Annotated in this window: 60 protein-coding genes and 1 pseudogene (1 of these 61 cut by a window edge); 37 read left to right on the forward strand and 24 right to left on the reverse strand. The window is 46.4% G+C overall.

Features of this window, described 5'->3' with window-relative positions:
• The 3 genes from KNP82_RS12850 to KNP82_RS12860 all read left to right on the forward strand — a co-directional run.
• Positions 1 to 1,066, forward strand: a 1,066-nt coding sequence (locus KNP82_RS12850) for an HsdM family class I SAM-dependent methyltransferase (protein ID WP_251128755.1), incomplete at its 5' end; no start/stop codon positions are given.
• Positions 1,063 to 2,385, forward strand: coding sequence for a restriction endonuclease subunit S (locus KNP82_RS12855; protein ID WP_214828232.1), 1,323 nt, complete (start codon positions 1,063 to 1,065; stop codon positions 2,383 to 2,385). The genes KNP82_RS12850 and KNP82_RS12855, both read left to right, overlap by 4 nt.
• 15 nt (positions 2,386 to 2,400) lie before the next feature.
• Positions 2,401 to 5,391, forward strand: coding sequence for a type I restriction endonuclease subunit R (locus KNP82_RS12860; RefSeq protein WP_214828234.1), 2,991 nt, complete (start codon positions 2,401 to 2,403; stop codon positions 5,389 to 5,391).
• Positions 5,392 to 5,458: 67 nt separating this feature from the next.
• Here KNP82_RS12860 and drmB read toward each other — a convergent pair whose 3' ends face one another.
• Together drmB and drmA are read right to left on the reverse strand one after the other, a co-directional pair.
• Positions 5,459 to 7,213, reverse strand: coding sequence for a DUF1998 domain-containing protein (drmB, locus tag KNP82_RS12865; RefSeq protein WP_214828237.1), 1,755 nt, complete (start codon positions 7,211 to 7,213; stop codon positions 5,459 to 5,461).
• Entirely contained in the window at positions 7,200 to 10,610 is a 3,411-nt protein-coding gene (gene drmA / locus KNP82_RS12870; protein WP_214828239.1) for a DISARM system helicase DrmA, read from the reverse strand. Before drmA ends, drmB begins: the two co-directional genes overlap by 14 nt.
• 62 nt (positions 10,611 to 10,672) lie before the next feature.
• Between drmA and KNP82_RS12875 the strand changes: the two genes are divergently transcribed.
• The 6 genes from KNP82_RS12875 to KNP82_RS12900 all read left to right on the forward strand — a co-directional run bounded on the left by KNP82_RS12875 (position 10,673) and on the right by KNP82_RS12900 (position 20,325).
• Positions 10,673 to 13,003, forward strand: a complete 2,331-nt coding sequence (locus KNP82_RS12875; protein ID WP_214828241.1) for a hypothetical protein — start codon at positions 10,673 to 10,675, stop codon at positions 13,001 to 13,003.
• A gap of 29 nt (positions 13,004 to 13,032) precedes the next feature.
• The gene (locus KNP82_RS12880) at positions 13,033 to 13,731 is read left to right on the forward strand and encodes a CBS domain-containing protein (protein ID WP_214828243.1); all 699 of its coding nucleotides are present in this window, start codon (positions 13,033 to 13,035) and stop codon (positions 13,729 to 13,731) included.
• A gap of 18 nt (positions 13,732 to 13,749) precedes the next feature.
• The gene (locus KNP82_RS12885; RefSeq protein WP_214828244.1) at positions 13,750 to 14,955 is read left to right on the forward strand and encodes a hypothetical protein; all 1,206 of its coding nucleotides are present in this window, start codon (positions 13,750 to 13,752) and stop codon (positions 14,953 to 14,955) included.
• 171 nt (positions 14,956 to 15,126) lie between these two features.
• Positions 15,127 to 17,157 (forward strand): ATP-binding domain-containing protein, encoded by a 2,031-nt coding sequence (locus KNP82_RS12890; RefSeq protein ID WP_214828246.1) that lies wholly within the window; start codon positions 15,127 to 15,129, stop codon positions 17,155 to 17,157.
• A 12-nt stretch (positions 17,158 to 17,169) separates the two neighbouring features.
• Complete coding sequence (locus KNP82_RS12895; RefSeq protein ID WP_214764705.1) at positions 17,170 to 18,069, forward strand: DUF5655 domain-containing protein; 900 nt, start codon at positions 17,170 to 17,172, stop codon at positions 18,067 to 18,069.
• A 147-nt stretch (positions 18,070 to 18,216) separates the two neighbouring features.
• Positions 18,217 to 20,325, forward strand: coding sequence for a Piwi domain-containing protein (locus KNP82_RS12900; RefSeq protein WP_214828248.1), 2,109 nt, complete (start codon positions 18,217 to 18,219; stop codon positions 20,323 to 20,325).
• 27 nt (positions 20,326 to 20,352) lie between these two features.
• On the opposite strand, the gene KNP82_RS12905 is transcribed toward KNP82_RS12900, so the two are convergent.
• The 5 genes from KNP82_RS12905 to KNP82_RS15695 all read right to left on the reverse strand — a co-directional run bounded on the left by KNP82_RS12905 (position 20,353) and on the right by KNP82_RS15695 (position 26,460).
• The gene (locus tag KNP82_RS12905; protein ID WP_214828250.1) at positions 20,353 to 21,288 is read right to left on the reverse strand and encodes an IS30 family transposase; all 936 of its coding nucleotides are present in this window, start codon (positions 21,286 to 21,288) and stop codon (positions 20,353 to 20,355) included.
• A 253-nt stretch (positions 21,289 to 21,541) separates the two neighbouring features.
• The gene (locus KNP82_RS12910; RefSeq protein WP_214828253.1) at positions 21,542 to 23,437 is read right to left on the reverse strand and encodes a sensor domain-containing diguanylate cyclase; all 1,896 of its coding nucleotides are present in this window, start codon (positions 23,435 to 23,437) and stop codon (positions 21,542 to 21,544) included.
• A 352-nt stretch (positions 23,438 to 23,789) separates the two neighbouring features.
• Positions 23,790 to 24,497: an ABC transporter permease gene (locus KNP82_RS12915; protein ID WP_029596189.1), complete on the reverse strand. Its 708-nt coding sequence runs from the start codon at positions 24,495 to 24,497 to the stop codon at positions 23,790 to 23,792.
• Positions 24,494 to 25,342, reverse strand: coding sequence for an ABC transporter ATP-binding protein (locus tag KNP82_RS12920; protein ID WP_029596188.1), 849 nt, complete (start codon positions 25,340 to 25,342; stop codon positions 24,494 to 24,496). The genes KNP82_RS12915 and KNP82_RS12920 overlap by 4 nt, the downstream gene beginning before the upstream one ends.
• A 131-nt stretch (positions 25,343 to 25,473) precedes the next feature.
• A complete protein-coding gene (locus KNP82_RS15695; protein WP_029596187.1) occupies positions 25,474 to 26,460 on the reverse strand; it encodes a LytTR family transcriptional regulator DNA-binding domain-containing protein in 987 nt (328 codons plus the stop codon).
• A 133-nt stretch (positions 26,461 to 26,593) separates the two neighbouring features.
• Here KNP82_RS15695 and KNP82_RS12930 point away from each other — a divergent pair.
• The 3 genes and pseudogenes from KNP82_RS12930 (at position 26,594) to KNP82_RS12940 (ending at position 28,152) form a co-directional block, all read left to right on the forward strand.
• Positions 26,594 to 26,902, forward strand: a pseudogene (locus KNP82_RS12930) (nucleotide pyrophosphohydrolase).
• A gap of 100 nt (positions 26,903 to 27,002) precedes the next feature.
• Positions 27,003 to 27,662: a DUF3841 domain-containing protein gene (locus KNP82_RS12935; protein WP_214828255.1), complete on the forward strand. Its 660-nt coding sequence runs from the start codon at positions 27,003 to 27,005 to the stop codon at positions 27,660 to 27,662.
• A gap of 19 nt (positions 27,663 to 27,681) precedes the next feature.
• Complete coding sequence (locus tag KNP82_RS12940) at positions 27,682 to 28,152, forward strand: hypothetical protein (RefSeq protein ID WP_214828257.1); 471 nt, start codon at positions 27,682 to 27,684, stop codon at positions 28,150 to 28,152.
• Positions 28,153 to 28,178: 26 nt separating this feature from the next.
• Here KNP82_RS12940 and KNP82_RS12945 read toward each other — a convergent pair whose 3' ends face one another.
• Genes KNP82_RS12945 through KNP82_RS12955 form a run of 3 tightly spaced genes read right to left on the reverse strand, consistent with a single transcriptional unit; the run spans position 28,179 to position 28,912 of the window.
• Entirely contained in the window at positions 28,179 to 28,451 is a 273-nt protein-coding gene (locus KNP82_RS12945) for a hypothetical protein (RefSeq protein ID WP_214828259.1), read from the reverse strand.
• A gap of 18 nt (positions 28,452 to 28,469) precedes the next feature.
• Positions 28,470 to 28,685 (reverse strand): hypothetical protein, encoded by a 216-nt coding sequence (locus KNP82_RS12950; RefSeq protein WP_214828261.1) that lies wholly within the window; start codon positions 28,683 to 28,685, stop codon positions 28,470 to 28,472.
• Entirely contained in the window at positions 28,685 to 28,912 is a 228-nt protein-coding gene (locus KNP82_RS12955; protein WP_214828263.1) for a hypothetical protein, read from the reverse strand. The genes KNP82_RS12950 and KNP82_RS12955 overlap by 1 nt, the downstream gene beginning before the upstream one ends.
• Before the next feature lie 135 nt (positions 28,913 to 29,047).
• On the opposite strand from KNP82_RS12955, the gene KNP82_RS12960 reads away from it, so the two are divergent.
• Both KNP82_RS12960 and KNP82_RS12965 read left to right on the forward strand, forming a co-directional pair.
• Complete coding sequence (locus KNP82_RS12960; protein ID WP_214828265.1) at positions 29,048 to 29,587, forward strand: DUF3841 domain-containing protein; 540 nt, start codon at positions 29,048 to 29,050, stop codon at positions 29,585 to 29,587.
• A complete protein-coding gene (locus tag KNP82_RS12965) occupies positions 29,584 to 30,618 on the forward strand; it encodes a flavin monoamine oxidase family protein (protein WP_214828268.1) in 1,035 nt (344 codons plus the stop codon). Before KNP82_RS12960 ends, KNP82_RS12965 begins: the two co-directional genes overlap by 4 nt.
• 42 nt (positions 30,619 to 30,660) lie before the next feature.
• Here the strand turns inward: KNP82_RS12965 and KNP82_RS12970 are convergent, their stop codons facing one another.
• Positions 30,661 to 31,092 (reverse strand): MarR family winged helix-turn-helix transcriptional regulator, encoded by a 432-nt coding sequence (locus KNP82_RS12970; RefSeq protein WP_021065346.1) that lies wholly within the window; start codon positions 31,090 to 31,092, stop codon positions 30,661 to 30,663.
• A gap of 14 nt (positions 31,093 to 31,106) precedes the next feature.
• Positions 31,107 to 32,312: an MFS transporter gene (locus KNP82_RS12975; RefSeq protein ID WP_214828270.1), complete on the reverse strand. Its 1,206-nt coding sequence runs from the start codon at positions 32,310 to 32,312 to the stop codon at positions 31,107 to 31,109.
• A 160-nt stretch (positions 32,313 to 32,472) separates the two neighbouring features.
• Here KNP82_RS12975 and KNP82_RS12980 point away from each other — a divergent pair, with 160 nt between their 5' ends.
• The 9 genes from KNP82_RS12980 (at position 32,473) to KNP82_RS13020 (ending at position 37,514) form a co-directional block, all read left to right on the forward strand.
• Positions 32,473 to 32,937, forward strand: coding sequence for a hypothetical protein (locus KNP82_RS12980; protein WP_214828273.1), 465 nt, complete (start codon positions 32,473 to 32,475; stop codon positions 32,935 to 32,937).
• A gap of 10 nt (positions 32,938 to 32,947) precedes the next feature.
• Positions 32,948 to 33,409: a hypothetical protein gene (locus KNP82_RS12985; protein ID WP_214828275.1), complete on the forward strand. Its 462-nt coding sequence runs from the start codon at positions 32,948 to 32,950 to the stop codon at positions 33,407 to 33,409.
• A gap of 11 nt (positions 33,410 to 33,420) precedes the next feature.
• Positions 33,421 to 33,903, forward strand: coding sequence for a hypothetical protein (locus KNP82_RS12990; RefSeq protein WP_214828278.1), 483 nt, complete (start codon positions 33,421 to 33,423; stop codon positions 33,901 to 33,903).
• A gap of 17 nt (positions 33,904 to 33,920) precedes the next feature.
• Entirely contained in the window at positions 33,921 to 34,376 is a 456-nt protein-coding gene (locus KNP82_RS12995) for a hypothetical protein (RefSeq protein ID WP_214828281.1), read from the forward strand.
• Positions 34,376 to 34,861: a hypothetical protein gene (locus KNP82_RS13000; RefSeq protein WP_029596172.1), complete on the forward strand. Its 486-nt coding sequence runs from the start codon at positions 34,376 to 34,378 to the stop codon at positions 34,859 to 34,861. Before KNP82_RS12995 ends, KNP82_RS13000 begins: the two co-directional genes overlap by 1 nt.
• A 112-nt stretch (positions 34,862 to 34,973) precedes the next feature.
• The gene (locus KNP82_RS13005) at positions 34,974 to 35,912 is read left to right on the forward strand and encodes a DMT family transporter (RefSeq protein WP_029596171.1); all 939 of its coding nucleotides are present in this window, start codon (positions 34,974 to 34,976) and stop codon (positions 35,910 to 35,912) included.
• A gap of 15 nt (positions 35,913 to 35,927) precedes the next feature.
• On the forward strand, positions 35,928 to 36,353 hold the full coding sequence (locus KNP82_RS13010; RefSeq protein ID WP_029596170.1) for a DMT family transporter: 426 nt from the start codon (positions 35,928 to 35,930) through the stop codon (positions 36,351 to 36,353).
• Between the two features lie 6 nt (positions 36,354 to 36,359).
• Positions 36,360 to 37,028: a Crp/Fnr family transcriptional regulator gene (locus tag KNP82_RS13015; RefSeq protein ID WP_029596169.1), complete on the forward strand. Its 669-nt coding sequence runs from the start codon at positions 36,360 to 36,362 to the stop codon at positions 37,026 to 37,028.
• 12 nt (positions 37,029 to 37,040) lie between these two features.
• The gene (locus KNP82_RS13020; RefSeq protein ID WP_029596168.1) at positions 37,041 to 37,514 is read left to right on the forward strand and encodes a DMT family transporter; all 474 of its coding nucleotides are present in this window, start codon (positions 37,041 to 37,043) and stop codon (positions 37,512 to 37,514) included.
• Here the strand turns inward: KNP82_RS13020 and KNP82_RS13025 are convergent.
• Positions 37,511 to 37,714 carry a hypothetical protein gene (locus tag KNP82_RS13025; RefSeq protein ID WP_214756823.1) on the reverse strand — a complete coding sequence of 68 codons (204 nt, stop codon included), beginning with the start codon at positions 37,712 to 37,714 and terminating at the stop codon, positions 37,511 to 37,513. The genes KNP82_RS13020 and KNP82_RS13025 overlap by 4 nt on opposite strands.
• A gap of 141 nt (positions 37,715 to 37,855) precedes the next feature.
• Here KNP82_RS13025 and KNP82_RS13030 point away from each other — a divergent pair, with 141 nt between their 5' ends.
• Both KNP82_RS13030 and KNP82_RS13035 read left to right on the forward strand, forming a co-directional pair.
• Entirely contained in the window at positions 37,856 to 38,341 is a 486-nt protein-coding gene (locus KNP82_RS13030; RefSeq protein ID WP_029596166.1) for a hypothetical protein, read from the forward strand.
• Between the two features lie 21 nt (positions 38,342 to 38,362).
• Positions 38,363 to 38,755: a hypothetical protein gene (locus tag KNP82_RS13035; RefSeq protein WP_035385694.1), complete on the forward strand. Its 393-nt coding sequence runs from the start codon at positions 38,363 to 38,365 to the stop codon at positions 38,753 to 38,755.
• Between the two features lie 198 nt (positions 38,756 to 38,953).
• Here the strand turns inward: KNP82_RS13035 and KNP82_RS13040 are convergent, their stop codons facing one another.
• The 4 genes from KNP82_RS13040 to KNP82_RS13055 form a co-directional block, all read right to left on the reverse strand.
• The gene (locus KNP82_RS13040) at positions 38,954 to 39,478 is read right to left on the reverse strand and encodes a hypothetical protein (RefSeq protein ID WP_029596164.1); all 525 of its coding nucleotides are present in this window, start codon (positions 39,476 to 39,478) and stop codon (positions 38,954 to 38,956) included.
• A 13-nt stretch (positions 39,479 to 39,491) separates the two neighbouring features.
• Positions 39,492 to 39,944, reverse strand: coding sequence for a LytTR family DNA-binding domain-containing protein (locus KNP82_RS13045; RefSeq protein WP_029596163.1), 453 nt, complete (start codon positions 39,942 to 39,944; stop codon positions 39,492 to 39,494).
• 305 nt (positions 39,945 to 40,249) lie between these two features.
• A complete protein-coding gene (locus tag KNP82_RS13050) occupies positions 40,250 to 41,752 on the reverse strand; it encodes a phytoene desaturase family protein (protein ID WP_214828284.1) in 1,503 nt (500 codons plus the stop codon).
• Between the two features lie 168 nt (positions 41,753 to 41,920).
• The gene (locus tag KNP82_RS13055) at positions 41,921 to 42,520 is read right to left on the reverse strand and encodes a TetR/AcrR family transcriptional regulator (RefSeq protein WP_051627757.1); all 600 of its coding nucleotides are present in this window, start codon (positions 42,518 to 42,520) and stop codon (positions 41,921 to 41,923) included.
• 171 nt (positions 42,521 to 42,691) lie between these two features.
• Between KNP82_RS13055 and KNP82_RS13060 the strand changes: the two genes are divergently transcribed.
• Positions 42,692 to 43,420 carry an ABC transporter ATP-binding protein gene (locus KNP82_RS13060; RefSeq protein WP_029596160.1) on the forward strand — a complete coding sequence of 243 codons (729 nt, stop codon included), beginning with the start codon at positions 42,692 to 42,694 and terminating at the stop codon, positions 43,418 to 43,420.
• On the forward strand, positions 43,413 to 44,426 hold the full coding sequence (locus KNP82_RS13065; RefSeq protein WP_214828287.1) for an ABC transporter permease: 1,014 nt from the start codon (positions 43,413 to 43,415) through the stop codon (positions 44,424 to 44,426). Before KNP82_RS13060 ends, KNP82_RS13065 begins: the two co-directional genes overlap by 8 nt.
• A 21-nt stretch (positions 44,427 to 44,447) precedes the next feature.
• Here the strand turns inward: KNP82_RS13065 and KNP82_RS13070 are convergent, their stop codons facing one another.
• Together KNP82_RS13070 and KNP82_RS13075 are read right to left on the reverse strand one after the other, a co-directional pair.
• The gene (locus tag KNP82_RS13070; protein ID WP_214828312.1) at positions 44,448 to 44,990 is read right to left on the reverse strand and encodes a GNAT family N-acetyltransferase; all 543 of its coding nucleotides are present in this window, start codon (positions 44,988 to 44,990) and stop codon (positions 44,448 to 44,450) included.
• 173 nt (positions 44,991 to 45,163) lie between these two features.
• Positions 45,164 to 45,673: a glucosaminidase domain-containing protein gene (locus KNP82_RS13075; protein ID WP_251128757.1), complete on the reverse strand. Its 510-nt coding sequence runs from the start codon at positions 45,671 to 45,673 to the stop codon at positions 45,164 to 45,166.
• A 337-nt stretch (positions 45,674 to 46,010) separates the two neighbouring features.
• Between KNP82_RS13075 and KNP82_RS13080 the strand changes: the two genes are divergently transcribed.
• A complete protein-coding gene (locus KNP82_RS13080) occupies positions 46,011 to 46,655 on the forward strand; it encodes a plasmid pRiA4b ORF-3 family protein (RefSeq protein WP_214756886.1) in 645 nt (214 codons plus the stop codon).
• 93 nt (positions 46,656 to 46,748) lie between these two features.
• Positions 46,749 to 47,207, forward strand: a complete 459-nt coding sequence (locus KNP82_RS13085; RefSeq protein ID WP_029596155.1) for a hypothetical protein — start codon at positions 46,749 to 46,751, stop codon at positions 47,205 to 47,207.
• Positions 47,208 to 47,250: 43 nt separating this feature from the next.
• On the opposite strand, the gene KNP82_RS13090 is transcribed toward KNP82_RS13085, so the two are convergent.
• A complete protein-coding gene (locus KNP82_RS13090) occupies positions 47,251 to 48,744 on the reverse strand; it encodes a DHA2 family efflux MFS transporter permease subunit (protein ID WP_214756888.1) in 1,494 nt (497 codons plus the stop codon).
• 155 nt (positions 48,745 to 48,899) lie between these two features.
• Between KNP82_RS13090 and KNP82_RS13095 the strand changes: the two genes are divergently transcribed.
• The 5 genes from KNP82_RS13095 to KNP82_RS13115 all read left to right on the forward strand — a co-directional run bounded on the left by KNP82_RS13095 (position 48,900) and on the right by KNP82_RS13115 (position 53,107).
• Positions 48,900 to 49,772, forward strand: coding sequence for a TetR/AcrR family transcriptional regulator (locus tag KNP82_RS13095; protein ID WP_214756889.1), 873 nt, complete (start codon positions 48,900 to 48,902; stop codon positions 49,770 to 49,772).
• Positions 49,773 to 49,918: 146 nt separating this feature from the next.
• A complete protein-coding gene (locus KNP82_RS13100) occupies positions 49,919 to 50,932 on the forward strand; it encodes a LacI family DNA-binding transcriptional regulator (RefSeq protein WP_214828290.1) in 1,014 nt (337 codons plus the stop codon).
• Between the two features lie 348 nt (positions 50,933 to 51,280).
• A complete protein-coding gene (locus tag KNP82_RS13105) occupies positions 51,281 to 51,988 on the forward strand; it encodes an ABC transporter substrate-binding protein (protein WP_353049064.1) in 708 nt (235 codons plus the stop codon).
• Positions 51,989 to 52,154: 166 nt separating this feature from the next.
• Positions 52,155 to 52,655 (forward strand): hypothetical protein, encoded by a 501-nt coding sequence (locus KNP82_RS13110; RefSeq protein WP_131472855.1) that lies wholly within the window; start codon positions 52,155 to 52,157, stop codon positions 52,653 to 52,655.
• A 2-nt stretch (positions 52,656 to 52,657) separates the two neighbouring features.
• Positions 52,658 to 53,107 carry a WapI family immunity protein gene (locus KNP82_RS13115; protein ID WP_214828292.1) on the forward strand — a complete coding sequence of 150 codons (450 nt, stop codon included), beginning with the start codon at positions 52,658 to 52,660 and terminating at the stop codon, positions 53,105 to 53,107.
• Positions 53,108 to 53,145: 38 nt separating this feature from the next.
• Here KNP82_RS13115 and KNP82_RS13120 read toward each other — a convergent pair whose 3' ends face one another.
• The 4 genes from KNP82_RS13120 to KNP82_RS13135 form a co-directional block, all read right to left on the reverse strand.
• Positions 53,146 to 53,295, reverse strand: a complete 150-nt coding sequence (locus tag KNP82_RS13120; protein ID WP_158570788.1) for a hypothetical protein — start codon at positions 53,293 to 53,295, stop codon at positions 53,146 to 53,148.
• Between the two features lie 77 nt (positions 53,296 to 53,372).
• Complete coding sequence (locus tag KNP82_RS13125) at positions 53,373 to 54,161, reverse strand: PTS transporter subunit EIIC (protein ID WP_214828294.1); 789 nt, start codon at positions 54,159 to 54,161, stop codon at positions 53,373 to 53,375.
• Positions 54,158 to 54,505, reverse strand: coding sequence for a PTS lactose/cellobiose transporter subunit IIA (locus tag KNP82_RS13130; RefSeq protein ID WP_214709491.1), 348 nt, complete (start codon positions 54,503 to 54,505; stop codon positions 54,158 to 54,160). The genes KNP82_RS13125 and KNP82_RS13130 overlap by 4 nt, the downstream gene beginning before the upstream one ends.
• Positions 54,506 to 54,656: 151 nt before the next feature.
• Positions 54,657 to 55,367, reverse strand: coding sequence for a GntR family transcriptional regulator (locus KNP82_RS13135; protein WP_214828296.1), 711 nt, complete (start codon positions 55,365 to 55,367; stop codon positions 54,657 to 54,659).
• Between the two features lie 198 nt (positions 55,368 to 55,565).
• On the opposite strand from KNP82_RS13135, the gene KNP82_RS13140 reads away from it, so the two are divergent.
• The 3 genes in view from KNP82_RS13140 to KNP82_RS13150 are tightly spaced (at most 4 nt apart) and all read left to right on the forward strand, a layout consistent with a single transcriptional unit that may run on beyond the window.
• On the forward strand, positions 55,566 to 56,009 hold the full coding sequence (locus tag KNP82_RS13140) for a hypothetical protein (RefSeq protein WP_214828298.1): 444 nt from the start codon (positions 55,566 to 55,568) through the stop codon (positions 56,007 to 56,009).
• Positions 56,006 to 56,434, forward strand: a complete 429-nt coding sequence (locus KNP82_RS13145) for a hypothetical protein (protein ID WP_214828300.1) — start codon at positions 56,006 to 56,008, stop codon at positions 56,432 to 56,434. Before KNP82_RS13140 ends, KNP82_RS13145 begins: the two co-directional genes overlap by 4 nt.
• Positions 56,435 to 56,438: 4 nt before the next feature.
• Positions 56,439 to 56,452, forward strand: the 5' portion of a protein-coding gene (locus KNP82_RS13150; RefSeq protein WP_214828302.1) for a hypothetical protein. Its footprint extends 430 nt past the window's final position; 14 of the gene's 444 nt are visible here — the first part of the coding sequence; its start codon is at positions 56,439 to 56,441; the stop codon falls past the right edge of the window.

The raw sequence follows: 56,452 nt of genomic DNA on the forward strand, positions 1-56,452 counted from the left end.
TGGCAAGTCCTTTTTCTTTTCTAAAATAGGAGTGCAGAGTTGTGTACGTTTCCGTTGCACACTTCTGCACTCCTATTTTGCATTACACAGTTTGGCCATTATTATGAATGGATCACCACTATTTACAGGTGATGCTGGTTCTGGTGAAAGTGAAATTCGTAAATATGTACTGGAAAATGATTTAGTTGAAGGTATCGTAGCGTTACCAAACGATCTATTCTACAACACAGGTATCGCAACGTATATTTGGATTTTAACGAATAAAAAAGCACCTCTTCATAAAGGAAAGGTACGTTTAGTTAATGCGGTAGACTTCTCGAAAAAAATGAAAAAGTCTATGGGTAGCAAGCGTAACGAAATTACGGAAGAGCAAATCAATGAGATTGTACGTTTATACGGGGATGCGCAGCCACATGAAAACGTAAAGATTTTTGATAATGAAGACTTTGGTTATGCGAAAATTACAGTAGAGCGTCCATTACGCCTAAACTTCCAAGTAAATGAAGAACGCTTAGCACGTGTTGTTGAAGAAAAAGGATTTGTGAACTTAGCAACGTCGAAGAAAAAAGGCGATGCAGGTCACTTTGAGGTCGAAGAAGGTAAGAAATTACAAACGCAAATTTTGTATGTGTTACGCACATTAGCGAGCGATACAGTATATAAAAATCGTGGCGAGTTTACGAAAATATTAAAAGATGCTTTAAAACAAGCTAATATTACAATCGGTGCGCTTGTATTAAAAGCTATTTTAGCGGGACTTTCTGAAAAAGATGAAACGGCTGATGTATGTATGAAAAACAAAACAGATATCGAGCCTGATTCAGATTTACGTGATACAGAAATCGTTCCATTAAAAGAAAATATTGAAGAATATTTTGTACGTGAGGTATTACCACATGTCCCTGATGCATGGATTGACGAATCTAAAACAAAAATCGGTTACGAAATTCCTTTCACTCGCCAGTTCTATAAATACACACCACTACGCAGCTCAGCAGAAATTATGAATGAAATTCGTGCTTTAGAAGTGGAGATTGTCAAGCAGTTGAAGAAGGTGATGGAATGAAAGTTTATTCTGTTGTAAAAGATAGTGAAATTGAGTGGATGGGTACAATTCCAGAACATTGGGAAGTTAAAAAGTTAAAGTTATTAGGTGAGGCTATAACGGGTTTAACTTATAGCCCAAATGATGTTGTTAATAAAGGTGAAGGGATATTAGTTTTAAGGGCATCAAATATCCAAAATAACCAAATAAAATTCGAGAATAATGTTTATGTAGATACACAAATCCCTTTTAAGTTAATCACTAGAAAAAACGATATTCTTATTTGTTCTAGAAATGGGAGTAGAAAACTAATAGGTAAAGCTGCATTAATTGATAATCAAAGTGAAGGTATATCTTTTGGAGCATTTACTACGGTGTTTAGAAGTGATTTATCAGAATATTTATTTTACGTGTTCCTGTCTCCAATATTTGAATTTCAGATAGGAACATTTTTAACATCAACAATTAATCAATTAACGATTGGGAATTTAAATAGTCTTCAAATACCTGTACCTAGTAAAAGAGAACAAAAATCCATTGTTAATTATTTAAAAGTAAAAACTAAAGAGATTGACTTACTATTAAATCAAAAGCAACTTTTGATATCCTTGCTTGAACAACAGCGCCAGTCAATCGTAACTGAAGCCGTTACAAAAGGTTTAGATCCAAATGTGAAAATGAAAGACTCAGGTGTTGAGTGGATTGGTGAGATACCGGAGCATTGGAAGCTAAAAAAAATTAAATATGTGGCCAAACTGTTGAATGGTGATAGAGGTGAAAACTATCCTTCTGGAAATGATTTTGTTGAAGACGGCGTTCCGTTTATCACATCTCATAATTTAAATAATCGTTATGTAGATGAATCTAATTTGAAGTTTATTACAGAAAAGAGATACAATTTATTAAGAGGAATAAAGATTAAAAAAAATGATATTATCTACTGTTTAAGAGGTAGTGTAGGTAAGAATTCTTTGGTAACAAGAGATGGAGGTACAGTAGCATCTTCTCTAATGGGAATAAGAGCTAACGCTAAAATTAATGCAGAGTTCTTATCTTATACATTAAATTCAAAAATGGAAGTATGGAATAGAAGTATGTTAACGACAGGTTCTGTTTCTGATAATTTATCAGCTGAAAATGTAGGAACATACTTATTTACTCTCCCTGATTTGAATGAGCAAATGGAAATAGTAAATTATTTGAATTCTGAAATGTTGAAGATGGAAAAGTTAGTAATGATTATTGGACAGCAAGTCGAAAAACTAAAAGAATACCGTCAATCCCTCATTTACGAAGCGGTAACCGGTAAAATCGATGTACGTGATATGGAACTTGATTAAGTGAGGTGAGTTGTCATGGCAATGGATACTTCGGAAAAAGGGTTTGAAACGAATATTGAAGCTGAGTTACTTGCGAATGGCTATAAGAAGCGTGTCCTAGAAGGTGCGGCAAGTACCGCTTTTAAGCAGCATGCTATCGACGTAGAGGAGCTATTTGCATTCTTAGAGGATACACAAGAAAAACGTATGCGTACGCTTGAGAAGTCGTATGGTCCTTCGTACAAACAAGAAGTGCTAAAACGGATTAAAGACCAATTGCATAAGCAAGGGTTAGTTGAATGTTTACGGAAGGGCATCAAAGACCGCGGGGTGACGTTGCAATTAGCCTATAACAAGCCACCAACGGATATGAATAAAACATTGAACGAACAATATCAACTAAACCGTTTCAATGTGTCTCGCCAAGTCTATTACAGTGACAAGCATACCAATAGTTTGGATATGGTGTTGTTCCTGAACGGTCTACCACTTGTCGTGATGGAACTAAAAAATCCATTAACGAATCAAACGGTGGAACATGCGATGAAACAGTTAAAGAATGATCGAGACCCTAGGGAACAATTCTTCCGTTTTAATGAGCGAGTTGCTGTTTATTTTGCTGTTGATCCAGACGAAGTGTTCATGACCACAAAGCTCGATAAAGGGAAAACCTATTTCTTACCTTTTAATAAAGGCAATCAGGGAGGCAAAGGAAACCCTTTACCTCAAGACAGCAATTATCGGACACATTACTTGTGGGATGAGATTTTAGTACCTGATAGCCTCCTTGATATCCTTTATCGTTTCATTTTCGTGAAGAAAGATGAAATCAAAGATTCAAACGGTGAGACCATTGGAGAACGACAAATGCTCATCTTCCCTCGTTTTCATCAATTGGATGCAGTCCGTAAAATCGAAACAGATGTATCTCGTCATCTCGTTGGTCGTAACTATTTAATCCAACACTCTGCTGGCTCAGGGAAAACGAACTCGATTTCATGGCTCGCCCATCGATTGGCGAAATTACATAACGAGAATAACGAATCGATTTTCAGTAGCGTCATCGTCATTACCGATCGTCGCGTCTTAGATAAACAGTTGCAAGATGCGGTTTATCAGTTGGAGCATAAAGCTGGAATGGTTGAGCCGATTGATAAAAACTCTGACCAACTCGCACGTGCGATTAACAATGAGACACGCATTATCATTACAACGCTTCAAAAGTTCCCCTTCGTTTTAGAGAAAGTGGCAGGTTTAGAACGTAAAAAGTATGCAGTAATCATTGATGAAGCGCACTCCTCACAAGGGGGCAAAGCATCGACCGCTCTGACGAACGTCTTATCCGATAAGACATTAGAAGCAGCATACGAAGAAGATCGGATTGCCGAAGATAACTTGGATGATGTCGATGAGAAAATCGTAGAAGCCATCATGAAGAGTGGGAAACAAGATAACGTGTCATTCTTCGCGTTTACGGCTACCCCAAAACCAAAGACTCTAGAAAAGTTTGGGACAGTTGGTCCAGACGGTAAACCCGCAGCTTTCCATCAGTACACGATGCGCCAGGCAATCGAAGAAGGATTTATTCTAGATGTCCTCGAGAATTACACGACGTACAAGACGTTTTGGAAGATTGCGAAGACCGTAGACGATGATCCAGAAGTTTCACAAAAGCAAGCGACGAAGAAATTGGCTCAATACGTCTCCCTGCACCCGCACAGTATTGCGCAGAAGACAGAAATCATTGTCGAGCACTATCGAAATTTTGTACAACGTAAAATTGGAGGCAGAGCCAAAGCGATGGTAGTAACGGCGAGCCGCTTGCACGCCGTACGCTACAAAGTCGCCTTTGATCGTTATATTAACGAGATGGGTTACAATGATTTGAAAACGGTAGTAGCGTTTTCTGGGACCGTTCAAGACGGCGGCATCAATTACACGGAGCCGGACATAAATCAGTTTTCGGAAAGAGAGCTACCTGAAAAGTTCAACTCCGATGAATATAAGGTTTTGCTAGTGGCGGAAAAATACCAAACTGGATTTGATGAACCACTCCTCCACACGATGTATGTAGATAAACCGTTAAGTGGTATTAAAGCGGTTCAGACTCTGTCTCGTTTGAATCGGACTTGCCCCGGTAAAGACGATACATTCGTATTAGATTTTGTGAATGACCCAGAAGATATTCAAGCATCGTTCCAACCTTATTATGAATCGACTAGCTTATCTGAAGTGACTGATCCAAACATCTTGTATGACATGCAGGCTGAAATAGAACCATATCAATTATTCACGGCCGAAGAAGTGCAAAGGGTCAACGAACTTGAAGTGATAGGTGGAGCGAACAAGTCCTCAAAAGCTCAGATTGAGTTGAATGCGATTCTTGATAAAGGTGTAGACCGATTTAAAAACCTTTCAGACGAAGAACAGTATGCGTTTAAACAAGTAGCCACGAAGTTTGCACGGACATACGGATTCATTTTACAAGTCATCACCTTCATCGATTTAGACTTACACAAGTTGTATATTTATCTGACGTATTTACTGCGTAAGTTACCTCGAGGTCGAGATGACAAAGATGTTTACTTAGCCGATGATGTGACACTTGAATACTATCGCAACCAAAAAGTGTTTGAAGGTGGCATCGAGCTCGAGAAAACAGGCGGATACGACTTAAATCCTCAAAAGCATGGAATCGGTGGCTCAGGAGATGATGAGAAAGTCCGCTTATCAAGTGTATTAGACAAGTTAAACGAGCGCTTCGGTACACAATTCACGGAAACTGACTTTCTTTCACGTGAGCAAGTAAAAGAAGACATGTTAAACAGTGAAGATATTCGCGAAAAGGCAAAGAACAATACAAAAGAGAACTTTAAATTCGCATTCGAGAAGACGTTCATTAACTTCGTCATTGATCGAATGAGTAGCAATGAAGAGTTTTTCCTGAAAATCCTAGAGAACGATGAGTTTAAAACTGTGATTATGGAAGACATGATGAATGAAGTGTATGGGGAAGTGAATAACTAAAAAATGGTGCGAAGACTTCTGTAAAGTCTTCGCACCATTTTGTGTCTTTCTTTTTACTAACAGCGGGTTATATGTCAAAGAATGCGAGATGATCATCCGATAACTTTGGATGAAGTGTCCGCCGATCTAACAGTTCATTGTTCCATTCACAAGACGTCTCACTTAAGAACAGACAGCAATGGCATGCTGCAGCTTTTCGGTCTTGTCCACCTTCAAGGCAAGTCGGATCTGATGAGCAGTACTCTGTTAATTCAATGGCACGCTTTAGCATCAATGACATCTTCTCTGGTTTGGCGAGTTCAATCAATCCTCCCAAACTGCTTTCAGAGTCACCTTCGGCAGTATGGATTAACACGGAGGCAGCGCCATTCTCAAAATATAACCGTTCTCGTAAAGCGGTAGAAGAATACCCACTCGTTTCAGCGAATGCTCGAATCAAGGCGTGAGCAAATGTGTGAAGCAAAATATGGCGTGGATATAATTCGATTTCGACTTGGCCACGCTTTATGCGTTTTTGTTGGAATCTCGCTAACTGGCCTTCAAAGATTCGTTTTACAGAGTCACGACTTTCCCATTCTTCAATCATCTCTGGATTCAACTCAATAAATATCCCTTCACCAAAAATCTCGATTCCTGGATACCAGTGTGTGTGATTTTTAAAGATGGAGATACCATCTCCTGCTTTGCGTTCGACGAATGAATCTGCGTAATTCAAACGATTGAAACTAGTTAAAGCACGGACTTCACGCATCAAATCTACACGTGTGATGTGACTGATATAGTCTGTCCATTCTTCAGGAACAGGCACTCGCTCGGCTTGGCAATCTTGTTCTTGAAGCGGTGCAGTTTTTGTATGTTTCCACGCACTGAGCTCACGTTGTTTGATAGAACCAAAAGTAAGGTCCTCCAATTGCCGATTAGAATCTAAATAACGAATGCCCTTTTGAATGTCGTTTTCTGTCCAATCTCCGTCACTCAATAACCCTTTCAGCATGAATGTTTTTTGGTCTGGGGGGAAGTTTGGCCATGTATTTTTAAATAATTCATACTTTTTATCAATTTCTTGATAAATCGCTTCAGGACTTGCTGTTTTGAGTGGGAGAGTAATCACACTTTGAACGTTTGGAATATGTAATTTTGTCTCTCCACGCAAAGCTACTGTCATTTCAGCGTCGCACGTCTCGACTTGATGATGTAAAATCCATGGTTTGGTTCCAGCGCATTTTTTACCAGTGACACGTTCGAGCTCTCCTTTTTCTTTGATCCGTGCTAAAGAAACGGGGGGGGCTTCGCAATTCGTGCATATAATTCGCATTGTTTTGTAAGAACTCGATAGCGTCCCTTTATCTGTCATCAGTCGTAAACGAGGCTTATCACAAACGTCATGTCCTTGATGCGCCCATTTCACCCAAGGGAAATCACTGATGTGTCCCTTTCGACAAACTGTTACAAAACGCATTGGCGCATATTTTACTCCAAGGGGTTCACACTTTGGATTCGTACAAAATGTGCGTTTCGGTTGATCTGTCATAGATCCACAATTCGGACAAAAACGCCAGATTGGAAATCGTGATACTTTTGTTCGGATTGCTTCAGGATTGCTATTTAGTAGGCGAATTGGCTTCTGATTGAATGCGCTCATGACAGCATCGTGATCTTCTTCTCGAATTTGACCGTATTTAAATTTCCATTGATCCACTGCGTTCGTAATGAAACTACCATCTGGTAAATCTACGATAGCTCCCGGACCAAAGTGATGAAGTAATTGAGCCGCTCGAATTGAGCCTCGTTGATAAGAATGCTTTGAATCACCAGCTGTCATAGCGATTGACCTCCTCTTCCACTTTAATTTCAGGTTCTACACTACGCAAAGAAGTTAGTGCAAACATCGCCTCATGAGTATAAGGTGTTTCTTCAAAGTACTTCAACAAATGGTGTGACGTATTCATCGGTCTACCGTTCACAATTTTTTGACGATAGGCTAGTTCGTGATTTGTACGAGTAGCGAGTGATTCCCATGTATCTAACACTTCACTAACGAGCTGACGAGTTTCTGTTTCGGAACAATCATACACAGACTTAGCTCGAGCGACAAAGCGATCAATCATCGTCACGTCTATAGCATCTACGTCAAATTGACCTGCGTTATTGGATTTCGAAATAGAAGGTGATGTCATCGTTTGACGAATCAATCCCACGAGAACACCAGTAATACCGCGTTTTAATGCACCTTTAGAGAATGGTGTCACGCTCGTTGGTTCGACGTATTGATAGAACGACTGATGGAAAGATTTGAACTGCTCATAGTGGAACAAATCACGGGTGCGTTGTGGGTTCAGAATTGTTACGACTAGGCCAGGGTGTTGACGACCAACCCGGCTCGTGGCTTGGATATACTCAGCAGTCGTCTTAGGTTGACCGTGGACAACCATCAAACCGAGACGGTTGACGTCAACTCCTACGGAAATCATGTTCGTACAAAGGACGGCATCTAATACTTCGTCATTTTCAAATGTTCGTTCCATACGGGCTAACAGTTCCGGAATTTCCTGTGCTTTTTTACGACTCGTCAACTCTTCGAAGTCGAGTAATGGTTCTTCAATTTCATTCGCTTGAAGATACGTCCGAATCTCATCATAAAACATCGTATTCGTACCGGCCAATTCACGTATTGTATTGAAGTACCCAACGACGGTCCAATAGGGATCGAGTTCTGCTTGTTTCTCTTGTTTACGTGTCGCAGCAATTAGAGCCCCATATACGTTCACAGTATGGATTTTCATGCTGACGCCTGGCGAAGAGATACCGATGTATAGACGACCTGGCTTCTGATCAATCGGTACTGTTTTTGAAAAAAATGAGTCATCAGGTGATTGAATATAGACTGGGAATTGGTTTGCCGGACGATCATAAAGACCTCGAATTTGAGATTCAGCCCCACTGATGGTAGCAGTAGAAGCAACTATTTTCGGTTTTGATTCGCCAAATCCCATGAGCTCATCAATCACAAACTCATACAACCCTGTTAGAGAACCAAGCGGTCCATTTAAAAGATGCAGCTCATCTTGGATCACTAGATCCGCAGGAGGGAGCCAAGCATGTTGCCGTGACAAATCTTGTGTAGGAGAGCCGTCTATGAATTTGTTGTCGGAAGCACGATATGATGATTTACGACCGAACAATTCCCCAATCCGCGGTTGCCAAGCAATTTGTGCTAGTTTATCGACGGTCCCGATGACGAGCGACGGCAAATGATCGTAAATGGCCTCGTCAATCGTATATGCTGGGATGCCGCTGTGGAATGTACATCTCGCCTTTGGACATTTGATTGTCGCTTTAGCTCGATTAACCGAATAGTCCCGTACAGTCAATTTCTTCCCACACCAAGGGCAATGGCTAAGTTGCATCGGGTTGCCGACTTCACCGTTTTCAAGTGGTTCGTTGCTTGCTAGTTTTTGCAGCGCAATCTTTGCATCATCATAATTGTTTGGCGTAGATGCACTTCCAATCCAAAGTCCAATCGAGAACGGCACGGTACCTAAGTCTGCTAATTGAATATCAGGTATCTGCTTCGAATAAGTATCTTCGCGTCGACGAATCGCTTCCATGGCACAAATAAGAAGCGTCGCTCGCTGGAACTGTTGAATGGTTAGTAGGCGAAGTGTATAGCGCATCATGACACTCATGCCACCGTAACTCATTGGGTCGCTGACATCATTTTTTAAGCGCCGAACAAACATCACGAATGCTGCTAAACCAAGATAGGCTTCCGTTTTACCTCCACCGGTCGGGAACCATAGCAAATCGACAAGCTGACGGTCTTCATGTTGCTCGTCAAAACTGCTAGGTAAATTCATGAGGATAAAGGCTAACTGGAATAGACGCCATTCGCTTTTGACGGGTTCAAAATCGTATTGTCCTGTTTCTTTATATACCGAGGCATGAATCCCTTGCTCACGTTGAACGTGCATCGCTAAGTTCGACAGTCTGAAACCTGTCCATGCCTTGTCATTCGTCTCCAAAAGTTGAATTCCATCGTACATACGCGAACAAGTTTTTCTCGCTTGTTCAACTTGTTGTGAAAGTAAGGATTGATCACTTTCGCTAAGTCCGTCCAGCTTCGCTGACTCATCCGCGATCCATTCCATATACGCATCTGGTAATTTTTTTAATCGAAAAATGACTTCAGCTTTAGGCTGTTTAGCCAGATCCAGCATATTGAACGACGTATCCGTCAAACGTTGATGCTCAACTAGAGGCACTTCTTCTTTTGGCAACCATGTCGTTGTGAAGTAGTAGGTTGTATCATCTACAGACCAATCTGTCCCGATTTGATGACCGATAATAGGAACAGTCCGTGCGCGGTACAGGAAGTTGATTAAGTTGTTCATGCCGTAAGCAGGCCGTGGAACAATCGACTGCTTCTTGACGCTAAATGATAATTGCGGTTGGAAGATAATCTCCTCTTGTTTCGGAAAACGATTAGTTGAGCTTAAATCTAAGCTATGGACGAGATAAAGACTAATGTCTAATCCAGATTTTCCCGGACGAACATACCATTTTAAAAGTAGATTTGAATCTGAATCGATTGACAGTTCACCACTCTGGTTTAAATCTAGTGAGACGATTTTTGAGAACGGCTGCCGTTTGTAATAAAAAGAGTTATCTTCTTCTACAGACTCATAACGTGCCCAATTGATGTGACAAGTTAGTGGGGTAATATCATTTAAAATAAAGCTGACACCCAAGCTTGAATTACGAAATTGATCTTGAGAAATAATGATTTCTTCGATGGATTCACCTTCAACGGTAACGCCTTCAACTTCGTTTAAGGGTTGATCTGTCTCTTCTTCGTGAATGACGTTTGATGAGGCCCCGTATGGAAAGAGTCGACCGGTCAAATAGTACGAACTCGGTGCCGCTAATAGTGTTTCATGTTCACCATTTTGCGGTCCTATCAGTCTTTTTTCTAGATGATCAACGAGTGTAGTTCGCTGTTTAGGTGTAAAGGCTTTAGGTTGTGTGGTTTGCTTCTCCTGACCTGTTAATTGGAGAACGTCCTCATTCATTTGGATTTTTGTTTGGTGTGCTAAAATCTGTCGAAGTTGTCGCAAATCGATGAACTCATCTTGAAGCAAATCTAAAGCCTCATCAATCGAGGCTTGTTGATTATCTTTACCTGATAAAAAATTAACTAGGCGTTGGATAATATCATTCATTGTTTTGCCCCTTTCTTATATAATTTAATTGTAAAACATTTGAATATAAGGGGCGAGGGGAAATGATGGAATCTTCAGGGGTAGTCTCTTCAAATATTAGTTATATTCAGTTGGCATTTAACTCACTTCACACCGATGTATTGACGCGAGAGAAATTAATTGAGTATTTGATGATGATTTGGGATTCAGGACGTGGTTGTAAGAGAGAAGATGCTGTTCGGAATTTAACTACAGCGTTAGAAGCAAATATACCGTCGGTCATTAGCGAAGGCGATTACGTAAGACGGAAAAATGATCCTTCGTCACAATTTGACTCGCTTGAACGTGAACTACGTCAAAACCGAGAGCCTATTTTAATGAGTAAAGATTTGAAAAACAAAATAGCAAGTTTATATAAAGATCCTCGATTTATTGTTTTAAACGGGAAGCACGGGTATAAAGATGCACAGTATATCATTCTTAGCGAATGGCAATTGCTAAATGATTTGGTTCATCGCTATATGTACAAGAATAAACTTGAAAACATCGTTAGGCATGATGTGATTGCACAAGTAAAATCATACTACGATATCCAAGATTCTAACGTCTTGTTCTTTCCTAAAGTAGATTCTCGTTTCAAGACGTCCTATCAACGGATTAGTTTAAATGATTATGATAATCCACCAATGGATTACAACATCACTGTGTCACCAGATATTCTAGAAGAAATTGAAGAACAGAAAGGTGCCATTATTGAGCACTTGAAACGGAATCGCGAAACACCGATTAAAATTCGAGAAATTATTCAAAAGTATTTTCGGAAACAGCCATATGAAAATATATTCTCTGCTTATTACGAAGGATTGAGACAAGTTTTAAAGTTGGAACGAAATATTGTTATTTCTCAGAATACGATTATTTATGATGATTCCAAACCTGAAGAATTAGATCTTGCTTCAAACAAAACGCGAGGGAAAACAATTATTTCTCCAATCCCATCGCCACGACTGAAGCAGAACATAGAAGTTACTGAACCTACTAAACGTGAACGTACAGCCAATAACCGTTTGACGGTTCGTTTATCTACACTCGAACGAAGAAATTCTACGTTTCAGGTGTCTGGTGAGTTGATAAAGTATTTTGCCGCTGGACAGCTAGAGGTATTACATCAGTCGAGTCCTTTTATCCTTACCATGAACGCAAAAGGTCAAGCAGGAAGTCACAGCTTTAGCGATTTCCTCTTCGAACATCGAATTAAACCGGGTCAAAAGATGATATTCGAGAATCTTCAGGAGGGCAAAGCGACTGTCAGAGTGGCTCCGTATCTACCAGAGGATATGCGAGAAGCTGAGCGGCTTAACCGAATACATGAACTCGATCCATCCATTGAACATCCGAGCGCACGTTCACTCTTAGTAAACTATTTATTGAAACAGAAATCTCCCGTTCCTGTGGATAAGTTAATTGAAGAGGTTCAACAGCATTATCCATATTCACCGAAGACGGTCGAGGCGATTCTGTACAAACATCCCTACTTTATTCAAGATACGCTTCACACATGGCGCTTTGAGCCGGGTCTTTGGAATACACGTCAAGAATCCAATAGTTTGCTGAATATGAACGAAGAATTGATTCAGATTTGGGGAGACTTAATACCATTCATATATGAAGGCAGTAACGTACCAGCTCCACATTTCATCCCACAAGAAGTCGAAGACGTTCGTGTCATTGTATGGGGTGGCCAATCCCCACTTAACCGAACTCAGGAACTCGAGTACCGAGAAGGTGGAATGCTCCTTAATCCTAAATCAATTAATCAGAATTTAGACGAAGAACAGTTTTTGACATGGACGTCTCTCATATATGAACGAGGAAAAAGTAGTTCGACTACAAGACATGCTTTTGATCAAAAAATCGAACGTTTCTTTCGACTAGCTGGTGTTAAAACGAATGTACTAGCAATTCCTACTTTCCCAGCTTTACGGTTACCTCATCGATTGAAGTGTTCCCGATTAACGAAATCAATCTTAAGTGGTAGCCATCCAGAAAGTAAGCATTTAGCACCGTTGTTATTTGAACAGTATCGGATAATGATGCGGTTTATTAATGAACATAAGGCCCATGTCGTTGTTTTGAATTTTGATGAGACGGAGTATGCATATTTCCTCTATGCGATGCTTGGATACTCTGAACCGATAGAACGTAAAGCGCTCACTGCATTATTAGAAGATCGACAAATGCCAATTCGAGAAGATAAGCGTGTCTTGTGGAATTGGAGCGAGTCTAAAAAACCATTCTTTAATCTAGGTAACGTAGCATTTGAGCGGAATTATCAATTGGCTAGCGAGTTGTTCAAATTGTATGACGGAGAGGCATGGAAAACTGTTAAGCAAGAAGAGTTTGTGGTGCGTTGAGATAAGGTTTTCAAACATGGAGGTATCTCATGAAAAACTCTATTACTTTTTTAGATCGGTTTCATCGCATTGAGACAATGTTACGTCAGCAGCTAAAACAGGAAGAGCACATCTCCTTCTCCTATCTCGTGGATCAGGCGGCTAAACAAAATCCCTTAATTCGACAAAAAACGGAGCGGCTCAAAAGTTTTGGGCGCTTGCGCAACGCCATTCAACATGGGAGCGGATTGAACGGTGAGCCGATTGCGGAACCACACGAGAAAATTGTGAGTGAGATTATTGAAATTGAAGAGAAGTTACGTTCTCCAAAGCGAATGAATAACTTCTTCTGTGACGTCTATTCATTGAATGAAACGGATTCGATGAGTAAAATGCTCCAGTTTGTTCATCAATTCCAATACTCCCAATTTCCTGTTTTTAATTCAGACGGAGAATTTATTTCGCTTGTGACTGAAAGCGGTATCACGAATTGGTTGGCGTCAAAAGTGAAGGATGATCTCATTTCATTCGAAGAGACTAGGGTGAGCGATCTTATTTCCGTCGATGAACTTGCTGAGAAGTATCGCTTCGTTTCGAGAAGAAATACTATCTATGAAGCAAAAGATTACTTTTTGCAGGCCGCAAATCAAGGCAAAAAGTTAGAAGCATTATTGATTACGGAATCAGGGAAGTCGAATCAAGCGTTATTGGGGATTGTGACACAGTGGGATTTAGCTAAATTTGATTAAATGAAAGGGGGCGAACTTTTGGCTAAATACAAAAAGTCTATTATTCGAAAAATTCCTATTCATTATGTAGAAGATCAACTAGCAGTAAATATTGGAATTGGAACGGTTAGCATCTGTTTTACAAATATGACTGAAAGTAGAGTTATTAACAATCAGTTATTCCATATAGCGACTCTTGATAAAGTGACATTGCATCGTTCGAATATGTTTCAAATATTAATTTCCCATGAGGAACGATTCATTGAGATGGAAGTACGTTTCAATCCAGACGAACTGAAGAAAAAGATGAGGTTTGGCATTTCCGAATCGAAGCATGAAACGCCATATAAAATTCACTTTCGGAATAAAGAACACAAAGAGGAATTAGTCCCTCAGGTGCTAAAACGTGATACGAATGTAACATCTATTGACGCCCAAATAGAAAATCTTATCCAAACCTTCGCAGATACCGGACGCTTTACTCTCATTGAGAGGGAGTTGGACGACTTATTAGGTAAACGGAAATCATTAAATAAACAGAAGGGAAGACTGAATCACTTTTTAAAACTATTACAAGTCATCCATTACTCGGGTGATACATCCTTTAACACATGGGTGATCAAAAACTTTAATGTGATACGGAATTTACCAGATTCGCATAAAGAGATTCATCCAATTGTCTATTTTAGAATCATCCGTTTTTACTTTTCATGTTTTTCAAAACAACAGTATAAAAGAAAATTCAATCAAAGTAGTCGAATTGCTGCCGAACAAGATGCCATTAGTTTTTACGGACGAATGCTCGGATTAAAATTGCCGTATCGGGCTGTTACTCCATATGGGATGCTCTTAAAAGACTGGGACCGAGAAGAGTTTAACGGTCGTATGCTAGACAAAATGTTGAGTTATTTGCAATTAACGAATCGAGAAACAGTGGTCATTGAAAATATGATTCAAAATACCTTCTATAAAAAAGTCCCACTTCAACTAAATGAAAAAAGTGAATTAGCTGCTTATGGATATATTAAGGTCACATCCATTTCCATGAAAAAGCGTAGAGAAATTTTAGTCAGAAAATGTATTCCTGAATTAGGTCTTCAAAGAACTGTCGATTTATTATTTGGCATTTCAAATTTACATAAACATCAAAAAAATGCTCATCTTGTTTACACGAGTGACTTGCAATATTTACAGCGAAATTTTAAAGACCAGAATATTAAATGGCCTCATATAGTAATCACATAACGAAGAAGAAAGATAGAGTAGTAAACGAGGGGGTTAATGCGAGTGACAGTTGTTATAGAGCAAGAACAAAAACGGTTGAATGATTTTTGCTCAGTCATTGAATCTCACTTAACGGGAAAAACTACAAGAGAAAAACCAGGTCTTGAGTCAAGCGACTATGAAATGATAGACATGCGGGGGCATTCACGTCAATCAGAAAGTGCACAGGAACGACAACGGTACAAAGACGCGCTGAAAGAGTTGTATTCATTCACATTCGTCATTGAGGACGAAGGCGAAGAAGAGATTTATCCGGTCGGGAAGTTCGGAGTGGCGCACCCTCGTTCACCTGAGATTCCGCTCGTTCTAGACTGGCGGAGTGAGGTGGCGATGCGTGCGTCCATGTTTAATGGAGAGACGATTGAGACGCCTGGTGGTGATATCGTTGGAATGACACAGCTCGAGCTTGATCGAAGACAACGACGTGTCATTCAGGCAAATCATCGTCGTGCTCCAAAACGGCAATCGAGCTCATTGACGAAACGGTTTACCGAACAAATTAAGTCGACATTCAAAAAGCCGTCGACGTTTCCTGACGTCCCACAAGATAGTTTTATGGAGCAAGAACTGACGAAGAAACAAAAAGATCGCTCCATCGACGGATTCATCGCAACGCGGCAAGCTGAACAGAACCACATCATCCAGGCACCCGTGAATACATATATGATCGTCCAAGGGGCGGCCGGGACCGGAAAATCGTTGACGGCGCTGCACCGTATGTCTTATTTACAGTATCAAGACGAACGTCGGAAAATGCTTTATTTGGCTCCGAATGAGGCGACGATTCATCAACTGTTGAAGGACGCGGAGCATTTACAAATTCAATCGGTGTCGACAATGGCGTTTGATGAGTGGTTAAAGACAGGGTCGTCTAAAGACTTCTCCGCGAGTGTCGTTCAAGAACTCCTTCCGTTATATCAAGGGCACGATCTATTCGAATGGGCGGATGCGGCAATTGAGGAGTGGTATGACGACGTTGCTGTGTTGCTTCGACGATATGAGCCGATTAAAGCGCTAGAGGATTTACATGAGCGGGCGTTAGCCATTTGGTTTGGACAAGAACGTCCAGGTCCCGCACAAACAGAACGCATTTTACAGATGATGCGCAGTGAGTCGGAACGTTTATCCATCTTGAATAAAGAGCAATATCAAAAAGACTTAATTGAGGGCTTAAAACGTTGGGCATCAGAATTGAATGCCGTGAAGGCACGAGACTTAGAGAAGTTGATGCATGAAAGTATGGAGAAGCGTCTTACACGTGAAAAACGAGAGCACCTTCAGTTAATCGATTTTTGGAAGAAAACGACCAAACTTGAGGCCGCGACGATTTGGTCAATCATGAAGCAACCAGGCCGTCTGGTTTACCTTAAGAAGTCACAACCAGAAGAACTGTTAGAGATGTGGCACAAGTTGAAACGTCCGACTGAGCTCGACCGCTTCTTCTGGATGTATCTTCATTACGAGACAACTGGATATCCCGACAAATGGAGTCATCTTTTTGTCGATGAAGGACAGACGCTTCGACCACTAGACATTTTTGTGCTCGAGAAATTGTGTCACGGGATGACGGTATTTGGTGACACGCTCCAAAGCTATCGTTTGCTCGAAATGACGTCCTGGGAACCGGTTAAAACGCATGGACAATCGAATTGGACGATTGAGTATTTAACGAAAACGTTCCGTACGGCGAAGCCGATTGTTGATTTAGCTAAAGCTTTATTAGCTGATGCGGGTCATGAGACGAGTTGGATTGATCCATTTGAAAGGAACGGGAAGCCGGTTGAACTGCTAAAATCGAAAAAGAGTCGTGAATTAAAAGAGTTACTATCACGATGGAGAAAAGAAGAATATTCGATTTGTATCATCACACCAACGATGGAGCGCGCGTCTTTCTTACATTCAAAATTACAGTTGCCGACGCAACTCATTCAATCGGAAACTACAAAAGTGAGTGACGACATTATCATCTCGACAATCGATTACTTGCGTGGAATGGAATTTGATGCAGTATTGATGATGGACGTGGATGACATGAACTATTTTGATACGCCTCAGGAAGTCCGACGGTTATATGTCTCTTTAACGAGGGCGTTGCATGAAGTTGTTCTTCATACTACAAATGAATACTCACTTTTATTAGCTGACCAGCTGTTGGAAGTGTAAAGGGAGAGTACAATGGGAGATCTTAAACTATTTCAAATAAGCGAACAGGGTACGGAAGAATTATACGGTCAATCAATGTCGATTGAAAAATCGCTACAACAATTGTTCGAGAAAAATTTAGAGCAGCTGCTCGGTATTCGTTTTGTTGCTTCGGAGTACAGCACGGGTCGTACACACGGTGGTCGGATTGACACGCTTGGGTTAGATGAAAATAACTCGCCTGTCATTATTGAATATAAGCGGTCGACAAACGAAAATGTGATTAACCAAGGATTGTTCTATTTGGACTGGCTACTCGACCACCAAGCAGAGTTCGAACTATCAATTTTGAAGCAGTATGGAAAAGAAGTGTCCGATACGATTGATTGGAGTAATCCGCGTCTCGTCTGTATCGCTGGTGGCTTCACGAAATATGATGAGCACGCTGTTAAACAAATCAATCGCAATATTGAATTGTACCAATACAAATATTACGAGAATGATCTGTTGCTACTGGACCTCGTCAATGCAACGACTGCGAAACCTATCACGATTTCATCGGATTTATCCGTGACAAGTAAGACAGTCAGTGACTACTTGAAACAAGCGACGGTAGAATCAAAGGACTTATTTGATGGTCTCGTGTCGTATCTTATGGCACTTGGTGATGATGTACAGGAAAATGTGACGAAGCACTATATTGCATATAAGCGTATTAAAAACTTCGCTTGTGTAGAATTTCATCCGAGCACGCAAAAGATTTTGATGTATGTGAAAGTAAACCCGGATACCGTAACGCTCGAACCTGGATTTACGCGAGATATGCGAGGAATCGGACACTACGGAACCGGAGATTTAGAAATTGTCTTATATTCTAAGGCGGACTTTGAAAAAGCGAAGCCTTACATCGAGAAAAGCTATGAAGCGAATTGATTATGTGGACTCCATCATTGTGATGGAGTTTTTTGTCTCAGAAGTAAACTTCTCATTTGAACCCTATCCGTTATTTTATCTACCTAATATTAGGAAATCCGTTATAGTGAATGCAATGATTTAATAATGGGGAAGGATGAGGAAAAGATGAACCAGTATTACTTAACAGAATGGCGAGCGTTAACAAAAGCAACGGACGTGACACTCCATCTCTATACCGTACCACTCCAAGATCCATCGTCACGACATACGCAAGGGGGGAAGCTGATTTTTCAATTAAATAAATTGAACAGCTTTCAACCGATTGTGTTCTTTGATCAGTACATTGCTTCGTTTGAGGAAATCAAACAGTGGGGAAACGAGGCGTTTCTACAATACGAAGCACGTCAGATTAATCTTTCACGTAACGTCGAGCGAACGCTACTTGAACGACTGTTGAAAAAGCAGTTGGAGCGATTGGGACATCCACAGTACATGATGAACCGGGGGAAGTTCCGCTCGAAACAGGCGCATCCGCAGTCGACGAGCGGGCTACTCGTTTATCCGGCACTGGACCTCAATGTGAACGTGTCTGAGACGGATGAAATTGTCTTCGGATTCGATTTGACCCATCAATTTGAATACCGCGAAAACCTACTGCAGCAGTTCAAGCGTGAGCCGAAATCCGTGGCTACGGGAATGCGTGTCATCGATTCGACTCATCCGAAGTCGTATGAGTACGAATTTGTAGAAGTTGCGCCATATCGAGCGAGTGAAGTGAGTCCGATTCTAAAGTGTTCGATCATTGATTATTTCGCAAAGAAAGATCCAAAACGAGTCATCGCACCAGACGCACTCGTCGTACACGTCAAAGATCGAAACAATCAAATTCTTCCATACTTACCCGAGCAACTGAAACAGAGTTGTTCATTTGAGACGATTCCAGCTAAACAGCTCGGCGCAGTCAATCGAATCATCAAATTGTCGCCTGACGCGCGAATGTCGAAACTGATGCCGGAAGCACTCGATTTGATCGGTCGACTGCCGATGCTTCAGTTTGAGCGGAAAGATGTGCGGGCCGCTCGTCTCGGCTATACCATCAAAACGTTACAATCTCCGCGCCTTCGCTTCGGTAAAGGGAGGACGGCAAGCTACGCCAAAGGTGGTTTGAATCAAGGCGGCGTGTTTGAAACAGGGGAGGCGACCGTCAGTTTCTTTGTCGACCCGAAATTACGTGATCGCCAAAAATTGCAACAAGTCCTCGATTTTATCAAGAAACTGCAGAATACGTCTGAACGCTTTGGCGTGACACTCAACGTCTCGACTAAACCAAAAGGACTGAGCCAAACGCTCTCTACCGATTTGTTGCAGGCAGAAGACGTCATGTTCCAACTGAAGAATGTCCCGAAACACTTTGAAGGTGTCGTCGTCATCATCGCCGAGGAAGCATCGCTCAGTCATTCGTATCAAGCCATTAAGCGGGAATTTGGTGGGAAACATGATGTCGTGACTCAATGTGTGGAGCTGCATGATCGCGTGTTGAACTCTGAAGATACACTGTACAACATCCTACTCGGTGTGTACGTGAAGGCAGGCCTACAACCTTGGATTCTCGGTGAACCGCTCCACTCGGATTGTTTTGTCGGGTTAGACGTAAGCCATGAGAATGGAAAACATGCGTCGGGCGTCATTCAAATCATTGGGAAAGACGGGGCGATGATTAAGCAGAAAGCACTCTCGACAAGTGAAGCGGGGGAGAAAATCAGTTCTGAGACGATGCGGGAAATTGTCTATGATACACTTCATGCGTTCGAAGAACAGTACGGACATGTCCCGAAGCATCTCACGTTCCATCGAGATGGATTTGGGCGTGAAGATTTGACTCTTATTGATTCAATTCTATCTCCGCGTGAAATTCAATTCGACTACGTGGAAATTTTGAAAAACGTGAATCGACGGATGGCGATTCATGAAAAAGGGTGGAAAACTTCGCAGGGACTCAGTTATACAAAAGAGCGCATGGGTTATCTTCTCTCGACGAATCCTCATGCGCGTGTCGGGATGGCAAAACCGCTTAAAGTCGTACAACAAACAACGACCTTGCCGTTTGAAGCCATTTTGACGGATGTCTATCGCTTATCGTTCATGCACGTCCACTCGCTATTGAAAACAAGACTGCCGATCACAACGCATTATGCAGATTTAAGTTCGACGTTCCATAATCGTGGCTTACTCAATGCAAATACAGAACATGAAGAGGCATTGCCGTTTGTATAATTCATATCCTTTATTTTTGACGGTTTGTCAAATTAAGCGCAACACTTCCTCGGTGAAGGCCTCGTGTGCGGTTTTCCAGTTCAGGCATTTTCTCGGCCGCCCGTTGATCTTGGCCAGCGCGTCCGCGAGTTCGTCATGCGCCACCTGCGCGAAGTCCGTTCCTTTCGGGAAGAACTCGCGGAGGAGCCCGTTGGCGTTCTCGTTGCTCCCCCGTTGCCACGATGAGTACGGGTCGGCGAAATACATCGGCACGCCGAGCGACGCCTGGATGCGTTCGTGACCGCTGAACTCTTTGCCCCGGTCCGTCGTCGCCGTCCTGAACGTCCCCTCCGGGAAGGCGGCGTGGACCGTGTGGATCGCCCCCTCCATCGAGGCCGCGCTACGGTCCGCGATCGGCAGGGCGAGGTAGAACCGGCTCTTGCGCTCGACGAACGTCGCGACGCAGGCCTTCGACTTCCCTCGTCCGGAGACGACGGTGTCGAGCTCCCAGTGCCCGAACGTTTGGCGCCCCCTGACCTCCGAAGGCCGTTTCGAGATGGACAGCCCGACGTTGAACCTCCCGCGTGTCTCCACCGGTTTCCGGCGCTTGCCTTTCTGGCGGAGCGCGGTCGTCGGCACGTCGATCAGCCCCGAGTAGATCCAGCGATAGATGGTCGAGAAGGCGATCCTTCCGTCGAAGAGCCGCCCCACGATCTCTTCCGGGGACCAGGTCGCCCGCAGCTTCCTGATGATCGTCCGGCGCATCGTTTCGTCGAGCTTCGTCTTGGCGCCGCAGTTCGCTTTCGCCCTCACGTAGCGTTCCTGTGCACGTTCCGACTTGTACCCGGGGTTCCTCCTGATCTCCCGCGAGACGGTCGAGGGCTGTCGCCCGAGCCGTCTCGCGATGGACCGGATGGACATCCCGAGCTCCAGATAGGTCTCTATTTTCACGCGTTCGGCTGTGGTAAGATGGGTGTAGCTCATAGCGATTCCTCCGTCTGAATGTTTGTGTGGTAACTTCATTCTACACGAGGCCGTCGCTATGGGCTTTTTTGCGTTCACGTTCAGGTGTTGCACTTAATTTTATAATTCATCATATAAAGATTAGGATAGAGATTTGGAAAAGCTCAGATCCATAAACTCTATGCTTTTTCAAGCGAGATATTATGGGATATATTTGTGAATTCCAATATAATTTAGTCTGTTATGTTAGATTTTCTCCACAATATCGAGATACTTACGGATGTTTAATTTCATTCTGATAAAACAATGATATGGAATCTCTGCCAATTTGTTTTGAACGATAAAGAGCTTCGTCAGCCTTACTGATTAGTTGCTCTTTTTCTACTAGATTTGCAGAAGTAGAATGGGCAATTCCGATACTAATTGTTATTGTATCTGCAACCGTTGAAGTTTTATGTTGGATTTTTAATTTATGAATGACATCATTCATATCTTTAGCTATATCAACGGCTTCTTCAACGGATTTCCCATCTAATAAAGCAAAGAATTCTTCTCCGCCATACCTTGCAAAGAATCCTCCAACCATATCCAATCTATTTTTCAATGATTGAGCGACTAATTTTAGTACCTCATCACCTTTTTGATGACCATATGTATCATTAAAAAGCTTAAAACAATCTATATCGATCATAAATACCGTAATTGGTTTCAATAAATCCTTGTTCATCTCCCAAACCTCTTCATAATTTTGGTTGAGTGACCGTCTATTCGGAACATTTGTTAGAGTATCAATGTTTGAAAGAATTTCGAGCTTCTGATTCAGTTGTTTTAGTTCATTTTGTGATCGCTCCAGTTGAGAAGTTCTTATTTGCACTTTTTCCTCAAGGGTGTTATTTAGTTCTCCTAAACGAATAGACAAGGTTTCAACTTTTTGAAAGGTAGATGCATATTTAATAGCAAGAACGATAGACTGAGCAAAGACAAAGATATATAATCCAACACTTGTAAAATCACCTGTATGAATCCATTCATTGTAATAAAGGATATCATTTAAGGCTGTACCAGTAAAAATGACGGTTGAGATCAATAAAACCTTTACACCTGGAACATTTCGCTTCCACGCTTTGGTCAATTCAAAAAGTACATACAACATCATCGCTGTCATGATCAGTTGATAAAAGTTAATCGTATACGAAAAAACTTTAGCAGGTGTAAATAAGACAAATAAAGAATAAAGTAAACTTATAAAAAAGGACATTTGTAAAATGGATTTTTTTATATAGTTAAGAAACATTGCATTAAGAAACAATAAAAATACTGGAAACGCGATTGAAATCGTCCAATATTCGATTTTTCTGTGCCATTCCCAAGAGAAATTAGGGAGTAGATCGGTTAAAACTACCTCGCCGACTATCAGCGAGCGAAGAGCAATTAGTAAACAAAGAATCCCAAAATAGAGAGCAGCTCGATCTGTTCTACGTAGAATATAAATAACAAAATGGTAAAATCCGAAAATAGTTAAACCACCAATAATAAACATTTCTTTAAGCATTCGTTTCTCAGCCATACTTATTAATTCTTCTGCATTTCCGAATAAAAACTCTCCCCAAATTCCACCGTTTCGTGCAGAGTAATTGGAAACCTGTAAAACTAGATCAAATTCTGGCTTATCTAAATCAAGAGTGATGACTTGTGGATTATAGGTTGGACGTTCATCTTTTGAGCTCATACCAATTTCACCAATTTGACTCACTAATTTCCCATTGATCCATAGTTTCGATGCATTCGAAATAAGCGGTACATAAAGGCCCTTATGAGTTGATAAGCTCTCTTCATTTACTTTTATTTTAAGTGTATATGTGGCATGTCCCTCACCTGGTAATGTCTCATTGTTCATTTCAGAACCCATCCACATATGAGGAAATGAAACAAAAGTTGAGGGATTATCCGGTACTTTTTCTGGTTTGAGGAATTTGTTCCAATATAAACCCCACTCCCCACTCATCTCTATATAATTGTGCTCTTCAAAATTTATATCACGTAAATCAAGTACCCCATTTTTTGCTGTTATCTCATTACCATGAACTGCAAAATTAACAGTTGGAGCAACTGTCAAACAAGTAAACACCATCAGAAACAATAATAAAAGGAATTTTTTAATTCTTTCCATACTTATCTCTCCACTCGTCTTTTGGTGCGATCATTCTTTAGATGTCAAAAACAAAGTATAAATATACAGTAAGTACATATATTTTAAACAAAACAAACGAAATGGATTTCATATAACAAAGTAATAAAGAAAACATGGCAAAAACAGATAGTTTTCAATTGATGAATAAATTGAAGTGTTAAGAATTCTTTTTTGAACAACCTCTTTAATTATACTTATTCTACAACTATATTGAAACCTAAGTGTTTATTAATTCAAATCGGCTCATCACCATAAGGTGTGGTTGACGCATAAAATCCATCAGATTTTGAATTGAACATAGAAAAAAAGCGACGAGTAATATCGTCGCTTTTTAGTCTGTCTGTTTCCGGTTATACATCACAATACTTCCAACGAACACGACAAGTGCCCAAGCCGACAGAACCGCAAGCTCCACCCATGTAGAGCCAAGTCCTGCTCCCGCCTCGATTTGATGCGCGAGGTCGATCAAGACGATGTTCGGCAAGTACTCGAGGAGACCGATGATGGAGAAGCGGTCCTCGTATACCAACAGCATCGGTGAGAACGAGAAGAAGAAAAACGCCGGCATGACGATGAGTGAGGCTTCCATGACCGTCTTCGTCATCAATCCGAGAATCGTTCCAATCCCGATATAAAAGAACGTCGAGACGATGAGTGCGAGTGAGATGACGAGAAGGTTCGCCGGGCTGTATCCCATGATAAAGGCACACGCCGCGATGAGGATGAGCGTCGTCACGAACGTGAGCGCGCTCTTTCCGAGTAAGATGTCGAGCGTGCTTGCAGGCGATAACATCAGCCCACGGAGCGTGTTCTTCTCCTTCTCTTCAGCGATCAAGGCACACTGGACGAACGTTGCGACGAGGCTGAACGTGATATTGATGACGAAGTATGTCACGTCGATACCTTCTCCACCGAGCTGAGAATAGAAGACGGCGAAGAACAGCGGCATAATCAACGTCGACGAGACGAATAAGTTCCGTGACAAGTCTTTATAGTCTTTCTGGAAAATGGCGAGTGCCCGTTTCATTGAAAATGTCATGATAATTTCCTCCCCGTCACTTCGATAAAGATATCCCCGAGCGTCGGCTCGTTTGAATGAATGGCCGCGATATTTTGGTCGCGCATTTGTGCATGGAGCCAGTCGGCCCCGTCTTTTCCTTGTTTCAAGTCCACCGTTTCCCCGTCATGCAGTTCGACGCGCATCGAGCCGTTCGCATATTTCCGGCGCAATTGTTTCGGGGCGTCGAGCAATTGAATCTCCCCTTGATGTAAGAAGGCGACGCGGTCGCACAGTTCCTCGGCCTCGTTCATGTCGTGCGTCGTCAAGAAGATCGTCGTCCCTTTTGCCTTCAACCGTTCGATGCCTTTATAGATGTGGCGCGAGTTGACCGGGTCGAGCGCCGACGTCGGCTCATCTAAAAACAACAGTTCCGGTTCATGTAACAACGCCCGGGCCAGTGTCACCCGTTGCAGCATCCCGCGTGATAAGGCAGAGATGCGTTTTTTACGTTCCCCGGTCAAGTTCACCGTTTGGAGCACATCATCGATGCGTGTGCGTGGTTCGTCGTATAGGTCGCAATAGAGTTGCAAGTTCTCTTCGATGGAGAGGCGCGTGTATAGGCCGCTGTTGTCGGTCAACACGCCGATCCGCTTCCGGTACTGTTCTTGTTTCAACTCCGAGACCGGGACGCCGAACACGGTGGCGTCACCTGATGTCTGGGCGAGTTGCGACGTCAAAATTTTAATGGTCGTCGTCTTCCCGGATCCACTCGGTCCGAGGAACCCGAACACCTCTCCTTTTTTTACAGAAAAGGTCACGTCTCGTAACGCTTCTTCGTTCCCGAACAACTTTTTCAATTGATTCACGGTGATAATATCCTGCATCGCTCGTTCCTCCTTGTTGATGTCGTATTTCCTGATTACATCATATCGAGAGGAAGAGGCGGGCGCATTAGAATGGCCATAAATGGCGCTTCTTGAGGACTGAGTGGAGCGAATCGGACTGTGAATGGAGCCTATTTCAGCCCAATCATCGTCTTCAATTCGGCCATTTTCGTCTTCGAGAGGGGAATCGTTGTCTTCGCCGAATCATCGAGCACGAGGCTAAAACTGTTCTTCGTGTACGTGATCACTTCCCGCACCCGTTGAAGATTGACGATGTACGACCGGTGACAACGGAAGAAGCCGTACGGAGTCAAACGCGTCTCGAGCTCGTTCATCGTGAAGACGCTCGGGAATTGCTCCGATTGACTGTGTAATACGGATTGTCCATCCTGGCTCTCGATGTAGTCGATTTCTGGTGGATCGAGCAAGACGATTTTCTCGTTCACTTTTGTTGGAATCTTCTCGAAGCGGACGTGCATGGCGTCAGGGGTGACGTCTTCGTTCGCATCCGGTTCATCCGGTTCCACATCGAGCAGGCGCAAGTGGCGGTGGTCGATGCGATAGACTGTCGACGTGACAAAGAGAGCGCTCTCCATGTTGCTCGTCAGAAGCAGGATGGCTTTTTGTTGCTGCTTCAGTTGCATCAAGACGGTCGCGAACAAGTGCCGTGTCTCTTGGTCGACGTTTTGATCCGGTTCTTCGAGAACGTAAATGTCTCGATTATGTAGAAGCAGCGCCGCGTATTGGACGCGCCGGACGAGCGACAGACTGAGCCGATTTAATCGTTTGTTCCGATATGAGGTGAGTTGAACGGTTTGCAAGATGGCATCCAGCGATTCCGTCGATTCGTAGAGCGTGTGCGTGAAACGCAAATATTCCTCGACCGTCAACCGATCATATAAGCCATCACGGATGGAGAAGACCGAGAGCGTACGATTCGCTGTATCGATGGTCCCCGAGTAGTTCGCGTGCGAGTCCGTCAATAATGCGAACAATATTTCCCGGGAAGTGACGCCGCAGTGGATGGCTGCGATTTCACCCGGATTGATGGTGAACGAGATATTTTCAAGGATGAGCGTGTCCTGTTGGCGAACAGAGACGTTGTCGAACGTAAGCACCGAATCCCTCCCTTTTTAGTTGGAGTATACCATTGATTCAGGAAAGACTTGAGTAATGAATTGGAATAAGGCTATGCTAAACTGGAGATAATTTGAAATTGAGAAAAACGTATTCAAGGGAGCGAACGTGGAGATGAACGAAGTACAACGATTGATGGACAAAGTGATTGAATTCCGTGACGAGCGTGATTAGGCGTTCCACCATAACCCGAAAGACTTGGCATTATCGCTATCGCTCGAGGCGAGCGAACTGTTGGAGTTGTTCCAATGGGTGTCGAGCGAAGAAGCGATCGAGACGAAACGCGTCGAGATGAAAGAAGAACTCGCGGATGTCCTCATCTACGCGCTGACGTTCGCTCATGCGGCGGGGATCAATGTGTCGCAGGCGATTGAAGAGAAGCTCGAGAAAAATGCGGTGAAGTACCCAAGTCCGAACGCCTAAGTTGTAATCGACCGATTAACCCTGACCATTATTTTCACTACGTTTTGATGTGAAATCGGATAAAGTGGTAAAAGAACAAATGTGGAAAGGGTTAATGAATATGGGCATCTATTATACGTGTCAGCATGGAGACGCTTGGAAAGTAGCATTAGAGCGAGGGTATCTACAAGGTGATCCTCACTACGCCATGTTCAATGACGAAGGATTCGAATTTTTCAAACCGGCCTATGACTGGATGGTCGAACAATATGAGCAACGAATTGGAATTTCGCTAAACGGAAACTATCCGGTTTGGTGTCGGGACGAGTTTCCTGACCTAGGCACCGGCAAAGGGATTGGATCGGGGAATAAAGGTGTGGTATTGACGGTTGAATTACCGGATGATCAAGTGTTGGCTTCGGAAATTTCATTTTGGGATTTTGTTCTACACAACTCTGCTTTATTTGATACAGCCGAAGCATTCGACACTGAGGAAGAACCCACTCCAGCGTATACGCGAAAGTCTTGGGAGAGACTCTTTGACCAGAAGTGGTGGGAAAAGATGGCGGTCAATCGGTCGATAGCGGCACCTAGCTATCAATACGTGATTCATCGTATCGAGCTCCATCACGTCCGGGCCGTCATGCCGTTTCAAGACTTGAGTGACAGTTGGGTGGACCGGATTCGAGGATTGGGATGGCGTCTCGGCTATCGACTTGGTTTGAAAAAGTCGATTCCATTTCAGTGGCGAGACCAAACTGGGTTGAAAGAAATTAGTTGAACAAAAGGAGTCTGGTTTCATGACGCAGCGCGAACGGTTCAATCATTTGTATGAAAGCGGCAAGCGCTCGACCCGTCAGGCAATCATTCTGTTTGCACTGATTACAGGAATCAGTGTGACCTTGATGATGATTGGCGAACGTCGTCTCGCTGAATTCATCTGGTTCCTTCTAGTGTTTCCATCTGTCGGTTTCGTGAAAATAGGGGCTCGGACGAACACATTGCTGCGTTTCAACCAGTCCGCCGAGTATAAGCGGCTTGTGCGTCTCGAATGGTGGACAGCATTTGGACTGATTGGAGCATATGTTGTATTGATCTTGACGCTACTGCTCAATCCGGAACTAATCAGTGTGATGGTTGTCGCAACCGGTATTTATGGAATCGGAATCATTGCGTCGTTTCGGCTCGATCAAAGACTTGGAAAAGTTGACCCGGAGCACGTGACGCACAAGGTGTATGCCCGAGGGAAAGTCGGTTACTTCAACTCATAAAAGCCGGAAAAAGGGAGTAGCGCGCGCTACTCCTTTTCGTTTACCCGATCGACCAATTGTTTCGCTTCAAGCAACGACAGGTCATATGTCTCACGCAAGAATTTAACGGTCGGAATCATGCCAATCGTATCGATTTTTTCTTTAATCGACGCATGAAACTCAGCATCTTGAACGATTGGTTCGGTATGGAGTTGTTTTCGTTTCAATGCACTCATATCCTTTGCTTGTCGCATAATAATATTGAGCAAGAAGGCGTTCAAGATCAATGAGGCAGTCAACATGATAGTGGTCCAATCCATTCAAACACTCCTTTCGATTTAATCCTCGATGATATCGAAACTGTAAGCATTGGTGAGCGGGTTATGGATGATCAACTCATAGCTGAGCTGTTGTTCATCCGCTTTGTCGACCAACAGATTGATTTCCGACATATTGAATACGCGTTGGCAGGCAACAGTCGTAACGAGTAACAGACCAGCGATGATGGCCGTGAAGACGAGACGTCTCGTCCACATCGTGAATGATGTCGACATTAAGAGCGCACCTCTATTTTTTCTTCGATTCGCTCGAGGTGTTCCACTAAGACGTCGAACTTTTGTTGCTGATGAGCCGCGGCTTGACGCTCTAAATCGAGTCGCGCGTCAGCTCGTTTCTCATAGCGATCGATAAATCGAACAATCATCACGATGACCGCGATGAGTAACGCGAGTGGGACAATGATTGCCAATAAACTAAATAGTAAGGTGATTAAAGCATTCATCCTGTTTCCTCCTTTATGTGATCCATACGGCTAGTATACTTCCAAATTCAGACAAACCCAAACGATTTCCACGATGGATAAGGAGACAGGAGGTCAGTTATGCTAGAGGTATCTACTAAAAAAAGGGGCATACCTATGGCAATTTACTATACATATCAACATGCGGGCGCTTGGGAAGCGGCGAACGAGCGCGGTTATTTGTTTGGTGATCCGGCTTACGGCATTTTTCAAGACGAGGACTACGCGTACCATCGGCCCGCCTACGACTGGCTCGCGGGACAATATGAACAGCGAACGGAGATCTCGCTTCATGGAAACTATCCGGTTTGGTTGAGCAAAACACGGCCAGACGTCGCGCGGGGCGGTTATTTGGAGCCCGGGGAACCGGGCGTCGTCTTGACGGTCGAGTTACCGGACGCGCATGTGCTCGAAGTCGAGGCCGGTTACTGGACGTTCGCATTGAATCGGTATTTCCTCTCGTTTGAAGACCGGGAAGCTAAAGACGAGGAAGAGTTAAAAAAATCGTGGGAGAAGATGTTCGACCGCGACTGGTGCGAAGCGATTGTCGAGGAGTATCCGGAGACGAACACGAAGTATCACTATCTCGTCGACCGGATTGATGTCGGGCAAGTGCTCGATGTGACGACGTTTGTCGAGGAAGGGGCAGCACTATGAACATCGCCATCATCGGAGCGGGCGTGAGTGGGCTGTATGCCGCGTCGCTCCTCATCGAGAAAGGCTATGACGTCACCGTGTTCGAGGCGCGCGATCGCATTGGGGGACGGGTGTTAAGCCATGACGGGTTCGACCTCGGCCCGACCTGGTATTGGCCAGAGACGGAGACGACAATCACGCAACTGATCGAGCGGCTCAATCTCCCGACGTTTTCTCAACACACGACGGGTGACTTGATGCTCGAGCGTCAGTTCGGTGTCATCGAACGGCATACACTCCCGCCAGGTCACGCCGTCCCATCGATGCGACTCGTCGGTGGCATGGCCAGCTTGACGACGGCACTCGCTGCGACGTTGCCTGCCGGGACGATTCACCTCGAGTCGACCGTCACCTCGATTCGACAGGTAGAAGAAGAGATAGTGGTCGAGATCGAATCTGGAGAGTCAAAACTGTTCAATCAAGTCATCCTAGCCATTCCGCCGCGACTCGTCTCACGCATCTCGTTTCAACCGGAACTGTCTGAAACGACGAAGGCGAAGCTGGCAAACACGCCGACCTGGATGGCCGGGCAGGCGAAAGTACTTGCCGTCTACGACCGTCCGTTTTGGCGAGACAATGGTCTATCTGGTCAAGGTATGAGCTGGGCCGGTGTATTGCAGGAGATCCATGATGCCTCGCAACCGGATGGACTTGCCGCGTTATTCGGCTTCTTCCGATTATCAGCTGCCGAACGCTCAGTGCTCGACCGGGACGAGCTGAATCGTCGCGTCATCGATCGACTCGTGCGACTGTTCGGGGAAGAGGCGCGGCAGCCGCGTGACGTGATATACGTCGATTGGTCGAGTGATCGGCACACGGCCACGGTCCAAGACGGGGAACCGTTGACCGATTTCCCTGTTTATCAGCCGATTGCGCTCGAACCAGCTTGGGAAGGACGGCTCTCACTCGCCGGGACAGAGACAGACTCCTTGTTCGGCGGTCATATTGAAGGCGCGCTCCGGGCAGCGGAACGTGTCGTCGAGCAACTCTAACCAAAAATGCGTATCCTCCCGAGTCGGGACGATACGCATTTTTCATTTGAACTTCTTGATCATCAGCGCGAGTGAGCGATTGATCATCGTCATCTCATCATCTTCGAGCACGGAGAACATCTCTTCGGCGAGCCGTTCTTCAATCGCATCGATTTGTTTCGAATATGCCATACCGATTGGGCCGAGACGGATGAAACTCTCACGTAAGTTGTCCGGGTTCTTCTCTTTTTGGACGAACTCACGTTGTTCGAGCACTTTGAGCACTTGGCTGACCGCACTTTTCGAGATATTCATCTTCGTCGCAATCTCGGTCGTCGTCCATGTGTCTTGTCGTTTGAACAGAAGTAACATCTGTTCTTGCTGGTAACTGAGTTCGAATTCGTTCAACTCGGTAAAGTATTTGGTGAACAACAAGTCGAGCTCGTCGATTTGACGATACATCTCGATGACTTGTTGTTTGCGTGTGTCGTTCAATCGTCGTTCTCCTTTCATCGCGTGTCACGGAACGTCTGGCTCCGAACGTATAACACGATACTGCATACTAATCCGATTATACCAAACGAGATGAGGAGCGTTTGAATCGGTACGGCCAGGGCGACCAGAATCGACAGGACAGCGAACGCGATCGGTTCTAGTCCGGATGCGGCGAGCGCCATGATGCTCATGACCCGTCCGATCTTATCGTGGTCGCTATGTTCTTGCATGAGTGTGACCGTCGGCAAATAGACGAGCATCAACATAAACCCGCTCGCGGCCGCAGCCAAGGCGAGAAGCGTGATGGACTGCGCCTGCGTATAGAGGAAGAAGGCCCCAATCGTCAAAAACAGGACGCGGAAGACGAAGCGTCCACGATGGACCGAGCGGAACAACAGGACGAGAAAACTCGCCACGAACGTCCCGACGGCAAGCCCACCTTCAATCAGACTCAAGTCAAACGCATTCCCGCCCCCTTCACCGACGAGAATCGGGATGCTCATGATGAGTGGTCCCATGACGAACAAGTTGACGATAGCAATCGATAACGTCCCGCTCCGCAAAATCGGCGTGCTCGAGACGTAACGGATGCCCTCTTTCAAATCGACGATGACATGACTGAGCGACATGGCACGGGCGAGGGGGATGGAGTCACGAATCAAGCGCGGCATAATCAAGATAGCGGCGATGAAAATCAAGACGGCTGCTGTCCCGAAACTGAGCCCGAAGCCGCCCCATGTGAGTAACGCTCCGGCGAGGAAGGGGCCGAATACGAACATGAGCTCGAGCGTCCCTTGGAAGAGCGAGTTGGCGCGTTGCAGCTCTTCTTGTTTGACGAGCGACGGGATCAAGGAAGACAACGCCGGATAGGACATGCCGTCGAGCAGTCCGAACACGATGGAAATCATAATTAAGGCGAACACCGAATACGCGTCCGCAAGATGGAGCGCCACGACCGCGACCATGAGAAGACCTTGCCCGAGGTTCGTCAAAAACAAGAGCTGACTCTTTTGGAATCGGTCGGCGAACACACCACCGAATATCATCATCACGACACGCGGCAACGAGACGGCGGTCATGATAATCCCGAGGAGAGCCGGTTGCTTCAGCACATCGATCGTGAGCCACGATACGCTCAAGAAGAAAATCGAGAAGCCGAGCGTGAGCGTCATGCCGGATAACCACGTGAATACGAAGCGTGGATTTTGTAGCAAATTCATAAAGAAAACCTCAGTCTTTCTGTCTTTTAATATAGTTAAGTTAACTAAACTATAAGGCGTAGTGACTTTCCCGTCAAGCGAGTAGGCAGTTACAAAACAATTGTAAAAAAACGGAACTTTTTTCCCTAAGAGTCGTATAGTTAGCTAAGAGGTGAACGATATGAACAAACAAGAACGACTACATAGCGTGAAACAAATGAATATACGGTGGATGTTGTTACGTCTCGCCTTCGCCCTTCCGACCGGGTTCCTCGTTTATTACTTCTTACAGTCGCAAGGGCATCCGATGATTATGGCAGCTTTCCTTCTATCATTGACCAGTGCGGCAAGTATTTTGTTTATGAGGGAAGCAGACTTCGTCAAAGCATTAACGGCGCATAATCAAGCGAGGAAGATGATTGGCATCCAATATCAACTCGACTACTTGTTCGTCATCATGATGGCCGTGATTTTTCCGCTGATGATGCGACTGAATATCCTGACAAGTCTAATCCCTTTTATTCTATTTATCAGTGGCGGCATCCTAATATTGTTTACACAACATAAGCTCGATCAACAGTTGAGCTGGATGGATTCAGAACAACCGACTCGTCGCGAGATTCAACGCACGAGATTCATGTGGTGAGGTGGCCGATATGAACAAACAAGAACGTATCAATCTGATTTATAAAACCAATATAAAGACGGCTGTTCTTCAAAGTCTGCTCACGTTTCCGCTGGTATTTTGTCTCGTCGGATTGATTCAATCGGATTCATGGAACGGTTGGTACGTGGCCGGCATACTCGCCTGTCTCTTGCTGCTGGGAGGAATCTTCTTCAAGGCGAACCGACTCGAGACCGAGTTGACCGAGCAAGAGGAAGCCAAAACGATGATCGTCTGTCGGAACAGATTCGTCTTTGCGCTGTTCGTCCTGTTCCTTTTGTCGTTTGCCCTGACGCTTAAGCTCGGGTGGACATACGCGTGGATATTAGGTGTAGCGGTCGGTGTCATCTATGTCGGGTATCGTTTGATCCGAAAGCAAGACGAGCGGTTGATGAACATCGATCCGGAGCATCCAATGCTTCGTGAGATACGGCTCGACAACGTCAGAAACTGAGGAGGGATGAGATGGATCGAGAAGCCCGGACTGAGGCATTGTTACAAATCTACACGACGTATCGTCGTTTCATGATTGGAAGCAGTGTCGTCATCTTTGTGAGCGCGCTTTATTTCATGATGCACACGACGTATTCTGGCATGATTGCGGTGGCCAGTCTTGTGCCGACACTGTTTTTCGAATGGAAACAGACCGTCCTGTATCTTCGGTTCAATGACGACTGGACATATCGGCGTCTCGTGAAAGGACAATTCTTTATCTTGGTAGCTACCTTCCTCACGTTGTTCAGTCTCATCACCCTGTTTTTGACGGGGCAGATTCATCCGGACGTGTTGATGTGGGCGATGGTCATCGGGGCACCACCTTCTGTCTTGTTACCGCTGTGGATTGATCGAAAACTGCTCAAACTCGACCCGGAACACGTCACATCGAACATGCTGGCTAAAGCCAATCGCGAGAAGTTAAAACGTCGTCTTGACGGAATCAATGATTAGAAAAGGAATGGAATCGTATGACGAAACAACAACGGATTGACGAAATGAACCGATACCGTGAGCAAAAAAAGCGGCGGCGAGACCTGCTGTTCGCTCCTGTCCCTGGACTATTATTTGTCACGTTGCTCGCCGATCAACTGTGGTGGGTATGGGCAGGTTTGATGAGTATATTCGCAATCGGTTCGATTGTATATGTAATACAAGAGGGCAAGGCGCTCGCCAATCTGTCTGCGGAACCGAAAGCACAAGTCGCGACGAGAAACGTCTACTGGGTGTTAAGCGGATGGTACGTCATTATCGTCGGTAGCGTGGCAAGTTATAAATTGGAGGCTCCATGGTGGACGTGGATTCTCACCATTGGGATTGCCGTCACGTTGCCGCCTTTGTATAAACGCTTCAACGAAGCTGTCCAAAGCGCAGATACAGCCCAACCGGTCCGATCTGAATTGATGACGACGCGGGGGTTGATGTGATGATCTTGACGAAACAAGAACGAATCGAGCGATTACTTGCGCATGACGATGCGACGTGGCACTGGCGCTACTGGGGTCTCTTTTTCAACCTCATCGCCGTCGCGTTCATCTCGTATCAGACATCGATTTACTTACCGCTCATCCTCTTTGCCGTGTACTTACCACAACTGTGTGTCACGTGGTGCAAGACGAAAGTATTGCTGACATTTAATCCGGATCCTCGCTATCGACGTTGGATTTACAGTGATTTCATCGTCGAATGGTTCATCTTTTTGCTGTTCATCTGTCTGCTCGCTGCCTATCACACGGGCCTTCTCACGATTTGGCCACTCATGGTCATGTTGGTGACTGGGACGATTGGCGGGTTACTGTTTTCATACATGGTCAACCGAATCGTTCTGACATTTGATCAACATCACGTCACGAATCGGATGTTCGACGAAGCGAAAACTGAGCGCCGTGCACACGAAAAGACGAGTTCCTGATCATCGGAACTCGTCTTTTTTCACATTTCAGGACATCGGTCCTTTATGCTAAAGTGTGTGAGGGGTAAGCTTAACACGTACACAGTATATAGAGAGAATCGAGGAAGAGACTATGTTAGCCATTGTAATTGGACTCGTCATCGGGATTTTGTTGCCGATGCAGACGAGCGTGAACTCACGTCTGCGCACCATCGTCGGGTCACCGTTCGTCGCGTCGTTCCTGTCGTTCGCAATCGGGACGACGTTTTTAACACTTACGTTACTGCTCACCGGGCAGTCGTTCGGGATTGAATCATCCATTTTCCAAGGAGAACCGCTTTGGATGTGGTCGGGCGGCTTGTTGGGGGTCATCTTTTTAACAGGGAACATCCTCTTGTTCCCGAGACTCGGCAGCGTCCAGACCGTCATCATGCCAATCTTCGGACAGATTTTGATGGGACTGTTGATTGACCACTTCGGTTGGTTCAACTCGGCCGTCAACGTCCTCACGCCGTGGCGTGTATTCGGGGCCTTGCTCGTGTTGCTCGGCGTCGTCGGGACGGTCGCGCTCACGGACTGGATTAACCGTCGCCGCGGCAAACTCGTCGCCCCATCGCAGACGGGAACCGGCAATTTGAACGTCTGGCGCCTCGTCGGAATCGGGACCGGGATGATGAGTGCGACGCAGACGGCCATCAACGGTTATTTGGGGACGGTGCTCGAATCGGCTTTGAAAGGGGCGCTCGTCTCGTTCGTCGTCGGGACGGTGACGTTACTGCTCATCTTGCTCGTCTTGCGGCCGAACGTCGAAAGGGGGGGGCTACGGGGGCAGCCGTGGTGGATTTGGCTCGGCGGCATCATCGGGGCACTGTTCATCGGCGGGAACGTCTTAATCGTGCCGATGGTCGGGACCGGCATCGCCGTCGTCATCGTCATTGTCGGCTTGCTGTGCGGAAGCCTGCTCATCGACCGTTTCGGTTGGTTCGGGGCCGCCAAGAACCCGGTCACCGGGATTCAACTCGTCAGTTTACTCGTCATGGTCATCGGAATCATGCTGATTCGTTTATCATAAGGAAGGAGAGACATCATGCGCGGAGTACTGTTCGCCATCAGTGGCGGCTTCTTTTTAACGCTACAGAGCGTCGCCAACGCTCGCATCAGTTCGAGTATCGGGACGTGGCAGGCAGCGACGTTGACGCAACTGACGGGTTTTCTCGTCGCGCTCATGATTATGCTCCTCGTTCGCGACCGGACGTACATTCACATGCGCCGCGTCGAGCCGCTTTATTTGTCAGGGGGAGCGTTCGCCGCGTTCATCTTGTTCAGCAATATGACAGCCGTGCATGAGCTCGGCGTCACCCTCACCATCTCGTTGTTCTTGATTGCCCAGCTTGCCCTGGCGCTCGTCATCGACTGGCGCGGCTGGTTCGGGATGTTGCGCCGTGACTTGAACCGGACGCAACTGCTCGGGGTCGTCATGATGATTGTCGGGATTCTCGTATTGAAAGGATGACGTGCGATGGAACAGATTGACCGTTACATGAAGCGATATGGGCTGGATGAGGTACTCCCATCAGCTGTACGTCCTCAACTTAAGCTCGTCCGTTATGCGACGGGAGAGGCGATTTGCACCCAAGGCGCTAAGGCCGAGCAACTCCACTTTCTCGTCAGTGGAAAGATTCGGGTGGCCCACACGTCAGCGGCCGGGAAGCGGCTCGTCTTGTCGTTCAAATATCCGCTCGATTTGATTGGCGACATCGAGTACGTCCGACGTACACCGTTCTTGAACACGGTCGAGGCGGTCACGCCGGTCGAGATGATCGTCGTCCGCTTCGACGACCTCGCGCGTCATGCTAAGGATGATGTGAAATGGCTCCACTATTTGCTGGCAGGGATTACGAAAAAGTTCGAGATGAAGTCGCAGTCGATGAGTTTCAACTTGTTCTATCCGGTCGATGTGCGGCTCGCGAGCTATCTGTTGTCGATGACACCGGAAGAGACGACGCTCGGATCGACCGTCGATGAGTTGACCGATATCGCCGATTTGATCGGGACGAGCTATCGCCACGTCAACCGGACACTCAAGCGGTTCGTGGAAAAAGGATTGATTGAACGGGATCGTCGGTCGATTGCAATCATGGATCGCGCCGGATTGCTTGCTGTTGCCGGAGAGAGTATTTATGAATGAGGAGGACATATCATGGCACTTGGAATGATGCTCGCGGTCATGGGCGGCATGTTCGTCTGTGTGCAGAACACGTTCAACGCCAAAGTGAAAGAACGGGTCGGGGCGTGGGCGACGACGACGCTCGTGCTCGCCCTCGGCTTCTTGGCATCACTAATCGTCGGATTGATCAGTGAAGGATTTGGTCTGTTCGTCGTCACCGGGATGGAGACGTGGTATTGGTTTAGCGGCATCATTGGGGTCGGCGTCGTCATGAGCGTGACGCAAGGTGTCCAACAGCTCGGACCGAGCCATGCCATCTCAATCGTCATGGTGTCGCAAATCCTATTCGCGCTCTTATGGGACACACTCGGCTGGTTCGGGCTTGAGGCCATCCCGTTCACATGGAAGACAGCGCTTGGCATCGTGCTAATCGTTGGTGGGGTTCTGTTGTTCCAGTTGAGTGGAAATAAAGAGACAGCCCATCAAAAAGCAAAGCAGATTAGTTAAAAGGATTTTCGACAAGTTGAACAAGTTTGCCCGTGTTCCTGCCGTTTGACGACGGTTTGGCAATGCGGGCATTTGGTCGTGAGCGAGGCGCGTGGTTGAACGGGGGAGCGGTCGCCGAACGTTGACGGGTAAATGGTATAAGAGCGGGTCACGATGAAGCCGACGATGCCGAGCAGGGCGACTAAAATGAGAATATCCATCGAAATACCTCCTAATTATTGGTATGCTACTTCTATGTACGGGAACTCGATACGATTGGTTTCACTGTGCAAGTACGTGATGAAACCTTTTCCCCGTCCTTTCGTAAAAGAAGGAAATGAGATTTATCTAGGAGGCTACACATGATTCAAAAGAATGAGCGACTGAAACAAATGGTCGAGAACGAGCGGAAAGTGAACCGGACAGCACTTCTGCTCACATTCGCGATTTTAGGAATCGCTTTTTACTTCATTTTCACGCAAGAAATCACCCTCATGACGTTCGCCATCATCATCATGGCGACCCAATTGCCGAGCCTCTATCGGGCATGGCACCGGATGAAGTTGCTGCTCACGTTCAATGACGAGGCACGCTATCAAAAGTTCGTGCGACTCGAGTTCGGCATCGTCCTCGCGAACATTATCCTGCTTGGTATCTTCATCGCTATCGCCTGGGCGATTGAAGGGTCACTCGTCATCTTCGCGATCATGCTGCTCGCTTTGTTCATCCCGTTCATCTTCTTGTCGGTATGGGTGAACCGAAAAATCGAGTTGATTGATTCGGAACACGTGACGAACCATGAACTGCGGACAGCGCATCGTGATGCGTCTAAAAATCAGTTTAAGTAAACCAAAGGGACGTGCAGATGGATGAGACGAAGACTAGTCTTCTATCTAATTGTGGGATTACTATTTTTGAACGCATGTAATGAGAATGGTCGTGAACTCGTCGTCGGAACTTATACAGATGAAAGCACCATCGTCTATTCTGGCGATACGCTCACGGACGAAGCGGAAATTGGACGGTTTCTTGAGTTAATTGAGACAACTCCTCTGTCCAAGGCGGAGGTCGAGGGTATTCCCGACTACGTCATTACAGTGAACAATCCATCTGAGTTCACGATGGAGGCGACGGTGAACGTCTGGGTTTTAGAAGATGACAAGATGCTCTTCACTCGTGGGATGGAAGGGACCGATGTATTTGAAGTCGACTCGATGTACATTGAAGATGTGAACGAAATCTTGAGTCTAAATAACTTTTGAATGGAGTGAGTAGATTAAAATGGATATGCGAGTATTAGACATGCTCTTTTCGCTTGGTACCTATGCTGTCGTGTTAGGCGGAATCATTTTCGTGCTAAAGCTGATGATTGGAACAGCAACAAGCAGAACTGAATAGAACCAAAAAGCCATAAAATTCGAGAGCCTCGACTTTTATGGCTTTTTAAATTGATTGCCGTTTCACTGCTTCTCCACTACCTGTATTTTAAACACACCTGTGCCCGAACGGTTCGTCAACAAGGTGATTAAAATCAAATCACCTTTGGATAAATCTGATAGAGAGAGCGTCTCCTCTTTCTTGTAAATGGATACTTGTTCCTCAAAAATTTCATATTCCATAAGCGTTTGATTCGTTTCATCGTTAAATGAATTACCTTTAACCGTTATCCAATTGTCTTCGATTCCTTGAATTTCAGCATAAAATGTCTGAATGTCAGACGGAGCGAGAACCCAGGTATCTTCCTCATATGCTTTGTACGCATTGGTGTATCCTGCAAAATAACTAATCAACACACTGATTACTAAGAGAACAATTGACAGGATGACAGTGATTTTATAAGGCGGCACCATCGGAGAACGTGTCTTTAAGTTGCCATTTAGCGCTTGATTGATGTGTCGCTTGTAGGCCTGAAAATAAAGCGTGACAGTCACAATAAAGGTGAATAGAACGATGCATGTCGCGATGATGTAAATAGGGATACTCATAAGTTCGTCTCCTTCAGATATGAAAATGATCTTTAAAGATATAGTAATAGCTCCTTGTCACATCAACGCATTTTCCGTTCGTTAGGGTAAGGATAAATTTTGTGGAAAGAGTGGGTTTGATTTGGTTGATTTGATTTGTTGCAATGACAACAGAGTTACTGATTCGTAAAAAAGACGTCGGATCGAGCAAACTGACGAGCCGGTATAATCGATCAGTAGCGACATAAACTGATGCTTGCGTTTCAATTTCCACTGTATGGCCAAAGGATTCGATACAAATAATATCCGCTACTGGTAACACGATTCGTTCATTCGTGTCCTTCTCTTTAACAGTCAAATGCTGAACAAAAGGAGTAGATGTACTCAGTACTAGGTCGGCCGTATCATCTATTTCAATTCCTTTTTCCTCGAGCATAGACTTAATCTCGTCATAGCGCTCGGTACTAATATCGAGCTTGATTTTCATGCACGAACCGCCTTCCTATGTACCAATCCATATATTTGAAATCAGTGTAGCAACTACCTCCTTGTTCATCAATACAAGATGAACACTTTACAGAAATATCCACATAAGTTGCATCATAGAGATTGAGCCTAATAAACAAAATGGATAATCGTATCTTGTCACGATAAAAACCCTATGGATGAATACAGATTGGTGAGTCCATCTGCTTCTCCATAGGGAATTTTACTAAGGTAGTAATCGGCTTCGTTAAGCGACCATGCCAATCGTATAGAATTTGAAGCGGTGTCGTTCCCAAAACGAGTCGGTCATTGTGTTGTGATTCCATCACGCTTCGCAATCTTGTCGCTCACTTGCTGGCCGCTCAATGTTACCATCGGCATGCCACCGCCGGGATTGACCGTGCCGCCGACGAAATAGAGATTGTCGTACAGATCGCTCTGCTTCTTGTGCTTGAAGCCGCCGTTTCGTTTCTTATCGGCGACGGTGCCATAAATCGCGCCACGGTCCGAGCCATACGTACGCTCGATGTCGTGCGGCGTCCAGACGTCACGCGTCACCGTATGTTCCCGCAAACCGTCCAAACCCATGCGTTCGAGTTTGTCGAGGACACGTTCTTCAAACGCGGCGTAGTCCTCTGGCGTGAACGGATTGTCCTGGATGTAGGGGATGTGCGGCAAGATTTTGATGTTTTCGTGCCCAGGCGGCGCCTGTGTCGGATCGGTCTTATTGACGTTCACCAAGTAAATTGTCGGGTCGTCCGGCAGTTCGTGCTGCTCGAAAATCTTGTCCATTTGTTCGTGCAAGTTCTCCGAGAAGAAGAAGTTGTGGTGGCCGAGCGCCGGATACGCTTTGTTCACGCCGAGGTGGAGCACGAAGCCAGAACTGGCCGGCTCATATTTCTCGACGAGCTTGTCGACGAACGGTTCGTCCGCCTCGACCATCTTTTGATAGAACGGGATGACTTCCATATTGGAGACGAAATAATCGGCCGAGCGGAGTCGTCCGTCTTCGAGTTCGATGGCCGTCAGTTGACCATTCAGCGTGTGCGCGCGGACGACGCCTTGCCCGGTATGGAGCTGGACGCCAATCTCTTCCGCGAGTTTCGTCAATCCTTCCGCGAGTTTATGCGTCCCACCTTCGACGTACCAGCAGCCTTGGGCGTGCTGCATATATATCATCATGTTGAGGACGGCTGGTGCACTGTACGGGGACGAGCCGACATACTTCACGTAATACGACAGCATCGTCCGTAAATGCGGGTTGCTGACCCGTTTAGCGATGCCGTCGTACATCGTCGACGTCAAATCGAAGCCGAACAACGTCGAGAACAGACCGTTCTTCGCGACCGCTTCGCGCGGTGATTCGAACCCTTCTTTCAAGTACGCCTTCTCTGTCGTATTGTAAATCCGCTCGGCATATTTCAACAGCTCGCGGTATTCATACATGTCTTTCCGAGACAATGTCGGGTTGGCGCGCTCCATCTTGTCCAAATCGTGATAGAGATCGAGCACGGTGCCATCCGGGAAGAACGAACGCCACTCGAGATCGAGACGTTTGATTGGCACGTAGTCTTCCATCCGCTTGCCGCTACCTGCGAACAGTTTCTCGAAAATCTGCGGCATCGTTAAAATCGACGGGCCGAGGTCAAAGCCGAAGCCGTCTTGTTCGAGCCGATTCACTTTCCCGCCGATATGGTCGTTCTTTTCGTACAAGGAGACGTCGTATCCTTTTTGTGTGAGCGAGATGGCCGCGGAAATCCCGCCGAGCCCGCCACCGATCACAATCACTGATTTGTTCACGTTTAGCATATGTGTTTCGCCCTTCTTCCACCATGTATTTTTTATTGTTAAGTAGAAACGCGTGATGTCTACTCTAACAGTTTGCCATCACGTCTCTTATTCCCTGCTTCGCGTAGAATGAACATGCATATCGGGCTCGAATGTACAAAATGATCAAAGTGGATGTTGGGAAAAAACTTAGGGCTTCAGACCGCCGGCTGTCAGCGGTCCTTCGAACGTGATTGTATAGATGATGCGGGCGATGTCCTCGGCCGTTTCGGGTCGGTCGTTGTACAGCCATTCGTAAATGACACCCATATGGGCCGATGAGATGTAAGACACTAAATAATCGGCCGGCACGAGCGCCTTCGTCTCGTCGAACAAGACCGTCGGGGAACGATGGAACAGCGCCGCATGCATGTACGACCGGAGCCGGGCCTGGAACTGCGGGTCCCCGTTCGGTCTGAGGAGCGGTTTCATCAAGATTTTATTGTCTTCGATGAAACGGATGAACGGGACGAGCAGTTGATAGGATGATTCGCCGCGCTCTTCACCGAAGACGTGAGGGAGGTTTTTGACGAGTTTAAGTTCGGCCTCATGGAAAATCGCTTCAATCGACTTCTCCATCAAGTCGAACTTATCCACATAGTGACTGTAAAACGTCCCTCGGTTGATACCGGCCCGTTCGGTGATCGCTTTCACGGTGACCGCTTCGAATCCATGCTCGTCAATCAACTCGAGGAAGGCGCTTTTAATCAATTGTTTCGTTCGTGTGATGCGTAAATCTTCATGTCCCATCTGAATATTCTCCTTTATCCAACACTTGAGTGAAAACTGTCTGATAACCGACACGATGGCCGATATTGCCGATTGTTGGGCTGTCGACTGAGGTCTATACTGAACCTATAAACCAACACGGTGTCTATTAATTCAGTGTACTCGAACAAGGCATCGAAAAGGAGAATGAATATGGATATTCAACTGAACGACATCAGTAAATCGTTCGGTGACCAATTGGCCATCGACCATGTCGGCTTTACCATCAACTCAGGCGACATTTGTTGCTTGCTCGGCCCGTCCGGTTCGGGAAAGACGACGCTCATTCGGCTGATGATCGGTGCCTTGGCCGCGGACAAAGGTTCGATTCGCATCGGAGAGACGATCATGCCAAACATGAGCATGCTCCACAAGATCGGCTTCATGCCCCAGAACGACGGATTGTATGACGACTTGTCGGCCGAGGGGAATCTTGAATTTTTCGGCTCCATCTATAAGCTCGGCAAACCGAAGCTCCAACAACGCATCACGGAAGTGCTCACGCTCGTCGATTTGACGGCCGACCGCAAGAAACTCGTCCGAAACTTCTCGGGCGGGATGAAAAAACGGTTGTCACTCGCAATCGCAATCCTGCATCAACCGGACGTCTTGTTTTTAGATGAGCCGACGGTCGGAATCGATCCAATCTTACGCCGTCAGATTTGGGATCAGTTTCAAGCGATTCGGGCGAACGGGACGACGATCATCGTCTCGACGCACGTCATGGACGAGGTGCTCGAGTGTGACCGGGCCGCGCTCATCTATAACGGCCGTTTGATCGCTTACGACACCGTGCCGCATCTGTTAGATCAGACGGAGAACGGTCGCGTCGAGGAACTGTTCCTCATCGCCGGTCGAGAAGGAGGGACGGATCATGCGTAACTTGGCGAAACGCGTCATCTTTCAGACGCTCAATGATAAACGGAGTGTCGCCTTGATTTTGATCGCACCACTTTTGATTTTGACGCTCGTCTACTTCCTGCTCGGTGACTCGGATTACGTGCCGGTCGTCGTGCTCGATGAGAACGCGCAAACGCAACTCGTCGAAGCGTTCGAAGCCGAGACACTCGACGTCCGGTTGGATACGGTCGACAATCCGTTCGGGTATTTAGAGGACAATAAAGACGTCGATGCGATTTTTGAAGCGACGCAGGAAGGGACGACCATCACGCTCCGAGAGCCGTCGACGAAGTCCTCGAAGGCGGTACGAGAGATTCAAGCGGCGTTGTCGGCATTGAATCCGGCGGCCGATATCGAGATGAACTATGTATATGGGGAAGAAGGCCAATCGACGTTCGATTCGTTCGGCTACGTGTTCTTGTCACTGTTCTCGTTCTTCTTCGTCTTCATTCTATCCGCGATGGCGCTCGTCAAAGAGCGGAGCGGTGGCACGCTCGAACGTCTACTCATGACACCGATCAAACGTGGACAGGTCATCTTAGGGTATACGCTCGGCTACGGCGTGTTCGCGGTCGTTCAGTCCGTTTTCATCGTTCTGTATACGATTTACGTGCTCGGGCTGACCTCGCTCGGCAATATCGCTTGGGTGTTTCTCGTGATGATTTTAATGGCGGGGACGGCCGTCTTGTTCGGCGCGACGATTTCAGTGTTCGCCCGTTCGGAACTTCAAGTCGTCCAAATGATTCCGTTCACAATCATTCCGCAAGTGTTTTTCTCAGGGTTAATCCCGCTCGACTTGATTCCGTACGGACTTGGCAACTTGAGCTATATTATGCCGATCTTTTACGGGGCGACCGCGATTAAAGAAGTCATGGTGTACGGCAGCGGGTTTGCCGGGATATGGGGCTATGTGCTCGGCTTAATCGTTTACGCCGCTGTGCTCTACTTGTTGAATATGCGGGCGCTCGGGAAGTATCGGGGGCACTAAAACGGGATTCGAGCGCTATGCTCAAATCCCGTTCAGGCGACCCATTAAAATTGTATCGTAGTAGTGACCGTCACGTAGTCGCTTGTCGTGTCGCAATCTGCCTTCCTGTTGAAAGCCGTAACGCTCATAGAGTGCGACGGCTTTTTCATTCGCCTCGATGACGCTCAAATTGATTTTATGAATTCCGTTCGTCTCGGCCCAATCGATTGAAGCGCGCAATAGTGCCGAGCCGAGGCCGAATCCCCAATAGGCTTGCAACACCCCGACGCCGAACTCGACGGCATGCACTTTCCGTTTCAACGAACTGCCTTCGCAACGGGCAAACCCGACAAGGTTTCCATCGACTTCGGCGACTAGGAAGACACGGTTGGCTGTTTCGCGGTCTAGTTGAATGAGTCGTTTGAACGCAGGAGCGTCGAGATAGCCCTTGCCCGGCTCGCGGTCTAAAAATTCGGTTTCGCTGTCGATTTGAAGACGAATCAATTCAAGTCGCTTCGCATCGTTCGTCTCGGCCAGTCGAACGGTACATCGTTGACCCTCTCGGATATACGTGCGTGGTTTTATTGAGGTAGCTCCTCTTTATTGTTGATTGCGTCAAAAAAGCATCCGGGCATTCCCGGATGCAGCTTAACGTTTAAGTAGTAAAGCGACGCCGGTCACGAGAAGTGCGAGTCCGCTAAACAATCGTACTTGGTTGCAAGTCACTATCTTTCACCCCTGTAAGTCATTGTAGTCGTTCATTTTTTGGCGACGCGAAGTTTTGTCCGTTCCATCTCTTTGTAGATTGCAAGGATGTCGTTGCCATAGTTGCCTCTCGGCTGCATCGCCCATTTGCCTTGAAGGGCAGGCCAAGTTGGTGCAGATCCTCGTTTCACGTAACGGAAGCGAGGGTCCACGAGCTTCATGTTCAGTTTGTCTTTCGAAGCGTATGCTTTCAGGTGCTGAATATGGGCCGTGACGCCTTGGAAAGGCGAGCGGAACGTATGACCTTTTACCCCGTTACCGACCGTTCCGATGCCCGCATAATTATGTTGCCTCGGGAGCACGTCACCTTTGTAACTGAAGTAGCCGGTCTCCTTCAACGCTTGCGCGAACGCGACATCGCCACGGACACCTTCTTTTGCTCCGATGACGACGAACAGCTTGGCGAGCTCTTCGACGGTCACACCTTGAAGCCGGACGTTTTTCGGATTTTTCTTTTTGACAAAGTCCGCCATCTGTTGAGGTGTTAATGCTGACGTTCCCATAATAGCACGATTTTCTTTTTTTGACGCAGCTGAAACAGATGGCATCGATATAATCAACGAAAATAGGATTAAAGCAATTCCGATCGAATAAACGAACACGTTTTTCATCCTTGTTCCTCCCTATTCAATAAATAAACTATGCAAATAATACCATATATTAGGCTTTTTAATTATTTCATTTTGATTAAGCGGGAGGAATCATCCAAATTTATGCAACTAAATCGTGAAGTGCTATTTTGTAAGTGACGAGTTTCCATTCATTCAGGTATTTTTGAAACAGGAAGAATCATCATCAGAAAAAGAAGCGACCGAAACGAAATTAGGAGGAATCGACTTTATGTTCAAAGCGTATCAGTTCCACATTCAACTTCTCGACAGCCCAACACCGGTCTGGCGCCGCTTTAGCATCCCGGCCGAGACGAACTTCAAACGGCTCCATGACGCGATTCAAATCGTTATGTGGTGGGACGACTCTCACTTGGCAAAGTTTGAAAATGATTTACGAAAGCCGACGTTCCGGTTCGTCTTATCTTCAGATGAAGCCGAGGAGCATAAGGCTCGGTTGTCTTACTTCAAGTCTAAGTCGCAATTACAAGCATTCGAACAACAGATTTATGAAATGTATCGGCAATTATCCATTCGCCAGATGAAGAACGTAAAATTGCCGACCGTCATCGAGTCGAATCCGAAACTTTACTATACGTATGACTACGGGGACGACTGGAAGCATAAACTGACGTTAGAGAAAGTCATCGACGACTATCCGTATCCATATCCGATGGTGACAGAATGGGAAGGGGAGACGCCATTCGAAGACGTGGGCGGGATGACTGGAAATCAGATGATTCAAGACATCCTAAACGATACGTCTCATCCGCAACACGAGGAGTATGTGGAAGCGTCTAAAGAAGTACAATTCTATCAAAAGGATAAAATCAATTTCCTATTGCAAGAATATGTGACTGTGAAGAGAGTGAAATGAGAAAAGCGGCGGAGTGAATATCTCTATAAAAACCCCACGATTTAAGGAAACTAAAATCAGTTGGCTTACGTAAATAGAAACGAGGTGATGGGAATGGAGAAACAAGCACGGATGCGTTCGATTCAATCGTATCAAAAAAGATGGATGCCCTTGCACGTATCTGTCGTCATCGCGGTCGGGATGTCGTTTGCGTTATTGGTTATGAATGAGTTTCAAACGGGTTATGGGATCGTCTTCTTAGCGGCGCTCGTCGTGTTGATTTATTTGGAGTGGCGCGAAAGCCAATTCATGCAACGGTTGACAGACGAACCATCCGTCCAGAAGTTCATTCGCCGCACGTATCTCGGCCGCAACGCTGTCTCGTTGTTCGGGGCCATCGGGTTCTGTTTGTTGTTTAAGAACGGATTCCAGTCAAATCTGTTCTTATGGATGATGATTTTCTTTGGTGCGGTCGCGGGCCAAGCGGCGACGACGATGTATTACGAACGCAAGATTCGCCAGCTCGACCCGGAACATCCGAGTCGGCATGACTTGAGTTTTACAAAAGGATAAACAGAAAACAAGCCGCCCTGTTCGAACAGGACGGCTTGTTGTGTTAATTCGCTTTTTTGAGTTCGGATTCTTCTTCCTTGAAGTCGAGCTTGCGTACATCGACTCGTTTTACGAAAAATGCCAGTACAAGCGCAAGTAGGTTCATCCCAAGTGCCACATAGAATGAAACTTGAATTCCTGACAGTAACGCTTGTTGCGTCAACGCGCCCATCGCACTCTCGGTGAGTGTCGCTGGGTCGACGCCGGTCATGAGCGACTCGGCTTCTGTTTTCGTGACAGAGTTCATGATGGTGACGAGGACTGCCGTCCCGATTGCACCGGATACTTGTTGGGCCGTGTTGTTGATGGCCGTTCCGTGCGGGTTGAGACTCGTTGGCAACTGGTTGAGACCGTTAGTCATGATTGGCATCATGACCATCGACATCCCGAACATGCGGAGCGTGTACGTCGTCACGATGTACGTGTACGTCGAATCGAGTTGAACGTTAGCGAGCATATACGTCGAAATCGCTGTGATGGTGAGACCTGTGATCGAGAGCAACTTCGGTCCGAACTTATCGAACAGTTTCCCTGTGATCGGTGACATGATCCCCATGATGATGGCACCCGGTAACAGCATGAGCCCAGAGTCGAGCGGCGAGATGCCGCGGACGCTTTGCACGTAGGCCGGTGTCAAAATCATGCCGGAGAACATGGCGACGGCGTTGACGATTGCGATGATGGAAGCGAGTGCGAACATCGGGTATTTATACGCCCGAAGGTCGAGCAGCGGTTTCTCCATGTTGAGTTGACGGATGACGAAGGCGATTAACGCGACGAATCCGACAATCATCGTCGTCAAGACAATCGGGTTGTCCCAGCCATCCGAACTCGCCGAGCTGACACCGTACAAGACGCCACCAAAACCGAGCGTCGATAAGACGAGTGACAAATAGTCGAGCGATTGATCTTTATTCTGGACCATGACGTTCTCGGCTTTCCAAATGGCGAGACCGAGACCGATGATAGCGAGCGGGAGAATCATCTCAAACAAGACGCGCCAGTCGTAATACTCGACAATGTAACCTGAAAGCGTCGGTCCAATGGCTGGTGCGGAGATCATGACGAGACCGAAAATCCCCATCGCCGTTCCACGTTTTTCACGCGGGAAACTGACGAGCATGACGTTCATGAGGAGTGGCCCCATCGTCGAGGCACCGACCGCTTGAATCATCCGACCGGCGAGCAAGATGCCGAAGTTCGGTGAAAACGCGGCGATGGCCGTCCCGACAGCGAAAATCGCCATCGAGGTGATGAAGAGGCTTCGGTTCGAGAACCGGGTGATCAAGTAGGCCGATGCTGGGACGAGCACACCCGTCACGAGCATGAAGCCGGTCGCGAGCCATTGGACGGTCGAGTAGTCGGCAATCTCCAAATCGACCATGATCGATGGGAGTGCGACGTTCAATAAAGAGTTGTTGAGGAAGGCGATGAACGCCCCGGCAAAGAGGACCGCGAGCATGAGATACGGCGGTTTCTTTTGGAATTCTGGTTTCATACGAGTTGCTCCTTTATGTTCTGAATAGTTATATACTAGTAAGTGTCGATGTCATGATTTTATACCCGTCGTATAAATAAATCAACCATTTTGTACTATCGGTTCAAAATGATATACTGAATCTATAAATGAAACAGAACGGAGCAGGAAATGATATGAAAGATAAGAAACGAAAAGTCGCCGATGTCGCCATGAACCTCTTCATTGAGAACGGGGTCCAACAGACGTCGGTCCAAGAAATCATTGAACGGGCGAACATCTCGAAAGGGACGTTCTACAATTACTTCGCCTCGAAGACGGACTGTGTCGCCAATATCCTTGAGAACTTGCGCTATGACGCCGGCCAGCGCCGCATCGAGATGCAGATGGGGCGGGACAAGCGTGACAAGGACGTCTTTATCGAGCAGATTTCCATCCTCATTCAATTAAATGAAGAGCGGAACCTCCACGCCTTATTTGAGTCGATCATGTCGGCGAATGAGCCCGAGCTGAAGAAGCTCGTCTTGCAGCACCGTGTTTATGAGATCGAGTGGCTCGCCATGCGCTTGACCGAGATTATCGGTGAGGAGATTCGTCCGTACTCGGTCGAGTTGACAGTACTCTTCAACGGGATGTTGCAACATATCCTGTTCACACTCCGCATCACGAACACGGCCTACTCGATTCAGCGATTGATTCGTAATTTGTACGCCTACGTCGAGTTGATGGCGGCGCGTATGGTCGACACCGGAGAACATATCTTGAACCCGGTCACTGTCGATCAAATGCGGGGGACGACGGATAAGAATCTCGTCACGAAAGATGAGTTGATTGGGATGGCGGCGCGCATCCATGAGCACGTGAAGATGACCGAGGAACAAGCCGATTTATTCGAAGCAATCACGTACGAGCTCCATCAAGACCGGCTCCGGAAAATCGTCCTTGAACAGTTGCTGAAACCGTTCCAACGTTTGTTCAAAGGTGAGACGGGAGAGACGGAAGTTCAAAAGTTCACGAACCTCGTTTGGTTATACACGCGGACACACTAACGACAAAAAGTGATTTTATCCGTTAATATAGAAGAAACACGGTACGAAAATAAATCTCAAAATATTCCACGAAAAAGAATTGATTCCTACAAATTCGTGCGCTACAATCAAATTACCGAAAGCGCTTTCGGGAAGAGGAGACTGACATGGGTACGATTTATGATTTAGCAAAAAAAACCGGCTTTTCGATTACGACCGTCTCTAAAGCGTTGAATAACTATAAAGACGTCAGCGAAAAGACGAGAGCCAAAATATTACAAGCTGCCGCTGAGATGGATTATTTGCCAAACGCACACGCACAGTCGTTATCGACAAAGAAGTCATGGGCGATCGGCGTCATGTTCTCGGAGGCGAACGAAGTCGGAATGAAGCATCCGTTCTTCAATGGCATCATTGAAAGTTTCCGTCACGCCACTGAGGAACACGGATATGATTTGATCTTCGCCTCGCGTAACCTCCGCAACCGCGACATGAGTTACCTCGAGCACTTCAAACACCGAGCGGTCGACGGCATTGTCGTCATTTGCTCGGACCGAATGGATGAACAAGTACAAGAGCTCATGCAAAGCGATATCCCGATCGTCGTGGTCGATATGGACAGCGCTAACTGTAGCGTCGTCTATTCCGACAACTCGGAAGGGGCCCGCATGGCTGTGAACTACTTGTATGAGTTAGGCCATCGCGCCATCGCACATATCGCCGGCGATTCGTCGATTGACGCTGGTGCGGCCCGGGTCAAGGGGTATGAGCTTGCCATGCACGCGCTCGATTTACCGATTCAACCAGGATACTTGGTGAACGCCGGGTTCTTCTCGGTCGAGGAAGGCAAACAAGCGATGGAGCAGCTATTGCAACTCCCATCTCCGCCGACTGCCGTCTTCGTCGCAGGTGACCAAATGGCCATCGGGGCAATCGAAGCCGTCCATGAACACGGTCTCCGGGTCCCGGAAGACATCTCGATTATCGGCTATGACGACATCGAGATGATCAAATACATCACACCGAAGCTGACGACGATTCGTCAAGATACGGACGAAATCGGAGAAGCGGCGGCCGAGCTGCTCATCGAGCAGATGACAGCCAAAGAACGACGGACTGAACGTCGTGTCATCCCAGTTCGGTTGATTGAACGTGCGTCTTGTGCACCGGTCAAAAAGTAAACAAGTCACGATGATCTTTCGAAGTCGCTCTGTTCGCTTCAGCGGAATGGAGAAGAGAGCGATTTCGAAAATCATTTACCTCGAATCGAAACCGCTTTCGATATTTTATTTAGTTATTTTAGAAAGCGCTTTTGATGAATTATTACCTCTTTTTGAAAACGCTTTCTAAAAACTACTTATAAAGGACGGTTCACTCATGCGAAAAAATTAGTTAGCTTACTCTCGATCGGAGCACTATCAGTCGGCGTCTTAGGCGCGTGCTCAAACGACGAAGGATCTTCAGAAGCGACAGGCGGCAAAGACGACGTACTTAAAGTTTGGTCGTTCACGGACGAGCTTAAAGAGCCAATCAAAACATACGAAGAGAAGAACGGCGTTAAGGTTGAATTGACAATCGTTCCAATCGCGAACTATCCGACAAAACTTAAGCCGGCACTTCAAAGCGGCGTTGGGGCACCGGACGTCTTCACAGGAGAAATCGCGTTCCTCAAGCAATGGGTTGACGCAGGATACTGGGAAAACCTTTCAGACGAGCCTTATAACGTCGACGATATCTCAGACGATTACATCCCTTACGTCTTCGACCTCGGGAAAGATAAAGATGGCAACGTGCGCGCGCTTTCGTGGCAAACGACACCAGGTGGCGTCTACTACAAACGTAGCTTAGCGAAAGAAGTGCTCGGTACGGACGATCCGGCTGAAATCGGCAACATGATGAGCTCGATGGACGGCATCTTCGAAGTTGCAGAGAAGATGAAGCAAAAAGGCTACAAAATGTTCCCGGACGAAGGCGCGATTCGTTGGTTCTCACAAGGCGCGAACCCAGAAGCATGGGTAAACGACAAGAACGAACTCGTCTTGACAGAAGACAAGATCAACTACATGGACTACGCGAAGGAGCTTCGTGAGAAACAATACACGGCACTCGCTCCAGAATGGTCACCATCTTGGTTCGAAGGGATGTCGAAGCCGATCAAAGTGAAAGAAGACGGCAAAGAAGTGGAGACACAAGTCTTCTCTTACGTCCTTCCGACATGGGGTCTCCCAGCGTCTTGAAAGACAGCGCGAAATGGTACGCAGGCGTCATCGCGGACCAGAAAGCCAAACACGCGGATAGCGTCGAGGCGTAAGCTGGATCCATCCCTGCCGCTACAGGGGTGGATTTTTTGTGTGGAACCGATTCAAGCGGGGAACGTATGAAGTATGGAGAGGAGGACGGATGATGGCGTCACACCATAGAACGGATCAAGAGCGGGAACAGGGTAAGACGACCACGCTTATGATGATGTCGTTGCTGTGCTGGTTCATGTACGGTTTGCTCTATGGGTTTGTCTATTCGAATGTCCTCATGATCTTTATTGTGTTGTTCTCTTCTTTTTTAGGCGTGAGAGGACTGATGGAACGGGACAAACGGATTGAACGGGAACGGGAAATTTGTGATCTCGGTGTGGAGATTGATTCGGAAGAAGGGGAGATGTTGATGAAACGTGAATATGCGACGTACGAAGTGACAGGCTATGACGACAAAGGAAAAATCAAGTTCATTCACTTGAAGGAAGGCGAGTTCGTCTTGCCGGTCGAGATCAAAGGCGACGACTTGACGAAAATCAAGAAGATGATGGAACTCAATCCAGGCGTGACGGTTATCATCCATGCGGCCGTCGATCAGAAACGGATGCGTCTACAGGAGATTGACGGTTATTCGCTCAGGAAGGACGGATAACGATGCCCATCGCCAAACTGATGTCACGAGATGAGTCATGTGATGTAACGATTGAAAGCTACGCCTATGCCTATCCGGACGCCGACAACATCCATGACGCGGCCTGGCATCGCAACTGGGTCGGGCTTCATACGCCGGACCATCGCATCACATTCGATGACGTCATGCTCGACAGCCTGCTCGTGGCTCACTACATACCGGTGTTCGAGTCGTTCGTTGCCGGTGACATGCAAGAAGTCAAGTTCGAACCGACAGAACCGTATATCCGCTTGACGATGACGAGGAGGGACACGGATGGGGATGAGGTCACGGTAAAGGGATATGTCGAACATCCGCTTGAAGGGGAATCTGAGGAGCTTGCGTTCACCTTTGAGACGTCTGTGAGCAATGTGACGCGTTTTTTGGAAGGGTTACAGGCAATCGCCGACGCATATCCGATTCGAGATCTGTAATCGAAAGCAGCCAGCGCTACGAATAGGCTGGCTGCTTGTTAATGAATGATTTCTTTCCTGGCTTGAACGCCAGCTGCGAATAGAAAGACGACTCCTAGTACGAACGGGACGACAGACTCTAGAGCGATGCCGGCAAGGAAAGAGGCGCTCATCAATAAGCAGAACGTGACCGTATAATTTCGTTTCATCTATGTACCAACTCTCATACTCATTTTCCTAAATATAACAGCCCTTCTCTGTGATGAGAAGGGCTGTCGTTTTTTACTTAGGCTGACGCTTTGTCTGCGTCTTCTTGTGCTTTCAACTCTTCACCGTACGACACGCGGTCTTGCATGCGGACGAACGGGAGGTAGACGGCTACGGCCATGGCAATCGTTGCAATCTGCAAGAGCGCTGCACGCCATCCGCCGATTAAGAAACCGGAGATTACTGGTGGTGTCGTCCATGGCACTTGAAGCGCGTTGAACGGGTCGACCCAGCCCCAAAGGATTGAGAAGTACACCATGAACGATGCGATGGCAGGAACGATGACGAACGGTACGAACATGATCGGGTTGAACACAATCGGCATCCCGAAGATGACCGGCTCGTTGATGTTGAAGAGACTTGGTGCAAGCGAGAGCTTACCGAGTTGCTTCAAGTGAGCCGAGCGGGCGACGATGAGTGTTGCGATAATGAACCCGATTGTGATGCCTGATCCACCGAGCTTCGTGAACACGTCGAGGAACTGGATTGTAACGATTTTCGCGTTCTCACCGGCAAGGAGTGTTTCACCCGCATCGAGGAGTGCTTGGTTTTGAAGCGTGTTAGCTGTAAGGAGTGGTCCCTTAATCCCCATGAGGATGGCAGCACCGTGAATTCCACACCACCACATGACTGACATGAGCACCACGATGATGACGGCTCCGGCAAGTGTGTCTGTCAAGTTTTGAAGTGGTGCTTGAAGCACGTCATAGACGACTTCTGTGAACGTACGCTCGGCAACCGCTTTCATCTTTTCGACTAACATACTTGTTGACATACCTGCTGCACAGAAGAGTCCGATTTTCATCATTTTTGATCCATTCCTTTCAATTGGTTGATTTCGTTTTGCATGTTCATCATATAGCCGAGCATCTCTTTGACGAGGATCGTGTTCATTAAGTGGTCTTGCGCGTGCACCATGAGGACTCCGACCGTAGCCGTTTTCCCTTGTGCCTCGAGTGTGACGAATTTCGTCTGGATGGCGTGTGCTTCTTTTAATGTCGCGTCACCAGCTTTGACCGCTTCAGCCGCTTCTTCTGCTTTGCCTTCTTGCATCAACAGCATCGCATGATGGTAGCTTGCTTTCGCGTCGCCTGAAAGGGCGATTAAACCGAAGATATCTTTGGGAGTAATTTCAATTGTTTCAGAAACCATATTATCTCTCCTTTTTGTATGGATAACCAAAATTCATAGTTACAAATTATAAAAAGATGATAGTGCACGATACCGCTTACATGTAAACCCTTTCTTTTGCCCGAAATGCGAACATAAAAAAACGCACACGAGAACAATCTCTCGAATGCGTTTAGGACTTGATGTTAGAGACTTTGAGCATCTTCACATGGCGGAAATGATGTGTCGAGCGCGATACGTCGAAGATTTGACCGTTCGTCAAATAGACGGTGTTGTCGACGAGAAGGGCCGGGTCGTTCTCTTTCAGTCCGAGCAGTGCCGCATCTTCCGCGTTCAAAAAGTCGGCGTAAATGACACGGTCGGCAAAACCGATGGCGAGCTTTTGGTCATTTCGGAAGTAGTTGTAGATCGACTTCTCGGTGATGTTCCGGTCGAGATAGACGACGAGGTCTTTTCGGAAATACGAATCCTCGACCGAAAACGGATGGTCATCGACGAGCCGGAGACGTTTGACGTAGTAGACGGGCGTCCCGACGTTGCACTTCATCCGTTCGGCCACTTCATCGTTCGCTGTCGTCAATTCGAAATCAAGGACGCGCGTCTCGACTTTCCGTCCACTGAAGTCGCTCGTGAGACCTTGCAACTTCTCGAGGTTCACATAATCGCTCATATAATGGTCACGGACGAAGACACCGCTCCCTTGCACTTGATAGACGTAGCCTTTGTTGACAAGAATCTCGATCGCTTTTCGGATCGTGTTGCGGCTGACGCCATATTTGTTGGCGTATTCGTCCTCGGTGAGGAGCTTGTTCGTATGTTGATAGACGTGATTCATAATATCCGTCTCAATCTGTTCAGCGACTTGCTTATACTTTGGACCCATGACTTTCTGCACCTTTCGCAACAAAATTTGTAGGTATGAATACGCTATCAGTATATCAGAAATTAGATATCGGTGGACGAGAATCCTTCCGCATTTGTTGAAAAACGTCGAACGATTGAAATGAGAATCCTAAAAATGGGCGAAACAAATTGGAAAGGTATTTCGTATAGAAAAGGAGAAGAGTGAGGGGGAGAGGGAATGGCACAATCAGTTCGAATGGAACGGGAACGAGAATGGAAGCAACGACACACACGCATCGGCTACGTCTTATTAACGATCGTCACTCTGGCGTTCGTTTTCATGTTCATTGGACAGGCGACGTGGATTGCCGTACCGCTCGGGCTTGTCGGCATCGCGCTGTTCGTTTCAGACGTGGCGAAATATCGGATGAGGCGTTCGTTTTTGGTCGAGTCAGCCGCCCAAAAGCTACTCCGTTGGCAGTTGGTGTACGACATCGTCAATACGAGTGTGCTTGTCATCATGGTCGGTGGTCTATTGATTTTTAGTCGCGACAACATCTATTGGGCGTTCGCCGTCGTCATCTGGGGAACACTCGCCGAGGTCGTGTCGCGCCACTTGAACCGGGCGCTACAAGCCCATGATCCAATCTTGCGCGCCCTTGAATTGGAGGAAGCGCGATGAGAGAACGCATTGAGCAGGAACGGGCGTGGTTTCGTTCGTTCCATCAACTCATCTTTGGGATTGTCGGTGTATTCTTGATTGTCGTCCTTCCAGTTATAGCATGGACGGATCATCTGTTTTGGGGAATTCTCTATATCGGACTAGCGCTCGTTCCCGTCAATGTTATGTATATTCGACGGTCCCTGATGCGGCGGACATTGAATCCGAAATTGTCGCATCTCTATCGCCGACAGGTCGGAAGTGACTGCTTCAATACGATTGCCTTCTTTATCGCTTTAAATGGTGGTGAGTTGTTTGAGTCGAACGTTCTGTATCTAGGTGGGATGCTCATGCTTATAGTAGCAGGGTTGTTGACGATACGAATCGAAAAGCGGATGAAAGAAGAGGATGTGTGGCTTCCTACATACGAACAGCCTAGGGGGTGAGCGGATGGAATCTTCTAT

Source organism: Exiguobacterium sp. s26 (assembly GCF_018618235.1).
GTDB classification, from domain to species: Bacteria; Bacillota; Bacilli; order Exiguobacteriales; family Exiguobacteriaceae; genus Exiguobacterium; species Exiguobacterium chiriqhucha.

Excerpts from the sequence above, each read along its gene's own strand:
- KNP82_RS12855 (WP_214828232.1), top strand. The coding sequence starts at position 1,063 with ATGAAAGTTTATTCTGTTGTAAAAGATAGTGAAATTGAGTGGATGGGT.
- KNP82_RS12860 (WP_214828234.1), top strand. The coding sequence starts at position 2,401 with ATGGCAATGGATACTTCGGAAAAAGGGTTTGAAACGAATATTGAAGCT.
- drmB (WP_214828237.1), bottom strand. The coding sequence starts at position 7,213 with ATGACAGCTGGTGATTCAAAGCATTCTTATCAACGAGGCTCAATTCGA.
- drmA (WP_214828239.1), bottom strand. The coding sequence starts at position 10,610 with ATGAATGATATTATCCAACGCCTAGTTAATTTTTTATCAGGTAAAGAT.
- KNP82_RS12875 (WP_214828241.1), top strand. The coding sequence starts at position 10,673 with ATGATGGAATCTTCAGGGGTAGTCTCTTCAAATATTAGTTATATTCAG.
- KNP82_RS12880 (WP_214828243.1), top strand. The coding sequence starts at position 13,033 with ATGAAAAACTCTATTACTTTTTTAGATCGGTTTCATCGCATTGAGACA.
- KNP82_RS12890 (WP_214828246.1), top strand. The coding sequence starts at position 15,127 with ATGCGGGGGCATTCACGTCAATCAGAAAGTGCACAGGAACGACAACGG.
- KNP82_RS12895 (WP_214764705.1), top strand. The coding sequence starts at position 17,170 with ATGGGAGATCTTAAACTATTTCAAATAAGCGAACAGGGTACGGAAGAA.
- KNP82_RS12900 (WP_214828248.1), top strand. The coding sequence starts at position 18,217 with ATGAACCAGTATTACTTAACAGAATGGCGAGCGTTAACAAAAGCAACG.
- KNP82_RS12905 (WP_214828250.1), bottom strand. The coding sequence starts at position 21,288 with ATGAGCTACACCCATCTTACCACAGCCGAACGCGTGAAAATAGAGACC.
- KNP82_RS12910 (WP_214828253.1), bottom strand. The coding sequence starts at position 23,437 with ATGGAAAGAATTAAAAAATTCCTTTTATTATTGTTTCTGATGGTGTTT.
- KNP82_RS12915 (WP_029596189.1), bottom strand. The coding sequence starts at position 24,497 with ATGACATTTTCAATGAAACGGGCACTCGCCATTTTCCAGAAAGACTAT.
- KNP82_RS12920 (WP_029596188.1), bottom strand. The coding sequence starts at position 25,342 with ATGCAGGATATTATCACCGTGAATCAATTGAAAAAGTTGTTCGGGAAC.
- KNP82_RS12935 (WP_214828255.1), top strand. The coding sequence starts at position 27,003 with ATGGGCATCTATTATACGTGTCAGCATGGAGACGCTTGGAAAGTAGCA.
- KNP82_RS12940 (WP_214828257.1), top strand. The coding sequence starts at position 27,682 with ATGACGCAGCGCGAACGGTTCAATCATTTGTATGAAAGCGGCAAGCGC.
- KNP82_RS12945 (WP_214828259.1), bottom strand. The coding sequence starts at position 28,451 with ATGGATTGGACCACTATCATGTTGACTGCCTCATTGATCTTGAACGCC.
- KNP82_RS12950 (WP_214828261.1), bottom strand. The coding sequence starts at position 28,685 with ATGTCGACATCATTCACGATGTGGACGAGACGTCTCGTCTTCACGGCC.
- KNP82_RS12955 (WP_214828263.1), bottom strand. The coding sequence starts at position 28,912 with ATGAATGCTTTAATCACCTTACTATTTAGTTTATTGGCAATCATTGTC.
- KNP82_RS12960 (WP_214828265.1), top strand. The coding sequence starts at position 29,048 with ATGGCAATTTACTATACATATCAACATGCGGGCGCTTGGGAAGCGGCG.
- KNP82_RS12965 (WP_214828268.1), top strand. The coding sequence starts at position 29,584 with ATGAACATCGCCATCATCGGAGCGGGCGTGAGTGGGCTGTATGCCGCG.
- KNP82_RS12975 (WP_214828270.1), bottom strand. The coding sequence starts at position 32,312 with ATGAATTTGCTACAAAATCCACGCTTCGTATTCACGTGGTTATCCGGC.
- KNP82_RS12980 (WP_214828273.1), top strand. The coding sequence starts at position 32,473 with ATGAACAAACAAGAACGACTACATAGCGTGAAACAAATGAATATACGG.
- KNP82_RS12985 (WP_214828275.1), top strand. The coding sequence starts at position 32,948 with ATGAACAAACAAGAACGTATCAATCTGATTTATAAAACCAATATAAAG.
- KNP82_RS12990 (WP_214828278.1), top strand. The coding sequence starts at position 33,421 with ATGGATCGAGAAGCCCGGACTGAGGCATTGTTACAAATCTACACGACG.
- KNP82_RS12995 (WP_214828281.1), top strand. The coding sequence starts at position 33,921 with ATGACGAAACAACAACGGATTGACGAAATGAACCGATACCGTGAGCAA.
- KNP82_RS13000 (WP_029596172.1), top strand. The coding sequence starts at position 34,376 with ATGATCTTGACGAAACAAGAACGAATCGAGCGATTACTTGCGCATGAC.
- KNP82_RS13005 (WP_029596171.1), top strand. The coding sequence starts at position 34,974 with ATGTTAGCCATTGTAATTGGACTCGTCATCGGGATTTTGTTGCCGATG.
- KNP82_RS13010 (WP_029596170.1), top strand. The coding sequence starts at position 35,928 with ATGCGCGGAGTACTGTTCGCCATCAGTGGCGGCTTCTTTTTAACGCTA.
- KNP82_RS13015 (WP_029596169.1), top strand. The coding sequence starts at position 36,360 with ATGGAACAGATTGACCGTTACATGAAGCGATATGGGCTGGATGAGGTA.
- KNP82_RS13020 (WP_029596168.1), top strand. The coding sequence starts at position 37,041 with ATGGCACTTGGAATGATGCTCGCGGTCATGGGCGGCATGTTCGTCTGT.
- KNP82_RS13025 (WP_214756823.1), bottom strand. The coding sequence starts at position 37,714 with ATGGATATTCTCATTTTAGTCGCCCTGCTCGGCATCGTCGGCTTCATC.
- KNP82_RS13030 (WP_029596166.1), top strand. The coding sequence starts at position 37,856 with ATGATTCAAAAGAATGAGCGACTGAAACAAATGGTCGAGAACGAGCGG.
- KNP82_RS13035 (WP_035385694.1), top strand. The coding sequence starts at position 38,363 with ATGAGACGAAGACTAGTCTTCTATCTAATTGTGGGATTACTATTTTTG.
- KNP82_RS13040 (WP_029596164.1), bottom strand. The coding sequence starts at position 39,478 with ATGAGTATCCCTATTTACATCATCGCGACATGCATCGTTCTATTCACC.
- KNP82_RS13045 (WP_029596163.1), bottom strand. The coding sequence starts at position 39,944 with ATGAAAATCAAGCTCGATATTAGTACCGAGCGCTATGACGAGATTAAG.
- KNP82_RS13050 (WP_214828284.1), bottom strand. The coding sequence starts at position 41,752 with ATGCTAAACGTGAACAAATCAGTGATTGTGATCGGTGGCGGGCTCGGC.
- KNP82_RS13055 (WP_051627757.1), bottom strand. The coding sequence starts at position 42,520 with ATGGGACATGAAGATTTACGCATCACACGAACGAAACAATTGATTAAA.
- KNP82_RS13060 (WP_029596160.1), top strand. The coding sequence starts at position 42,692 with ATGGATATTCAACTGAACGACATCAGTAAATCGTTCGGTGACCAATTG.
- KNP82_RS13065 (WP_214828287.1), top strand. The coding sequence starts at position 43,413 with ATGCGTAACTTGGCGAAACGCGTCATCTTTCAGACGCTCAATGATAAA.
- KNP82_RS13075 (WP_251128757.1), bottom strand. The coding sequence starts at position 45,673 with ATGGGAACGTCAGCATTAACACCTCAACAGATGGCGGACTTTGTCAAA.
- KNP82_RS13080 (WP_214756886.1), top strand. The coding sequence starts at position 46,011 with ATGTTCAAAGCGTATCAGTTCCACATTCAACTTCTCGACAGCCCAACA.
- KNP82_RS13085 (WP_029596155.1), top strand. The coding sequence starts at position 46,749 with ATGGAGAAACAAGCACGGATGCGTTCGATTCAATCGTATCAAAAAAGA.
- KNP82_RS13090 (WP_214756888.1), bottom strand. The coding sequence starts at position 48,744 with ATGAAACCAGAATTCCAAAAGAAACCGCCGTATCTCATGCTCGCGGTC.
- KNP82_RS13095 (WP_214756889.1), top strand. The coding sequence starts at position 48,900 with ATGAAAGATAAGAAACGAAAAGTCGCCGATGTCGCCATGAACCTCTTC.
- KNP82_RS13100 (WP_214828290.1), top strand. The coding sequence starts at position 49,919 with ATGGGTACGATTTATGATTTAGCAAAAAAAACCGGCTTTTCGATTACG.
- KNP82_RS13110 (WP_131472855.1), top strand. The coding sequence starts at position 52,155 with ATGGCGTCACACCATAGAACGGATCAAGAGCGGGAACAGGGTAAGACG.
- KNP82_RS13115 (WP_214828292.1), top strand. The coding sequence starts at position 52,658 with ATGCCCATCGCCAAACTGATGTCACGAGATGAGTCATGTGATGTAACG.
- KNP82_RS13120 (WP_158570788.1), bottom strand. The coding sequence starts at position 53,295 with ATGAAACGAAATTATACGGTCACGTTCTGCTTATTGATGAGCGCCTCT.
- KNP82_RS13125 (WP_214828294.1), bottom strand. The coding sequence starts at position 54,161 with ATGATGAAAATCGGACTCTTCTGTGCAGCAGGTATGTCAACAAGTATG.
- KNP82_RS13130 (WP_214709491.1), bottom strand. The coding sequence starts at position 54,505 with ATGGTTTCTGAAACAATTGAAATTACTCCCAAAGATATCTTCGGTTTA.
- KNP82_RS13135 (WP_214828296.1), bottom strand. The coding sequence starts at position 55,367 with ATGGGTCCAAAGTATAAGCAAGTCGCTGAACAGATTGAGACGGATATT.
- KNP82_RS13140 (WP_214828298.1), top strand. The coding sequence starts at position 55,566 with ATGGCACAATCAGTTCGAATGGAACGGGAACGAGAATGGAAGCAACGA.
- KNP82_RS13145 (WP_214828300.1), top strand. The coding sequence starts at position 56,006 with ATGAGAGAACGCATTGAGCAGGAACGGGCGTGGTTTCGTTCGTTCCAT.